Origin of the sequence: Fluviicola taffensis DSM 16823 (assembly GCF_943372375.1) — a bacterium.
In the GTDB taxonomy this organism is placed as follows: domain Bacteria; phylum Bacteroidota; class Bacteroidia; order Flavobacteriales_D; family Crocinitomicaceae; genus Fluviicola; species Fluviicola taffensis_A.
The window spans coordinates 1-57671 of record NZ_CALRYJ010000017.1 but is presented as its reverse complement, the minus strand read 5'-3'; the positions used below and the strand labels follow the sequence as shown (position 1 = coordinate 57671).

Annotated in this window: 61 protein-coding genes; 48 read left to right on the top strand and 13 right to left on the bottom strand. The window is 39.3% G+C overall.

Annotated elements, in window-relative coordinates; translation table 11 throughout:
- Positions 1–131: 131 nt before the first annotated feature.
- Positions 132–557: a hypothetical protein gene (locus AAG807_RS18265; protein ID WP_341907128.1), complete on the top strand. Its 426-nt coding sequence runs from the start codon at positions 132–134 to the stop codon at positions 555–557.
- Entirely contained in the window at positions 558–1286 is a 729-nt protein-coding gene (locus tag AAG807_RS18260) for a DUF2490 domain-containing protein (RefSeq protein WP_341907125.1), read from the top strand. It abuts the gene before it with no gap.
- 114 nt (positions 1287–1400) lie between these two features.
- On the opposite strand, the gene rodA is transcribed toward AAG807_RS18260, so the two are convergent.
- The 9 genes from rodA to AAG807_RS18215 all read right to left on the bottom strand — a co-directional run bounded on the left by rodA (position 1401) and on the right by AAG807_RS18215 (position 11108).
- Positions 1401–2798, bottom strand: coding sequence for a rod shape-determining protein RodA (gene rodA, locus AAG807_RS18255; RefSeq protein WP_341907123.1), 1398 nt, complete (start codon positions 2796–2798; stop codon positions 1401–1403).
- 71 nt (positions 2799–2869) lie between these two features.
- The gene (locus AAG807_RS18250) at positions 2870–4756 is read right to left on the bottom strand and encodes a penicillin-binding transpeptidase domain-containing protein (protein ID WP_341907120.1); all 1887 of its coding nucleotides are present in this window, start codon (positions 4754–4756) and stop codon (positions 2870–2872) included.
- Complete coding sequence (locus AAG807_RS18245) at positions 4753–5217, bottom strand: hypothetical protein (protein ID WP_341907118.1); 465 nt, start codon at positions 5215–5217, stop codon at positions 4753–4755. Before AAG807_RS18245 ends, AAG807_RS18250 begins: the two co-directional genes overlap by 4 nt.
- A 54-nt stretch (positions 5218–5271) precedes the next feature.
- The gene (gene mreC / locus AAG807_RS18240; RefSeq protein WP_341907115.1) at positions 5272–6120 is read right to left on the bottom strand and encodes a rod shape-determining protein MreC; all 849 of its coding nucleotides are present in this window, start codon (positions 6118–6120) and stop codon (positions 5272–5274) included.
- Positions 6121–6186: 66 nt separating this feature from the next.
- Positions 6187–6876 (bottom strand): hypothetical protein, encoded by a 690-nt coding sequence (locus AAG807_RS18235; RefSeq protein WP_341907112.1) that lies wholly within the window; start codon positions 6874–6876, stop codon positions 6187–6189.
- 37 nt (positions 6877–6913) lie between these two features.
- Positions 6914–7939, bottom strand: a complete 1026-nt coding sequence (gene galE, locus AAG807_RS18230) for a UDP-glucose 4-epimerase GalE (RefSeq protein WP_341907109.1) — start codon at positions 7937–7939, stop codon at positions 6914–6916.
- A gap of 118 nt (positions 7940–8057) precedes the next feature.
- Positions 8058–9506 carry an oligosaccharide flippase family protein gene (locus AAG807_RS18225; protein ID WP_341907106.1) on the bottom strand — a complete coding sequence of 483 codons (1449 nt, stop codon included), beginning with the start codon at positions 9504–9506 and terminating at the stop codon, positions 8058–8060.
- A gap of 9 nt (positions 9507–9515) precedes the next feature.
- Entirely contained in the window at positions 9516–10244 is a 729-nt protein-coding gene (locus tag AAG807_RS18220) for an FkbM family methyltransferase (protein WP_341907103.1), read from the bottom strand.
- A gap of 225 nt (positions 10245–10469) precedes the next feature.
- Entirely contained in the window at positions 10470–11108 is a 639-nt protein-coding gene (locus tag AAG807_RS18215; protein WP_341907101.1) for a hypothetical protein, read from the bottom strand.
- A 167-nt stretch (positions 11109–11275) separates the two neighbouring features.
- Here AAG807_RS18215 and AAG807_RS18210 point away from each other — a divergent pair, with 167 nt between their 5' ends.
- From AAG807_RS18210 to AAG807_RS18195, 4 genes are all read left to right on the top strand, one after another.
- Entirely contained in the window at positions 11276–12151 is an 876-nt protein-coding gene (locus AAG807_RS18210) for a hypothetical protein (RefSeq protein WP_341907098.1), read from the top strand.
- A gap of 97 nt (positions 12152–12248) precedes the next feature.
- Positions 12249–13391: a glycosyltransferase family 1 protein gene (locus tag AAG807_RS18205; protein ID WP_341907095.1), complete on the top strand. Its 1143-nt coding sequence runs from the start codon at positions 12249–12251 to the stop codon at positions 13389–13391.
- A gap of 147 nt (positions 13392–13538) precedes the next feature.
- The gene (locus tag AAG807_RS18200; protein WP_341907091.1) at positions 13539–14246 is read left to right on the top strand and encodes a hypothetical protein; all 708 of its coding nucleotides are present in this window, start codon (positions 13539–13541) and stop codon (positions 14244–14246) included.
- Positions 14247–14257: 11 nt separating this feature from the next.
- Positions 14258–15196, top strand: a complete 939-nt coding sequence (locus tag AAG807_RS18195; protein WP_341907088.1) for an endo alpha-1,4 polygalactosaminidase — start codon at positions 14258–14260, stop codon at positions 15194–15196.
- 70 nt (positions 15197–15266) lie between these two features.
- Here the strand turns inward: AAG807_RS18195 and AAG807_RS18190 are convergent, their stop codons facing one another.
- From AAG807_RS18190 to AAG807_RS18180, 3 genes are read right to left on the bottom strand one after another with little or no spacing between them, the layout of a single operon-like run.
- Complete coding sequence (locus AAG807_RS18190) at positions 15267–15611, bottom strand: hypothetical protein (RefSeq protein ID WP_341907085.1); 345 nt, start codon at positions 15609–15611, stop codon at positions 15267–15269.
- Positions 15612–15627: 16 nt separating this feature from the next.
- The gene (locus tag AAG807_RS18185; protein WP_341907082.1) at positions 15628–16782 is read right to left on the bottom strand and encodes an acyltransferase; all 1155 of its coding nucleotides are present in this window, start codon (positions 16780–16782) and stop codon (positions 15628–15630) included.
- Positions 16779–18047 carry an LETM1-related biofilm-associated protein gene (locus tag AAG807_RS18180; protein ID WP_341907079.1) on the bottom strand — a complete coding sequence of 423 codons (1269 nt, stop codon included), beginning with the start codon at positions 18045–18047 and terminating at the stop codon, positions 16779–16781. Before AAG807_RS18180 ends, AAG807_RS18185 begins: the two co-directional genes overlap by 4 nt.
- 115 nt (positions 18048–18162) lie before the next feature.
- Here AAG807_RS18180 and AAG807_RS18175 point away from each other — a divergent pair, with 115 nt between their 5' ends.
- Positions 18163–18801: a peroxiredoxin gene (locus AAG807_RS18175; RefSeq protein WP_341907190.1), complete on the top strand. Its 639-nt coding sequence runs from the start codon at positions 18163–18165 to the stop codon at positions 18799–18801.
- Between the two features lie 135 nt (positions 18802–18936).
- Here AAG807_RS18175 and AAG807_RS18170 read toward each other — a convergent pair whose 3' ends face one another.
- Positions 18937–19893, bottom strand: a complete 957-nt coding sequence (locus AAG807_RS18170; RefSeq protein WP_341907076.1) for an IS30 family transposase — start codon at positions 19891–19893, stop codon at positions 18937–18939.
- A gap of 203 nt (positions 19894–20096) precedes the next feature.
- Here AAG807_RS18170 and AAG807_RS18165 point away from each other — a divergent pair, with 203 nt between their 5' ends.
- The 41 genes from AAG807_RS18165 to AAG807_RS17965 all read left to right on the top strand — a co-directional run.
- A complete protein-coding gene (locus AAG807_RS18165) occupies positions 20097–20426 on the top strand; it encodes a hypothetical protein (protein WP_341907073.1) in 330 nt (109 codons plus the stop codon).
- Between the two features lie 3 nt (positions 20427–20429).
- Positions 20430–20894, top strand: coding sequence for a hypothetical protein (locus tag AAG807_RS18160; protein WP_341907071.1), 465 nt, complete (start codon positions 20430–20432; stop codon positions 20892–20894).
- A 161-nt stretch (positions 20895–21055) separates the two neighbouring features.
- The gene (locus AAG807_RS18155) at positions 21056–21712 is read left to right on the top strand and encodes a hypothetical protein (RefSeq protein WP_341907066.1); all 657 of its coding nucleotides are present in this window, start codon (positions 21056–21058) and stop codon (positions 21710–21712) included.
- Positions 21713–21746: 34 nt separating this feature from the next.
- Complete coding sequence (locus tag AAG807_RS18150; RefSeq protein WP_341907063.1) at positions 21747–22385, top strand: hypothetical protein; 639 nt, start codon at positions 21747–21749, stop codon at positions 22383–22385.
- Positions 22382–22930, top strand: coding sequence for a GNAT family protein (locus AAG807_RS18145; protein WP_341907061.1), 549 nt, complete (start codon positions 22382–22384; stop codon positions 22928–22930). Before AAG807_RS18150 ends, AAG807_RS18145 begins: the two co-directional genes overlap by 4 nt.
- A gap of 108 nt (positions 22931–23038) precedes the next feature.
- On the top strand, positions 23039–23938 hold the full coding sequence (locus AAG807_RS18140; RefSeq protein WP_341907059.1) for a T9SS type A sorting domain-containing protein: 900 nt from the start codon (positions 23039–23041) through the stop codon (positions 23936–23938).
- 120 nt (positions 23939–24058) lie between these two features.
- The gene (locus AAG807_RS18135) at positions 24059–25117 is read left to right on the top strand and encodes a tetratricopeptide repeat protein (RefSeq protein WP_341907056.1); all 1059 of its coding nucleotides are present in this window, start codon (positions 24059–24061) and stop codon (positions 25115–25117) included.
- 12 nt (positions 25118–25129) lie between these two features.
- The gene (locus tag AAG807_RS18130) at positions 25130–25744 is read left to right on the top strand and encodes a hypothetical protein (RefSeq protein WP_341907053.1); all 615 of its coding nucleotides are present in this window, start codon (positions 25130–25132) and stop codon (positions 25742–25744) included.
- 326 nt (positions 25745–26070) lie between these two features.
- Complete coding sequence (locus AAG807_RS18125) at positions 26071–26394, top strand: hypothetical protein (protein WP_341907051.1); 324 nt, start codon at positions 26071–26073, stop codon at positions 26392–26394.
- A complete protein-coding gene (locus tag AAG807_RS18120) occupies positions 26391–27020 on the top strand; it encodes a hypothetical protein (RefSeq protein WP_341907048.1) in 630 nt (209 codons plus the stop codon). Before AAG807_RS18125 ends, AAG807_RS18120 begins: the two co-directional genes overlap by 4 nt.
- A gap of 10 nt (positions 27021–27030) precedes the next feature.
- Positions 27031–27702, top strand: a complete 672-nt coding sequence (locus tag AAG807_RS18115) for a hypothetical protein (RefSeq protein WP_341907045.1) — start codon at positions 27031–27033, stop codon at positions 27700–27702.
- Between the two features lie 45 nt (positions 27703–27747).
- Positions 27748–28440 (top strand): hypothetical protein, encoded by a 693-nt coding sequence (locus tag AAG807_RS18110; RefSeq protein ID WP_341907043.1) that lies wholly within the window; start codon positions 27748–27750, stop codon positions 28438–28440.
- Between the two features lie 159 nt (positions 28441–28599).
- The gene (locus AAG807_RS18105; protein WP_341907040.1) at positions 28600–29313 is read left to right on the top strand and encodes a hypothetical protein; all 714 of its coding nucleotides are present in this window, start codon (positions 28600–28602) and stop codon (positions 29311–29313) included.
- Positions 29314–29319: 6 nt separating this feature from the next.
- Positions 29320–29586: a hypothetical protein gene (locus AAG807_RS18100; protein WP_341907039.1), complete on the top strand. Its 267-nt coding sequence runs from the start codon at positions 29320–29322 to the stop codon at positions 29584–29586.
- A 78-nt stretch (positions 29587–29664) separates the two neighbouring features.
- Entirely contained in the window at positions 29665–30336 is a 672-nt protein-coding gene (locus AAG807_RS18095) for a hypothetical protein (RefSeq protein ID WP_341907035.1), read from the top strand.
- Positions 30337–30480: 144 nt separating this feature from the next.
- On the top strand, positions 30481–31401 hold the full coding sequence (locus tag AAG807_RS18090) for an NAD(P)/FAD-dependent oxidoreductase (protein ID WP_341907032.1): 921 nt from the start codon (positions 30481–30483) through the stop codon (positions 31399–31401).
- Between the two features lie 155 nt (positions 31402–31556).
- Positions 31557–32063, top strand: a complete 507-nt coding sequence (locus AAG807_RS18085; protein WP_341907029.1) for a hypothetical protein — start codon at positions 31557–31559, stop codon at positions 32061–32063.
- Between the two features lie 475 nt (positions 32064–32538).
- Complete coding sequence (locus AAG807_RS18080) at positions 32539–33009, top strand: LuxR C-terminal-related transcriptional regulator (RefSeq protein ID WP_341907027.1); 471 nt, start codon at positions 32539–32541, stop codon at positions 33007–33009.
- Between the two features lie 76 nt (positions 33010–33085).
- A complete protein-coding gene (locus tag AAG807_RS18075) occupies positions 33086–33613 on the top strand; it encodes a DUF4199 domain-containing protein (protein WP_341907024.1) in 528 nt (175 codons plus the stop codon).
- A gap of 33 nt (positions 33614–33646) precedes the next feature.
- Entirely contained in the window at positions 33647–34372 is a 726-nt protein-coding gene (locus AAG807_RS18070) for a hypothetical protein (RefSeq protein ID WP_341907021.1), read from the top strand.
- Positions 34373–34545: 173 nt separating this feature from the next.
- Complete coding sequence (locus AAG807_RS18065) at positions 34546–35823, top strand: hydroxymethylglutaryl-CoA reductase (protein WP_341907018.1); 1278 nt, start codon at positions 34546–34548, stop codon at positions 35821–35823.
- Between the two features lie 2 nt (positions 35824–35825).
- Positions 35826–36407, top strand: coding sequence for a CDP-alcohol phosphatidyltransferase family protein (locus tag AAG807_RS18060; RefSeq protein WP_341907016.1), 582 nt, complete (start codon positions 35826–35828; stop codon positions 36405–36407).
- Positions 36397–37140 carry a phosphatidate cytidylyltransferase gene (locus AAG807_RS18055; RefSeq protein ID WP_341907014.1) on the top strand — a complete coding sequence of 248 codons (744 nt, stop codon included), beginning with the start codon at positions 36397–36399 and terminating at the stop codon, positions 37138–37140. Before AAG807_RS18060 ends, AAG807_RS18055 begins: the two co-directional genes overlap by 11 nt.
- A complete protein-coding gene (locus AAG807_RS18050) occupies positions 37130–38092 on the top strand; it encodes a UbiA family prenyltransferase (protein ID WP_341907011.1) in 963 nt (320 codons plus the stop codon). The genes AAG807_RS18055 and AAG807_RS18050 overlap by 11 nt, the downstream gene beginning before the upstream one ends.
- Positions 38089–40689 carry a PEP/pyruvate-binding domain-containing protein gene (locus tag AAG807_RS18045; RefSeq protein WP_341907008.1) on the top strand — a complete coding sequence of 867 codons (2601 nt, stop codon included), beginning with the start codon at positions 38089–38091 and terminating at the stop codon, positions 40687–40689. Before AAG807_RS18050 ends, AAG807_RS18045 begins: the two co-directional genes overlap by 4 nt.
- Positions 40670–41758 carry a DUF3419 family protein gene (locus AAG807_RS18040; protein ID WP_341907005.1) on the top strand — a complete coding sequence of 363 codons (1089 nt, stop codon included), beginning with the start codon at positions 40670–40672 and terminating at the stop codon, positions 41756–41758. The genes AAG807_RS18045 and AAG807_RS18040 overlap by 20 nt, the downstream gene beginning before the upstream one ends.
- On the top strand, positions 41755–42426 hold the full coding sequence (locus tag AAG807_RS18035) for a hypothetical protein (RefSeq protein WP_341907002.1): 672 nt from the start codon (positions 41755–41757) through the stop codon (positions 42424–42426). Before AAG807_RS18040 ends, AAG807_RS18035 begins: the two co-directional genes overlap by 4 nt.
- The gene (locus AAG807_RS18030; protein WP_341906999.1) at positions 42423–43445 is read left to right on the top strand and encodes a hypothetical protein; all 1023 of its coding nucleotides are present in this window, start codon (positions 42423–42425) and stop codon (positions 43443–43445) included. The genes AAG807_RS18035 and AAG807_RS18030 overlap by 4 nt, the downstream gene beginning before the upstream one ends.
- Positions 43432–44967, top strand: a complete 1536-nt coding sequence (locus AAG807_RS18025; protein ID WP_341906996.1) for an AMP-binding protein — start codon at positions 43432–43434, stop codon at positions 44965–44967. The genes AAG807_RS18030 and AAG807_RS18025 overlap by 14 nt, the downstream gene beginning before the upstream one ends.
- The gene (locus tag AAG807_RS18020) at positions 44964–45371 is read left to right on the top strand and encodes a hypothetical protein (protein WP_341906993.1); all 408 of its coding nucleotides are present in this window, start codon (positions 44964–44966) and stop codon (positions 45369–45371) included. The genes AAG807_RS18025 and AAG807_RS18020 overlap by 4 nt, the downstream gene beginning before the upstream one ends.
- Before the next feature lie 66 nt (positions 45372–45437).
- Complete coding sequence (locus tag AAG807_RS18015) at positions 45438–48161, top strand: DEAD/DEAH box helicase family protein (protein ID WP_341906991.1); 2724 nt, start codon at positions 45438–45440, stop codon at positions 48159–48161.
- Between the two features lie 55 nt (positions 48162–48216).
- Entirely contained in the window at positions 48217–49233 is a 1017-nt protein-coding gene (locus tag AAG807_RS18010; RefSeq protein WP_341906990.1) for an LLM class flavin-dependent oxidoreductase, read from the top strand.
- Positions 49234–49261: 28 nt separating this feature from the next.
- Positions 49262–50221, top strand: a complete 960-nt coding sequence (locus tag AAG807_RS18005) for a hypothetical protein (RefSeq protein ID WP_341906986.1) — start codon at positions 49262–49264, stop codon at positions 50219–50221.
- Positions 50222–50232: 11 nt separating this feature from the next.
- Entirely contained in the window at positions 50233–50937 is a 705-nt protein-coding gene (locus tag AAG807_RS18000; protein WP_341906984.1) for a YafY family protein, read from the top strand.
- A 432-nt stretch (positions 50938–51369) separates the two neighbouring features.
- Entirely contained in the window at positions 51370–53634 is a 2265-nt protein-coding gene (locus tag AAG807_RS17995; protein WP_341907189.1) for a GH92 family glycosyl hydrolase, read from the top strand.
- On the top strand, positions 53631–53981 hold the full coding sequence (locus tag AAG807_RS17990; protein WP_341906983.1) for a DUF1801 domain-containing protein: 351 nt from the start codon (positions 53631–53633) through the stop codon (positions 53979–53981). The genes AAG807_RS17995 and AAG807_RS17990 overlap by 4 nt, the downstream gene beginning before the upstream one ends.
- Positions 53982–54057: 76 nt before the next feature.
- Complete coding sequence (locus AAG807_RS17985) at positions 54058–55077, top strand: bestrophin family ion channel (protein ID WP_341906980.1); 1020 nt, start codon at positions 54058–54060, stop codon at positions 55075–55077.
- 52 nt (positions 55078–55129) lie between these two features.
- Entirely contained in the window at positions 55130–55594 is a 465-nt protein-coding gene (locus AAG807_RS17980; protein WP_341906977.1) for a DUF1572 domain-containing protein, read from the top strand.
- Between the two features lie 85 nt (positions 55595–55679).
- Positions 55680–56375 (top strand): siderophore-interacting protein, encoded by a 696-nt coding sequence (locus AAG807_RS17975; RefSeq protein WP_341906974.1) that lies wholly within the window; start codon positions 55680–55682, stop codon positions 56373–56375.
- A 9-nt stretch (positions 56376–56384) separates the two neighbouring features.
- Positions 56385–57245 carry an AraC family transcriptional regulator gene (locus AAG807_RS17970; RefSeq protein ID WP_341906969.1) on the top strand — a complete coding sequence of 287 codons (861 nt, stop codon included), beginning with the start codon at positions 56385–56387 and terminating at the stop codon, positions 57243–57245.
- A 229-nt stretch (positions 57246–57474) separates the two neighbouring features.
- Positions 57475–57671 (top strand): hypothetical protein (locus tag AAG807_RS17965; protein WP_341906967.1); only part of this gene is annotated, 197 nt, incomplete at its 3' end.

Sequence of the window (57671 nt, the reverse complement as noted above, 5' to 3'; positions counted from 1 at the left end):
TAATCCAAACAGTAGACGTATTTTTTCACGAAAAGTGGCTGGAAAGTTCGTTTTTAATTTGTAATTCCTTATTTCAGGCGTATCATTTGATTAAAATTCTCTTAATATTGTAGCTCTATTAAACTAGACTAATGAAAAAACTAATTTTTGGAATTGCCGTTCTCTCCACAATTTCAGCATGTAAGAAAGTAGAAGGCGACGGAGGTCGTGCATCAATCTCCGGAAATGTTGTCGTAAATGAACGCCTTTACATCAACGGTCAGGTTACGGATACCGTAAGTTACTCAGGAGCAACAGAAGATCTATATATCATTTACGGTGATGGCGATGCCATGTACGATGATAAGATCGAGGTTTCTTATGATGGCTCATTCAAGTTTGAATTTTTGCAACCCGGAACTTACACCATTTTCGGATATAGTAAGATTTTCCATCCCGGAAACAATATCCCGAACAACGACGACGATTACAACACCATGGAGGTTGTCAGTAAAACGGTAACTATCGGTAAAAAGGAAAATGCCGATATCGGCACCATTACGCTAATCAAAAACTAAATGAAGGCCTTAATTATTGTTGCCTTTTTCCTGGTGCCTTCTTTCCTGGCATGGAATCAGAGCACGAGAGGTCAATTTTGGTTTAGTGCCGGAGTAAAGCGCGAAATCAAGTACAATCTGGAAGTGAATCTGAACACGAATGTGCGACTGAATAACTATGGCCAATTGGCAACTTTGTATCAGGAAGCAAGCCTGAAGTATACTAAATTGGATTGGTTCAGACCTTCCATCGAATACCGGATTGTCACCGATTATGATAAACGCAGAAACTTTGACAATAGTCACCGTCTGAACTTCAATGCCGATTTTCGTCACAAGGTGCAGCAAATTAAATTCGGTGCCCGTTTGCGCTACCAGATGTATATCGGAGGATTCGCAACAACCGGAGGAGATTTGGATCCTGCTTTTCGAATCAAACCACATGTAGAATGGGACAAGCCCAAATCCAAGATTATCCCGGAAGCTTCTGTGGAATTTTTCTATAATCCCAACAATGGTCCCTTTGGAAAAACATGGAATCGTGTGCGCTATGGCGTCACTCTGAATTTCAATTTACCCGGATCAAATGAAGTTGGCTTGACGTATTATTACGGGCAGAAATTCAATACCAAGAATAACTACAACGAACACATTCTTTCTTTGGAATATACCTTTGACTGGAAAAAAGCAAAGAAGAAGAAAAAGAAAAACGACGACGAACTGGAGGAAGATATTGAGTACCCGAAGTAATTCGTTCAAATTTCGGGGCTTAGACTAAGCTGGACCTCTAGCGCAAGCATTCAGCTACCGAAAACAAATCAACTATTTTTTAAAAAGGTGACTGAGCGGAGTCGAAGTCACTTTTTAGAATAAGACATCTCTCCGTTGGCTATCCAACTTCAGAAGGATGAACAGGAGCATGGAGAATGACATCAGGGAAGATCCTCCATAACTGAAGAATGGCAATGGAATTCCAATTACCGGTGCCAATCCGATATTCATCCCGATATTGACTGCAAAGTGATAGAAGACAATCATGGCTACACAATAGGCGTAAACACGATTGAATGTGGAGCGCTGTCGTTCAGCAATCACAATGATCCGAAACAGCATTCCCATAAAAAGTCCTACGATTGCAAGACTTCCCATAAAACCCCATTCTTCGGCAAGCGGACAAAAGATGAAATCTGTTTCACTTTCAGGAACGTGGTTTGATCGAACACTTGCTACACTTGCTTTCTTATACCCTTTTCCGAATAAACCTCCCGAACCTACTGCTGCCATTGCACGGTTGCGGTTGTAATCTTTTCCGTCATCGTCTTTACGCAAGCCCAAAACCAGTTCGATGCGGTCTTTCTGATGCTGAGCTAAACTGGAGAAAGAAAAGTTCACTGTGGTTGAAACTGCAACGGACAAAAACCATCCGGTAACAATAATTAAAAGAACTCTTCTTTGGTCTCTTTTTGATGAAATCCAACGTAAGATCAAATAAGCAATTAATGCAATCACCGTTATTACCGTAATAACCCCATAAAAACCAGGTATCAAAACACCCCGCATAAAGGTGAATTCATATTTGTTTCCACTCATCAAAAGTGTTACGATCGAAAGAAATACCACATAGAACAAGATGGGAATAAAGTGACTTCCTACCCATGTTTCCTTAAACCGAACACCCGGAATGGCATTCACCACTTTTAAAACCAATGGGTCAAAAGTGATCCCTTCCCGATACAATACAAAGAAAAAGGAAGTGAAGACTACGAACGTTCCGGCATCCGGTTGAAGCAAGATCATTACCATCGGTACCATGACTATTGCCAATGCAATAAGTACCGTTTGCACATTTTGGTTCTTTACGTTTACGGTTGAAATGTAGCGCGACAAAACGATTGCAGTACCGATCTTCATGAATTCGGCGGGCTGAATCCCCATGGAACCGATTCCCAACCAGGCTCGTGCACCGTTAATTGGAGGAGTGAAAAGAACTACCACCAGCAGGGAAAAGCAAAATAAGTAAATCGGAATTGCAAATTTGCGGTAGATATCGGAATCGATCAGGAAGACGAGAAATCCCAGGAAAATAGAAATTCCAACCCACATGATCTGCTTCCCATACTTTTGGGAAAAATCAAAAATATTGGGATGATCGGGATCGTAAGCAGCTGAATAGACATTGGCGATTCCCATACCCAACATGATGACTACTATTGAAAGTAACCACCAATCTACGTGTTGCGTAAGCGAATCTTCTCTTCTCATTTACTTCTTAGTAACTCATTCTATTTTGTTGAACTGCGCTATCCGCCTCGGCGGATTCAGTTATCAAAAGCCTATGGCTTTTTCTTCTTCATAGGCCTTGCTTTGATATTCAGTAAGTTTGCAGAGGAAACCATCTGCTCTTTCGCCTTGTCTTTCACCTTTCTGTGAATGTATTTATCAATCATCAACCCGGCAGTCGGTGCAGCCCAAACCCCACCAAAACCGGCATTTTCAATGAAAACAGCAATGGCAATTTTCGGATTTTCCATGGGTGCAAAAGCAAGGAATACCGAGTGGTCTTCTCCATGCGGGTTTTGAGCGGTCCCCGTTTTTCCGCAAACAGTAACTCCTTCAACAACAGCACGCTTCCCTGTTCCTCCCGGTTCATAACAAACCCTTCTCATCCCCTCAATAATGGGTTCGAAATTCACGGCATCAACCTTTGTTCTGTGTACCACCTTAAATTGAGGTAGCGGACCTTTATTTCCAATGGAGCGAACAAAATGAGGGGTGTAATACCATCCTTTATTTGCAATAATTGCAGCGATATTAGCCATTTGAAGAGGTGTCACTTTCACTTCTCCTTGTCCGATAGAAATGGAACGAATCGTAGAGAAAGCCCAGGTGTTATGTCCATACCACTTATCATAATAAGCCGAATTCGGAATCAATCCGGAACGCATTCCCGTAACATCCGTATCAAATTGACTTCCCAATCCAAAACTCATAATGTAATCATACCAATTGTTCAAACCCAGTTCTGCATCCGCAAAAATGGATTTCTTTTTCCCCTGCTGGATGATTCGTCTCATCACATAATAGAAATAAGGATTACAGGAGAATTTTATTCCGTCAGGCAGACTCGTCGCATTCGGATGATTGTGACATCCTACCATGGATTTTGTGCAGGGAAATCCGGATTCCGGGGTAATGACACCTTCCTGCAAACCAATCAGTGATTGCAATAATTTAAAAATGGATCCGGGAGGATATTCCGCAGCTAAAGGCCTTGGATACAATGGTTTTCCTTCATCCAATAACAACTTCGGGTAGTTTTTGCTTATATTTCTTCTTCCAACCAAAATGTTCGGGTCAAAACTTGGAGCGGAAACCAAGGCTAGAATTTCTCCCGTTTTGGGCTCAATAGCAACGATACAACCCCGCTTATTCTGCATCAGTTTCTCACCATAAACCTGCAGCTGAATATCCAGACCTAAATGCAAGGCAGGCCCTTGTTCTGCCATGGTGTCGTATTTCCCACCTGCATAAGATTCAATGGCATTATTCATTGCAGAAGTCACAATGTACTTGATTCCTTTCTGACCCCGCAATTGCTTTTCGTAGAACCGTTCTATTCCAGCTCGTCCAATCTGATCTCCCGGTCTGTAAAAACGATCTTCTTCTATCTCTTCCTTCGAAACTTCATTGAGGTAACCGAAGATATTCGCTCCTCCGGAGTAAGGATAACTTCTCATGGATGTCAAATCCTCATAAAATCCGGGAAATTTTTCCAGGTGAGGAGCAATCCGTGTGATTTCATCAATGGTTAGTTCCTTAATGAAAGGATAGGGGCGTTGTTTCTGGTAATTCTCCTGTAATTTCCCTGTATTCGGATTGCGGTATTTCCCTTCTCCCTTTTTAATCTGATAGAAGCGATCCTTTACTTCCTGTTTCGTCCATCCAACCAGGTTTGCAAATGCCACCGTATCGAAATCATGGATGTCCTCTTCTTTCATCATCAAGTTATAGTAACTTCTATTGGTCACCACTTTCTTGTCATGTCTGTCAAAAACGATTCCTCTTGGCGGAGTGATTTCTTTTCTTTTCTCGGCAATTTCCGCGGCTCTCAATTTCCAGGTATCGTCCACAACCTGCATGAAAAATAAACGAATCAAATAAATTGACCCGACAAGGATAAAGAATACCAAGATGACGTATTTTCTTCCATCCAGATTCATCGTACTGCCTTTTTGTTAGAGATGAAGATAAATTGCACTAATAAGCTTAATAAAAAGGAACTCGGGACGCTTAAACCGATCTTAAGTAAGATCCAGATGAACTCATTCCATTTGAATGACTCAATCGAAAAGAACCACGTATTGTGAATGAGTAAAAGCATTCCATAAGAATATAAGAACCAACGTCCACCCATGGAATAGACATTCACAGATTCCACACTCTCATATCCATCTCTTGGTGAGAGCCATTTAAAGATAATGGGTCTGAAAAAAGCCATGATCACCGCACTTGAGGCATGAAGTCCGAAGGTGTTGGAAAAGGAATCGATCACCAATCCGAAAACAAAGCTTAAAAGCATCAGCGGCACTGTTCCCATTTGAAAAGGCAGCATGAAAATGAACAAGGGATAGATCATCGCATAGAGACCCAGACCTGGCTCCAGGTTGTTTAATATCAGCACTTGAAACAGTACAAATAATACAAAACGAATGCTATTTAAAACAAAACTATTCACTTAAAAATCCTCCTCTTCTTTGTCTGGCGGAATTTTTCCCTCCAGTTCTCTTAATTCATCCAACAAGACATTCTTGATCACGTATACGTGCTGAATGGTTCTGAAATCTTCTGCAATTCTTACTTGCAAATCCCACAAAGGTTTTCCTTCAATTGATTTGCGTTTGGTGATTACCCCGACCGGAATTCCTTTCGGATAAATTCCGGATCCTCCACGGGTAATTACTTTCGTGAATTTCTTGATGGAGATATCATTGGAAATTCCAGCGATCTGACAAATTTTAGGGTTGATTCCATCCCATTTCAATAGACCGAAAGCACCTCCATCGCGCATGCTGACATCCACGTTGATATTCTTCGAAAGGATGGTTTTGACAACCGAGTATTTTTCACCCACCAAATGAACTATTCCAACAACTCCTTTCGATGAAATGACTCCCCAACCTTTTTTGATCCCGTGATTGCTTCCGATGTCTATGGTCATGTAATTGTTTCGCTTATCGTAGGTGTTATTGATAACGGAAGCTGCAACATACAGATATTGTTGATGGTAGTTTGTATCCTCTATCTGGATCAGTTCCCGGTCAATCTTATAATTGGAACCTTTTAATTTTTCGCGTAAACGCGCATTTTCCCACTCCAATTTCCGATTGGTGTTTTCCAGATTGAAATGCTGTGTCACAGAGTTTCTGACGGTAAAAAGTCCACCATTGATTTTTGAGGCACTTGAAAAAACTTGTAATCGTGCGAATTCAGAGTATTGGATATAGGCAGAAAGTGCTACAATTTGGAGTAACACAAAGACCAAAAAGATCTGAAATCGTTTGAAAAAAGCAATCAAATTGCGCATGCCACAAAATTAGTTAGATAAACGATTTTCTGAAGGATGAAACGAATTTTTATTTGACAATGTAGTTTAAAAAATTGAAAGTGATAATCCGAAAGCTAATGCGCTGATTTGATCACTCTTACCCTTCTTAAACTGAGGCGCCAAGGTGTAATCTGCAAACAATGCCCAATTTCGGATTCCAATACGCATGTGAACACCGTAAACCAACGGATTCCTGTCAGGTAAGGACTTGTCTTTTATTCCTTTGTGCTTTCCCTCAGGCCATACTTTTTGAAATGTCTGAAGTCGGTACCCAACCGAGCCTCCTAAGTGCATTTTGAAATGCTGCCATTTCGGAGTTCTGAAACGGAATTCGATGGGAATTGCCAATATATGATTTCCAAAGGTATTTTTTCGGTAATCCATGTAACTCGAATCCGCATAATAGCGTGTGTATGAATCCGAGCTATCTGCGAAGAACAAGCCTTTCGGACCTGTTTTTTGATACTTGTATGCCAATCCGATCCCTAAAGAAACCGTGTTTCCATTGGTTATGGGAACATCCCACATGGTATTGATATTACACCCGAAAGATCTCCAGGGATTTGACCGGATACTTCCTGATTTCATCAATTGATTGTAAGTCAGATCGATTATCAAACGGTCGTATTTTCTCAATTTCCCAGGTCTAGCCGGTCTCCAACCTGTATTGTACCAAAAAATTCCCGGACGATGTCTGGAAACCAAACTGGAGTCCTTTCCCTGTGGCTGTGTCAACCCTTGAAAAGAAATTAGAAGAAAGACTAGTACTAGTTTAAGAAATCTCATTCTCCAAGCGATATTGTTCCCATTTCCATGCATCTAAAATAGCGTCTTCGATGGTTCTTTCGGTATTCCAGTTTAAAAATTTCTTTGCTTTTGAAACATCTGCAAATAATGCATCCACATCTCCCGATCTTCTGGGACCAAATTGATAGTTCAAGGGTTTCCCTGTGACCTTTTCAAATAATTGAACCAATTCCAAAACAGAGGTTCCTTTTCCCGTGCCCAGATTAAATACTTCAAAGGTGGAATCGAAAGAATAGCTTAATGATTTTACATGTGCTTTTGCCACATCCATCACATGAATGTAATCCCTTACACACGTCCCGTCCGGAGTATCGTAATCTTTTCCGAAAATGGTCAACTCCTTTCGTAAACCGGCAGCTGTTTGTGTGATATAAGGAAGCACATTGTTGGGCGGTCCAAGCGGCAATTCACCCAGCTTCCCACTTACATGTGCCCCGATCGGATTGAAGTAACGTAAGAAAACAGGTCTTAAATCCGTTTTTCCGGCAATATCTATCAGCATTTGTTCCGCCATCCATTTTGTCCAGCCATACGGGGAATTCGGTTTCCCAACGGGCATTTCCTCATTTAATGGTTTCAGGCTATTCTCCACGCCATAAACGGTACAGGAAGAGGAAAAAACAATCTTATTCACTTGAAACTCTTCCAGACATCCCAATAAATTGATGAGTGAAGTGAGGTTGTTATCATAATAATACAAAGGTTTTTCCACCGATTCAGCAACCGCTTTAAATGCCGCAAAATGAATAACCCCTTCAAATGAATGTTTTTCAAAAACAGATTTCAGGAATGCCTTGTCGCGCATATCCCCGAGATAAAAGGTACATTCCTTTCCTGTAATCAAACTGATTTGCTTTACAATTGATGGGGTTGAATTGGAACAGTTGTCTAAAATAACAGGTGTATAACCTTGTTCAAACAACGCAACTACCGTATGTGAACCGATAAAACCCGTTCCACCGGTAACCAGAATTTCTTTGCTTTCACTCATGTATGGTAAAGATAATTCAATTCCCGTTCACTGGGGCGAATTGAAATCAAAATGCAATTTTAGGATGCGAAATTTTATTTGCGAATTCGCGGTAAAACATGCATGGGCTCGGATTGTCTTATGCTTCTTTTTCCTTTCCGCTCAGCATTTTAAGGACTTGAACCACATCGATTATTTTCAAGCCGAAAACGAGCAAAATCCATAGTAAACCAAGTCCAAAGGCATAATACAGTTGGTTCCATTGAAATCGGATTTCCAAGAACATGGCACCGATCATGAGTGTGCTTAAAACCATCAGTTTCAACCAGGTGTTTGATGCCAGGCGGTGTTTCATCTTGTAGCGCACCACCAGGTATTGAAGCACTCCCAAAGCGGATTGCGCCACCAGAGAGGCTATTGCTGCTCCAACTGCACCGAGAAAAGGAATCAACAGCACATTCAGGATGGACATCGTAATAAGTGATAAGAAGGCAATTTGATTCAAAATCCGAAGAGATCCATTCGCTGTCAATAATGTTCCGAAAACAACCGTGAAACACATGGGAATAAAGGTGATCGAATGGAAAACCCACGCATTGTAGGAATACCAGTTGGCGTCATCGTACAACTTATCAAACAAAAATTCCTTGATTCCAATAGTCAGGGTAATCATCAGGATTCCGCCGGAAAACAGGATATTCAATGCACTAGTCATAATTCCTGTGGTAGAACCATTATCTTTCAATACCTTGGAAAAAACAGGCAACAGGATACTTCCAAAAAGTACTGCAAACATCCAACAAGCATCCAATAAACGGAAACTTTGGGTGTAATACGATACTTGAACAGTTCCGGACGGATGTAGTTTTTCCAGGAATACCGCATCCAAACGTGAGGTCAGCATCATGATAATAACCAGGATGGCATAGGGATAGGATTGCCTGAAAATAGCCTTGAAAAAGTCCGAATCCCAATGAAATCGTGGCAGTGCGACAATGCGCAGATAAATGATCGTTGCAACGACTAAAGAAATGGTAGAAGAACCAACAAAAATGATTGCAAACCATTTCAATGTAACTGGCTCTATAAAGGTGGTATAGATCAGGATTCCACCAAAAATGAAGTAAACAGAGCGTTCGACAACCGACAAAACTGCATCCAATCCAAATTTCAACAAACCGCCGGTATAAGCCCGCACATAGTTTACCGTAATAATGCTTATCTGGTGCATGATCAATAAACCAAGAACCCAAAGCCATGCGGTTGGAAATCTCAAAACAAAGAACAAGGTAAGTGTCCAGATAATATAAACGAATACCAGAATAAGCCTGAAGGTAAATAAGCGATTGCTGTATTTGTGGATCATGTGCGGATGTTGCGCAATCATCCGGGTCATGAAATTGGTGATTCCCATATCCAATAGCATTGAAAACAGGAATGTGAAATTGAGCATGGTTTGAAAAATACCGTATGAATCGAGACCCAATTCATTTTGCATTTTAATATCCACCATGAAAATGGTAGCGGGTTTAACCAATAAATTCAACAACAGCGTAATGCCTAATCCTCTTAAAAACAGTTTTTGCATTAGCGGTGTTTATTCTGCGATGAAAATGAAGTTTTGCGTGTGATGCTTGGAAGAATCAAACGGAACGATCTGATTGTTTTCTCCAACAAAAATAGAATAACTGAATGATTGCAAATATTCAAAACATTTGGATCTGTTTTCATTGTTCCAAAGTTCAGCGTAAATGATTGGTTTATTCGATTCGATAATCCGATTTGCCCCTTTCAAAGCAAAATACTCGAAATTCTCCACATCAATTTTGATTGCCTGAATGGGCTGCCCGTTTAAAATATTGTCCAACTTGTCCAATCGCACGTCCACTTCTTTCCCTTCATTCCACTCCGTAATGGTTTCGTGTTTGATGTGACTCAGACCTTGCATGACGGTTTGCCCGTTTACCGGAAGCACCATTTTAGCAGTCCCTGATTCGTCACCCAAAGCCACTTCATGGATTTTGGTCGTTTTCAGTTTGAATTTTGCGATAATCCGTTTGAGAACACTCACATTTGCCGGCATTGGTTCAAAAGCATGAATGGTCGTATTTGGAAGCTTATTGGCCAAGTGAACGGTCATAATCCCCAAATTCGCACCGATATCCAGCACGTCTCCTTTACCATCTTTCAATAAGGATAAGAAGGTAAAAAAGTCGTTTTCCTTTTTGTCCGAGCGAAGTGTCTTGATTTTATAAAGCGCAAAGACATACAGATAGGTATTTAAACCCAACAATTTCTGTAAAATATATTTAACGCTGTTCTTCATTTTCATTAAGATGCCGCGAAGTTAGGAAAAGTTGGAAAGAAGGTGGCTTATTATTTTAGATATTTTGGATAAATCTATCGCTGATTCTTGGAAAAGAAGTCTCTAAAAGACAATCCACCCATTTCAAATAAACTTAAACCCACTTAATATCTTATGCTTTAAATCCGAAATTTGTCAAAAAATGCAGCGACTACGAAAAAATGGAGGCAAAATCCAGTAAATAGCTTAACACTTTCTGGAATAAGTTTTACCGGCTATCGAAATCGTTTCTTTCCCCGCTTCAAAATAGATCGTCAGTTCTTTTCCATCCATCTCCAGATAAAAGATAATCCGGGAATTTCTTTCATCCAGAAACCCTTCCACCCGCTCAACCGATTCCGCTTTGTTCTTCGAAAGAACCAATTGAAACCGGAAACTGCTCATCGGAACAACCTGGATGTAACTTTCACCCTCTCCTTGCCAATGTCCAAGCAATTTATCCGTGAAATCATTGTTCGTGATTGACTCGTAGGTATCTGTAAAGGATTGATCAAGCGCAACATAATTCAACACCATTGAATTCGCCGTTTGTTTTTTGATCAGATAATCCGTTTTCAGGATTTTCCCATCTCTCTTTGAACGGATTTCGGTAAATAGGTGTTCTCCCTTGATCCACCATTTTTCTCCAACGAATGCATCGTAATTGAGTAATTTGAGTTCGCCGTTTGATCGGAACTCATACCCGTCGTAACCACCCATTTTATTGTCGACCCACCAAAGTTTATAACATAGTGAATCCGGCAGAATGGATTCTTGCGAGTTCGATTGAGCGCTTACCGAAAGGGTGGAAAAGAAGCTGAAAACGAGTAGGAATTGAATGTTCATTGAAAAAGGAATTGAGCATTTAAAAGTAGTAATCAATTGCTTTGCTGCTTCATTTCTTAGATTAAATTGGCAACCTATCTCTGGGATGGTCAATAATTCCATTTTATGGTCAACCAAGGTCTGACGAATTCCCTTCATTTGCTTCTCAATATAATAAACTTAAATCAATGAAAAAAAACACTTTAATCGGCGGAGTTGCCTGTTTGGCAATGTCCTTGATGTTCTTCACGTCTTGTAAGAAAGAAGAAATTACATCAAAAAAATCAGTCACAAGCTCAGAGAATCAGGGAATGGAAATGCCTGATTACAAATTTTCTGCTGTTGCTAAAATTCCTGGAGAAAATCCAGAAAATGGGTTTTTAAATCTGAAAGTATCATCAAATGATGAAGAATACTTGAAAAAGTACATTGCAAAATTAGAGCAAACTAAAATTGTAATGACCGAAGTTAATTCTGCTGAAGAAGATCAGAAAAATGTCAAACCCCTTTTTGGAGAAGAAGAATCCACTTCCTCTGTTGCATTGGATTTTAATTGGGACAGTTTTTCCTTTAATCGCCAAAAAGGAAAAATGTATCAAATAAGAATTGCATCTACCGATCAAAGTAAATCTCTTGTCTATTACACTGCATATAGCAATGTGCATCAATTTAATTCAAGTTGGGGATATGCTGCAGTTAATGCTTACTGCGTTTATAGATATTGGGATCTCTCTTGTCTTTGTTATAAAAACATGAATAATTCCAAATGGTATTTCAGCAACGGCCAAAGTTACTTCTACAACCAAACGATGAGTTATCATGATAATTTGGAAATGCGCATTTTCCAAAATTCATCAAACAATACAAGCCCTACGTATACTAATTTCCCGTATTTTACAATTAATGGAATTGTAACCTATTATAGACCAAGAACAAACTATACTGGTCCTGATATGCCAGCTGGGTACATGGACGTTACTGCCATAACATCAGCTTATGGTTCTTCTTTGTTGGACCCATTTATGCCTTCCTATGCTAACTTGACATTATACATTGCTGGCTAGTTCTATCACATAATTAATTATTAAATGGCGGGTTTAAAACCCGCCATTTTTGCATGTTATAAGCAATGGTTTGACAATAGTTTGTACCTTCGAATCCATGCGCATCGGAATAAACACTCGTTTCTTATTGTCTTCCAAAATGGAAGGTTTTGGCTGGTACACTTATGAAGTGGTGAAACGCATGGTGGAAGCTCATCCGGAACATGAATTCGTGTTTTTCTTCGACCGACCTTTCGATCCGAAGTTTGTCTTTGCGAAGAATGTAACTCCCGTTGTGCTGTTTCCACCGGCCCGGCACCCGATTCTCTTTGTCTGGTGGTTCGAACGTTCCATCAAGCGAGCGCTCAAAAAATATGCTATCGATGTATTCTATTCACCCGATGGTTACTTGTCATTGAAATCTCCGGTTCCGCAAGTCGGGGTGATCCATGATTTGAATTTCGAACATCATCCGGAAGACATTCCAGCAAGCCCGTTAAAGTATTTACGCAAATACTTCCCGAAATTTGCGAAAAAGGCCACTCATATCCTGACTGTTTCCGAATATTCGAAACAAGATATTGTCCAATCTTACGGAATTTCACCATCCAAAATAACGGTTGCCTGGAATGGTGCATCCGAATCATTTGTGCCTTTGCCTTTAGGTGAAATTGAGAAGATAAGAGCCGAAAAAACAAACGGAAGACCGTACTTCATTTTCGTCGGGGCAATTCATCCGCGCAAGAATGTGGGACGTTTGATTGAAGCATTCGGGAAGTTTGCACAAGTCAATCCGGATATCGATCTCTTGATTGTCGGGGAAAGTTTGTGGGCGAACAAGGCTTCTTCCATTCCCGAAGTTTCGGAAACGTTGAAAAAACGCATCCTGTTCTCAGGACATGTTTCCCTGAATGAATTGAACCAATTGATGGGAGCTGCTTTTGCGCTTTCTTATATTCCTTACTTCGAAGGATTCGGAATACCATTGGTTGAAGCCATGCGTTGCGGAATTCCGATTATTTCGGGAAACCTCACTTGTTTACCGGAAGTAGCGGGAGATGCCGCTATCTATGTCAATCCTTTCGACACGACAGAAGTTTCCAAAGCGATGATCGAATTAGCATCAAACGAGAAGAAATATGCTGAACTGGCTCAAAAAAGTCTGCAACGAGCACCTTTATTTTCATGGGACCATACTGCAAAGGCTACTTGGAGCGTTATTGCTGAAATAGGCACACTAAATCAAGGCAAAACCATTTAAACATAAAACTCAAATCCATTCTTCATGCAAAAAGCATTGTTTTTTCTGATTTCTTTTGGATTTATTTCAATTTGTCACTGTCAAGTTAGGTTTCACTTTTTAGACAAAAAAGCGTTGATAAAGAATCGTGTTCGCAAAGTCATTCAAGTGAACAAAACAGAGACAAATTCACCAGATACCGATAGTTTATACGTCGTTTTTAATGAAAAAGGACAAACAATCATTTCAAACAAATACAACTATGAATACAATGAGATTTTAGGTGTTTACGAACCGGAAGAAGAGATTATTTATCGGTATTACGATGAAAATGGGAAAATGGCAGCTCAGGTAAATTATCTTCCAAAATCCGAGAATCCAATGAAGACTATATTTCTTCATACTGATGACACGACTTCAAAAATCACGTCACATATCAGCTTTCGTTCATTCTCATCAGGTGAAGGTGAATTAGATCTTTCCACCTCAACCAAGTCTACGGACACTTCGCAATTTATTCACGATACCATTTGGGTAACAAAACGCCATGCAAAAGTTCCCGATTTCCAATGGGAAAAAAGAACATACTATGAAGAACTAAAGTTTGATTCCAAGGGAAGGGTAGAAACTTCAGAAAGAGTTGAGTTTGCGTTTAAACCCAGAATCTATGAACATCAGGTGAAAACAAACTACAGTTATGACAAAAATGGAAGGTTAATCTCCAAGACCGAAAATCGTTTTGATGAAAAGGGCAAACAGTACGAAACGGATGAATTCTATTATTCAGACAATGGTTTGCTAAATAAAGTTCTTCTAAAAGACAAAAGAGACCATTCAGTCCAGGAATTTGAGTTTATTTATGAATATCGGAACTAATTAGTGAAATTATGTCGAAACTATCCATCTTGCTAGTCGGAATCCTATTCCTTCTTTCTTGCAAAGAGAAAAAAACCGTGAAAGCTGGAGTCAAAATGCAGGATTTTATCATTGCAATCAGTGATTATGCCCGTGCCCAAGATCCCGATTTTATCCTGATTCCACAAAACGGGGAAGAAATTCTCTTTGAAGACACCGACCCTGAAAAGGGAGTGAATGCCCGACTCATTCAGGCTATTGATGGCTATGGAGTGGAGGAATTATTCTACAATGGTGATTCCTATGCACCGGATGATTACCGATTGGGGATGCTGCGACAAGTCAATTCGTCCTTAAAAGTGATGGTTGCGGATTACTTAAGTAACGCGGATGCTACTATTGCATTTCAGGCTGCAGATGCAGAACAATTCATCGCTTTTCCAAGGGAAAATGCAAACTATGATTACAAGTACATCCCTTCAACTGTGCATCATGAAAACGCAAACAATATTCAAACACTTGCCCAAGCTCAAAATTACCTGTATCTCATCAGCACGGATAATTACTCGGATAAGGCAACCTTTCTTTCGGCTATCCAACAGACCAATTTCGATGTGGTGATCATTGATGCGTTTTTTGGTGATGAGTTGCTAACTTCAAGTGAAGTGGCAAGTTTGAAAACCAAATTAAATGGCGGGCAACGTTTGGTGATTTCTTATATGAACATTGGTTCGGCAGAAAAGTACCGTTATTACTGGAAAAAAAGCTGGGGATTGCACCATCCGCTTTGGTTGAAGAAAAAATACGACGGATACAAGGATGAAATCTGGGTGAAATTTTGGAAGGACGAATGGCAGGAAATCATTTATGGAAACGACGATTCATACACCAAAAAATTACTGAATGCTGGATTTGATGGGGCGTATTTGGATAACATTGAAGGGTTCTACTTCCTTTATCATAAAGATTAGATATTACTAGTAGGTACGCGATTAATCGCGTACCTACTAGTTCATTTTTTGAAGAACTTTTTGTTTCCTTCTAATCCTTAGACATAATAAGCATAAATGAGTCAAAAAAACTTCCTGAGATCTCATCTACACTGAATCCTTCTTTTTTCCACTTATCAATTTCCTTTTGAAGTATTTTAGAATTATTAATTGTATTTTCTTTCTTATTCTTCGTTGTGAGTGTTTCCATAGGAAGCTCATAAGAATTTGCATCAGGAGTTGTCACAAGTAATGAAAAGTTAAATTCCATACCCTTCGCGTCCACGTAAACCCGAATAATTACCGTTTGCGGACTTTTCTCTTGTGCGTTTGCGTTTTCAATACCTGAAAGGAACATAACCGCGACTAACAATACTATCAACTTTATCCTCGTCATTTTCTTCTATTTTATATTAAACGTTTTGATTCATCTTCTTAAGTACCTTCTGTTTCTTCCGTTCGAAGAATGCCTCTAACGTTCGTTTTGAAAGTGCGCACACACCGATGATCAACGGAATGGACACTCCATAATAGAACAGACTTTCCAGGAACATTCCCGAACCGGCAACCATTCCTTTCAGCAACTCTATAATTTGGGAAAGAATCAATAAATGGAACATGTAGATTCCATAGGAAATTTCTCCCAGATAAGAAAAAACACGGTTTTCCAACGTAAAAAGGTTCTTGTCTACCACAGAGACTCCGATGATCAGGTAGAGGAATAAAGCATTCGGAACGATGGATGAAACAATTGGATTTTCAAAGAAGAAATACCAGATTCCTGAATGGATATTCGCTCCGAAAACAATGAAAACAAGAATCAAGGCATACAAAACGACCTGTGCAGGAACACTGTAAATGACTGATGCATTGATCTGCTTCCCATAATTAAAAACCAGGTAAGCACCCAAACCTCCGATTGCCATGGCTTCAAACTGGTGAATCCGGATCAGGTAGTTCAAGACTCCGGGTAGTGCCCAATACGTATTGATAGAGATCAAAATCAATTTAAAAGCAATCACACCAAGTAGCAATTTCAATACGTGTTTCTTCAGCCACTTGAACAAAGGAGCCCAAATGAGGTAAAAGACTTCTTCCACTCCGATCGACCAAAGCGGTTCCAATAAATTACTTCCGAAGAAATAATTCACCATTCCCGGAACAAAGAAGATGAAGTAGTACCACGTTTCACCGAATGTATATGGCATTTTGTATGGAATATTGAACCAATCAATGAAATACGGCTGAATGACCGCACCGATAATGACCATTAAAAAATACAACGGCCAGATCCGGAAAACACGTTTGATATAGAATTGCTTGACAGAAATATCGTTTTTGACTTCCCGTTCTTTCAGCAACAGATAAGTGATCAGAAAACCACTCAAGACAAAGAAGAAACTTACTGCGTGCTGACCGTTTTCAAACAATCCGTAGCCTTTCAAATGATTTTTTAGTTCATGGTCCTTTCTCAAGGATTCCGCGTGATGAATCACCACCAAGAATGCAGCAATGAAACGCAAAGTATTCAAGCCTTTGAAATGAGAAATTGCTTTGTAATCCCTCATTCTTCGAGTTCGTTATCTTTAAATGCGGATGGAACCAGGTTGGGTATGATTTTCAGGACAATCGGTAAAAGCAATGCTCCTCCGGGTAACAAGAAAATAGCCAGGGCAGGCATCGATTTGACGATATCCATAAATTGGGTCTTCACCTTTTCCTTTTCCTCTTTCGAAAGTTCCTCAGAAGCAGATTTCCGGATCAGAAAAACCAATTCTTTGCTTTGCTTGATTTCCTGTGCCAACTTATCTTTATTTCTTCCCAAGATCTTGATCCATCGTTTGGAGACGCTGTCCATCATTTGTTCCATGGAGTTCGAATCGCTCAGGTAAGAGACTTTCTGATTGTTTTCCAATAGGAACTGATCGGTACAATAAATGGCTTCATCCAGATCCCGTTCCGAGCAAGACATCCATTTTTTCAGTGTGATCAGTGTTTCCAGATCCGTTTCACGGGAATTCTGATTCATATGCATGGTCAGTACCGAAAGATCCAGTAAGTAACGTTTGAAATTCCACGAATCGACCATTTCGGCTTTCAGTTCATTCAGGCTGATTTCTTGCTTGAAGCGCAATTTTGCCAGTTCCTTTTCATCGGAATCCAAATCAGCGGACAGTAAAAAAGTATTGAACAGATTTTTTTCATGTTCCTGGATCTCCCCGTCAGAATAGGCCGAAATGGAAATGATTCCAAGTGCCAACAACGCCAATTTCTGATAATCCAGTGTTTGTTCTCTCTTGTTCTTCAGGAAATCCTCGAAAAGGATGACATCCAGGTAGATAAATGAATTGTTGAAATAACTCATCCACGATTTCGTGCTGGTCAAATTCTTTGGAACCTCCGTGCGTTTTTCCAAAATGCGCTCAATTTTCTCTGAAGCACTTTCCTTGAGGAAAAAAGTCAGAACAGAAGTAAGCGATTGAACCCGGTGCTTCTTATAAAAGATATTGAGGTCATTCAAGAATTCCTCCGGTTTCAATTTTGTTTTCCCCTGAATGTTGTAATGGGTAAATAACAAGGATTCGAAAAGAAGAATAGTCAACTGCTCATCATGCGTCCATTTGGAAATATCCCAATCTTTACCAAACAATAGTTTGGAAGGATAACCAAAGATAATTCCCGTTTGGGAAAGGGTATAATGATTGAATTCAGCCCGCGTCAGATCAGCTGGTTTTTGCAGGTCAATAGACAGTTCACCTGACTCTATCAGTTGCAAGTATTTGGCAATCCATCCTTTTGAACCGGGAGCGATCATGGAAGCAAAGTTAAGCATATTTGAATAGCGACTACTAAAATTTTCAAGGAAACCAACTAAGTTTCATTATTTCGAACTATATTTGTTCTACTAATTCTATAGATTATATATATTTATCAAGTTAAAAACACAAATTATGGCATTAAGACTCGGCGACACAGCACCAAACTTCCAAGCGAAAACAAGTATCGGAAACATTGATTTGTATGAATTCTTGGGAGATTCCTGGGGAATATTATTCTCGCATCCGGCAGACTTTACGCCTGTTTGTACGACAGAATTAGGAAAGACGGCCAAACTGACAAACGAATTCATTGCCCGTAATACCAAGGTGCTTGCACTTTCTGTAGATGGTGTGGATTCGCATCATGAATGGATCAAGGACATCAATGAAACCCAAAATACCCAAGTCAATTTTCCAATCATTGCAGATGAAGATCGAAGTATTGCAGAATTATACGACATGATTCACCCCAATGCATCAGCAACCTTAACTGTTCGCTCCTTATTCATCATTGCTCCGGACAAAACAATCAAGTTGATGATCACTTATCCTGCTTCCACCGGTAGAAATTTCCAGGAAATTCTACGCGTGTTGGATTCCTTGCAACTGACAGCAAATTACAGCGTTGCTACTCCGGCAGATTGGAAATATGGAGAAGATGTGGTAGTGGTTCCGGCAATCAAAACGGAAGACATTCCCGCAAAATTCCCTAAAGGATTCAAGGAAGTGAAACCGTATTTACGCTTAACCCCGCAACCAAACATCTGATGGATAAAGTAGGTTTAAGTTGTCCCGTTAATGACAGACAGGTCAATGAAATTGTGATTCGGCTCGTGGCGATGCAAGTCATTTTTGCTGGTGCAACAGCTCTGTACTTTCAGAATTGGTATAGGTACATTCAACTTATAAATGCAACTTTTGGTTAAACATTTCTAATGGAGATCTAAAGTTATATCTTTTTCGTGGTCTATGATTGATTTGATTTTCAACAAAAGCGACCTGTTTGGGATCAATTTTATCAAAGTCAGTTCCTTTTGGGAAGTACTGTCTTACCAGTCTGTTTAAGTTTTCGTTGCTTCCTCTTTGCCAGCTTTGATATGGTCTTGCAAAAAAGAATTCTATATCCAGGTCCTTTACGATAATCTCGAATTTTGTAAACTCAGGTCCATTATCCGCAGTCATCGTATGTATGTGTTGCTTCCAGGGGGTTAGAAGTTCTGTAATTTTTTGAGTCACCAGACTACTTGTTTTCTCTTTCACTAAGCCCATTTTAAGTATACCGGTAGCTCGGTCATTAATTGTTACCAAAGCTGATTTACGATGTTTTCCAATAACTGTATCCACTTCAAGATCTCCAAACCTTTCTCGTTGATCCACCACACTTGGTCGTTCACTAATATCTCTTTTATTAGCTGGTTGCCCCGGCATTTTTCTGGAACCATCGTATTTTTTGTAACGTTTGCCCCGGTTCCTTAAATGCCGGCAAAGTTTACCCCTGCGTTTTTTATCTGACCAGATCAATTGGTAGATCCATTGGTGAGAAATACAGCTTATTCCATTGAGTTTGCTTAATCCAACAATTTGCTCAGGACTTAGCTTATCTTCAAGGCTACTGATAATATAAGCAAGCATGGAAGGTGTTAATTTGACTCGTTTATTCTTCTGCTTATGACGAGCATCACATTTTCGCTGTGCTAGATCAGCGTGGTACTTTTTGGAGTTCCCATTGCGATTTCGGGCAATCTCCCGACTTATTACAGACTTATTACGACCCAAAGCCTCACTGATCGAAGCTTGAGTGTAGCCTGCTTGGAGCATTACACTAATCGTGTATCTTTGCTCATAGGTTAAATGGCTCATAATTGGCAACTTTGGTCGGTAGTCAATTTAAGCTTTTTATCTCGGGGAAAGAGAATCACTTCTCTTTCCCTTGATTTAACTTAACAACTACCGTAGTTGCATTTATCAATTGAATCTAAGGTTTCTTATTTTGTAATAGAAATTGCTCTATTTATTGGATTGATAGTAATCAAATTAAAAATCGCTCGTAGACCATCTGAATAATGAAGCAGAAAAAAAACGGAATCAATGTATTTAAATTTTTTGATGAGATATCGGAAATAGTAGGTTGGTTGCAAATTGTTAGTAGTGCTACTGTATTAAGTTTTTTGCTTGGATGTGTTTTGTTTGTATGCCTCCAGGGGGCAGCTGGGCTAGTCTTAGGAATTGCAGTTCTGCTTCTGGGAATGTTTTTAGGAGTTACTTTTGCTACAAGAAAATACAAAACAACCGGAACAATAGACTTATTATCAAGAGTCGATGCAACACCTGAATTGGACAAAGCCATTGAAAAGAACATTCAGGAAGAGAAGCAAAAAATAAATGAAAATTAAACCATGATCAGAGCACAAGTAAGCACGTTCACCATCTTTCTTTTGATTCTAACGGGAACAATGGTTTCGTGTTCTGTTGATAAAACTGAAACAAATCTCACAAGCGATGACCGTCGATTTATTGAAGATTTGGGAATCTTAGATCCAAAGGAGGAAATTGAATTATTTGAATCCAACGGAGGTTTTTCAGGAATTAAACAATCAGGAAATTTTATCTCAGCTAAAAGAATTGCAAGTTATTGGATTGAAGATGAAGAGAAAGAAGTGAATTCGGCATTGTTCAGCACGGATATAGATTCTATTTCACAAACCGATCTGGTAAGTAAACTGACTTATGCTTCTTACCTGACGATCTACAAAACAGATGGAAGCTCCTTCAAAGTATACGTAGATGCAGACAGTACGCGAACGTATCAGTTTTTCAATAAAGCATTAGATCATTGGAAAAAGTATCGAAAGAACAGATAATTGCTGCTGCAGAATAATTAAGTATTGAAACTAATTCAAAAAGTGCGCGTCCCCGGAGAGGAATTTGTGATCGAAATTGCTTAGGACAACATTCAAATAACAAAAAGACCGATTTGATTTATTTGAGTCGGTCTTTTTGTTTGAATTGCTATATTTGATTCATGAAAAACACCTTTATCTACTATTTGTTTACCGGACTTGTCCTGATGGCTTTTTCTTCTTGCAGCGAAGAATATTCGGTTGATTTTAACAAGATTCACTTTCCCGGAGCTTCCAAATTGGATCAAAATGGAGTAGATTCCATTTTGAAAAAGCAAGATGCTGATTTTGTTGAAGAACCGGAAGATTCCGTTAAAGCAGAAACAGATCGAAAAACCTATCATTTCGGAGAAGAAGTCATTTTGAGTGTTACAAACAAAAGCTCTGAAATGCAGTATTTCTACGAAGCAAATGAAGATAGTGAAAGTTATTTCAATGCTTTTCCGGATATGAGTGACTCAAAGAAAAGTGAATACAAAAAGCAATTGATTTCTGATAACCCTGCAATCATCGGAAAACTCGGTTATTTGGATCCTTGCTTTATCAATTTGCGCATCGAAGGAATCAATTCGGTCATCAGTTCTAAGTTAGGATTGGAAGGTTTTGATATCCCATTGAAACCGGGTGAAACGATGACCTTTAAAGTGAAAATGCCGAAACGTGCAGGCCATTATCGTTTCCTGATGACCAGACACGTTGCCCACGGTGAATCCGCACTCTGGAATCTTGGAACGAGTTTATATATTATTTCCAATACGTTTGAAATAGTGGAAGAATAAGAAGTAAAAGAACGAGTAATTTAAAGAATAATGAATGCCTTATCTTAAACGAATCTTCCACTCTATTTTCGGAAAGAATTACGAATCTGTTTGGAGAAAATTTGCCAACGAAAACAATGGTTCTTATGTTGTAGGAATAGGTCATCATTACGATAGCGTGGAAATAGCGTATTCAAACCATCAAATCATTTTTGACCAATACACCTTGTATCAGGTTGTTGGGCACAGCTCCTATACAAGAGATTACACACGTGTTCGATTGGAGTTTAGATCACCGGACAATCTTCAGTTCAGACTTACAAAACAATACCTTGTAGATGTTATTGGGAAGGTGTTTGGTGCTCAGGATATTCAGATAGGAGACAAATCTTTTGATTGGAGATTCCTGGTTAAAGGAAATGATGAGTTTAAAGTACAGACACTCTTTTCAAATGAGCTAGTCAAGCGGCTGATTTTAGCTCACGATGATATTCATCTTCAGTTAATGGATCAGGAAGGTGTATTTGACGAACCGATTCAGGAAGGATGTTCCATGCTTTATTATCTTTCGGAAACGGTAGTGAAAAATATAGACCAATTGTACGCTTTGTTGGAATTATATAAGGCGGTAATAGATCAACTGACTAAATTGGGTTCCGTAAAACCGATGATGACTCAAAATCAATCCGGATGAGCGAACTGACTTTAAAAACAACTCGATTGATCCTTCGTGAGATTGAGCTAAACGATGTGGATCTGATTCACAATCTCCATTCCTTGCCGGAAACCGATGAGTTCAATACGCTGGGAATTCCTGCAAATAAAGAAGTCACTGAAAAATTGGTCAAGGAATGGCTCAAAAGTCAACAACAGGAGCCCAAAACCCGGTATACCTTTAAAATTGAATGCAGCGACAAATTCATCGGATTGATCGGTTTGAAGAACCTGGGAGTACCCAATTACGAATCCGGAGAAGTCTGGTACAAGCTCCACAAGGACTTTTGGGGAAACGGATATGCTACAGAAGCATTGACCCGGATTTTGGAATTCTGCTTTGTTGATTTGAACTTACATCGGATAGAAGCAGGTTGTGCCGTTGAGAATATCGGTTCGATCAGGGTTCTTGAAAAGGCAGGCATGACGAGGGAAGGAAGGAAAAGAAAGAAACTGCCGATCCGGGGAGAATGGAAAGACAATTTTTTCTATGCCATTCTGGAAGAGGATTTTAGAACTAAATAGCAAGGATTCAGATCAATCTTAAATTCACAACTCTTTACGGTATTTTCATAATGGAATCTGATACTGAAACACTTAGTTTTGTTTTATTGACTCTTAAATGATCTGGCTATGAAAACAATAAAAAACAAACTTTTCCTTTTGGCACTTGCAGCAATGCCGTTGACAGGAAATACACAGGTGACGAATCTCGATTTTGAGAATTGGATTAACCCGGTTGATTCCGGCGCCATCTTCGATAACCGACCCGTTGATTGGTTCTTACTCAATCCGGGGCTTACAGAGCCTTCCGACTTTGGATTGTTTTATCATTCACCTGCAACAGATGCTCAAAATGGAAATTACGCACTGAAACTAAGTACCTGGTATTATTACACAAAAGATATGGCGCTTCTGAAATCAGCTTATACTTCACGATTAGGTGCTTTAAAGGGATTTTACAAATACGAGGAAAACAGCGTCGTTGATGGAACAGATACCGTCGTAGATATAGCTCAGATTTCCGTGTTTATGACCAAATGGAATTCAGGTACGATGCATAGAGATACCATTGGAACGGGGATTTTGGATTTAAATGGAGCAGCTAACTACACTTCATTCACTAATATAGTTACCTATATCAATTCGACAATTGTTCCGGATTCGATGCATATCTTACTAGATCCTTCTCTGGTAAGAAGAGATCCGAATGGCTCGAATTATCTCGCAACGGATGATGGAATAGGTTCATTTCTAACAGTAGATAATTTCTCCTTAATTGATGAAAATGCCTTAGGTGTGAATGAATTCTCACAATCGGTCCATGTGTATCCAAATCCGGCAACAGATTTATTAGTGATAGAAAACTTCAAAGGTCGGGCGACACTTTTTGATCTCAATGGAAAGTTAGTGCACGACCAGGAATTGGAAAACAACGGAACAATATCTTTGAATCAGCTGCATGCAGGGATCTACTTACTCCAATTGAATAATGGGAATCAGGTGCAAAATCAAAGAATAGTGAAAAAGTAAAGGAGCCAAGCTTATTGTTTTGGTTTAATCATAAAAAACGTTTGAATTGAAAAGGATATGGAAGTGAATTCCATATCCTTTTTTGCTTTATATTCGTCCAGTCAATCTAAAAATCACAAGATGAAAAAAACACTTTTAATACTACTTCTATCATTACTTTCAAGCACTTTATTCAGTCAGGATAAAGAAGGAGCCGAGAAATTGGTTGGTGAAGGAATTGAATTTCACGACAAAGGTGAATACGACAAAGCAGTTTCGAAATACAACAAAGCTTTGGAACTGGATAAGAACAATCTCCTGGCATTGGCAGAAAAAGCAATGACTTTACTCTATCAAAACAAATACGAAGAATCCATTACGTGCTGTGAGGCGGCAATTGAAAACCATTCGAGAAATCAACTGTTGAATTCGGTTTACGTCACTTACGGAAATGCGTATGACGGTTTAAAGAAAACGGACGAGTCCATTGACGTGTATAACGATGGAATCAAACTTTTTCCGGATTATTACCAGCTTTATTTCAATAAAGGAGTTTCACTGATTCACATGAAAAATTATGATGAATCCCTGGAATGTTTTCAGAAAGCGGTGCAACTGAATCCGAATCATGCAAGTTCACACAATGGAATTGCAAGGATTGTGAATGGGGAAAGCAAGAAAATCCCTGCTATTTTGGCTTATTGTAGATTTTTGTCCCTTGAACCAACCAGTAAAAGAGCTGGGGAGAATCTATCCTTCCTGAAAGAATTAATGAAAGGAAGTGCTGAAAAGACGGGAAAGAAATCAGTCACCATTACAATCGATTCGGGAACGTTGGGAGACACTACCGCGGATGGAAAAAACAAACCGGATAATTTTTCGATGGGAGAAATGCTCCTGTCTTTGGAATCGGCAATGGATTTTGATAAGAAGTACAAGAAAGAAACAGAGGTTGAACAATTCATCCGCAAGTTCAATACACTTTGTTCAATCTTAAGCGAATCAAAAAAGGATAATTCAGGATTTTTCTGGGATTATTATGCGCCGTATTTCATCGAAATGAAAGAACAGAACCTGGTTGAGACCTTTGGATACATCGCTTTTGCTACCAGTGACAATGCGGAGGTTGCCAAATGGTTAAAGGAACACAAGGATGAAATCGGTAAGTTCCTGGATTGGTCGAAAGGGTATTCCTGGTAAATTCAATTAGAAATGAAATTAATTCAAATGATTCAATCTTGCATCAAACTATTTGTGTTGTGTGTCCTTTTAACTGGATGTGGACAAAAAAATAACAATAGTGAAAAATTGTCGTCTGTTCCTCCGATAAATAATGAATTGCTGGATGAGCAGGATATCATTGAGATTCTTTTCGAAATTAAAACAAATGATCCTGAATACTTGAAATCTTTTCCCGACGGAATCATTCCATGGATTTCTATTGAAGACGTAGATCAAGAATTGAAGCAATTGATTGGCAAAAACGAAATAGTCTTGACGGAAAATGAAGTGGATGTTACCATTGATTATCCGGTTGATGAGCCATTTAACATTTCGCTGAAATCAGATAAACCGTCCGGTTTTACCAGGGGAGAACTCATTTTGAAGATTAGTAAAGAGTACAAACGTATTTATAAAGAGGAGGAAGCTTCTGCCAAAGAAAAGACAATTCCAATTGAAAAACGGGAAGGTGTGATTAATAGAAATACGACAGATGGGAAATATGGAATCTGGGGACACGATTTAGGGGATTTGGATTTATCTGAAATCATCGTTCACAGAAAATCAGGAAAGAAAACTAGACTGGAATTGTATATTGAGAGCTAAAAATTAAATAATTAAAAAAATAATGGACAGACTTGTCCAATTGTCAAAAAAACAATCGTCATGAAGGTATAAACAGCGAAAAAGCCTTGGGAAATTATTTGGGAGCATATAAATTGGCTTCTCAAAGTGTAGATAAACTGGTGTTGAGTAAGATTATCAAATGAATTAAAGGAGAAGAGTAACTGATGTTTCCATTTACAATCACATACAGAAGGGCTCTGGATCAACGTTTTGATGAAATTGATACAAGGTCCATTCTCAATGCTTTCAGAGAAAATCTCAAACGCAAAGGAGTGGATAAGATAAACTCAGAAACTGATTCCCTGATGACATTCAAGATTCATTTTTTTTCTTCTAAACCGGGAGCAAATTGGAATCTGTGGGTTGGGATCAATCGAGGGAAAATCGAAGTAGAAGAATCAACTGGAAAAAGGATGATTATTTACGAGTTTAATACCTCTCCGATTATAATTATAGGATTTGTCTCAGGATTGTTTTTTGGGATTGTAAGTCAGATGTGGTGGGCAGGGTGTTTTGGTTTTTTGATACTTGGGCTTTTTAATTGGATAACAACGCTTGTGAGGCACGACGATAATTTGACTGGAGTTCTAAATGAAGTTCTCAAAAAACAGAAAATACGACAAGTATGAAAAAAGGAATTTTAGCTTTTTTATTTTTAGGATCATTCCTGGTTTCAGCGCAAAGCAAAATCGAATTGACAACGCTAGAGAAATCCCAGCTTCCCAAAGGAATCATTTATTCGGGTGAGATCAAACAGGCTGTTCGTTGGACAGATCAGTCGGGGGACAATATCGTCATTACAACAGAAACAGGTGATAAAGAAAGTAAATCCGGTCCTTCAGAAGATTACAGGGATGCCGCTTTGTATTCCTATCATTTTTTAGTATTTCCGGATAGTGTGCGACAAACCTGGAAAGTGCACGATTTCATCAAGGAATGTCCGTTCGATATTGAAGCGAATTTTGTCAAGAACACCTTTCAGGTCACAGATTTGAATGGAGATGGGATTGCGGAGGTTTGGATGATGTACATTGTAACCTGCACCAGTGACGTCAGTCCGGTCGATATGAAAATAATCATGTACCAAGGCAATCAAAAATATGCGCTGCGTGGACATACGAAAGTGGAACCGTCCCACGGAGAATTCCTTGGAGGGGATTACAAATTTGACAAGGCATTCAATGAAGGTCCGGTTGAATTCAGGGATTTTGCTAAAAAAATGTGGAAGGCTCATATGATGGAAAAGTGGTATTGAATGAAAGGAAATGGATAAACAAATAATTGTCTTTTTAACCGTGTTATTGCTGATCTCCTGCAATTCGAATGTTGAAAACAAATCGAAGTCACGCAAGGAGAGTAAAGCTGTTAATTCGCCAAGAGTCGAAAAGGAGAGTCTTTTACCGGAAGAGATGAAAATAAATAAGACTGTTGAAGAGAGTGAAGATCCATACTATCATTACCACACAATCCTCAAAAAAGAGTTTAAAGACTCTATCAATGAGCATTTCTCCAGTCTGGTTAAAAAAGATCGGTTTACGTTTTATATGCCTGCAGGAAATATAGACAGTACAGAATCTGTCCTTCGAATTTACACTTATGAAGGTGAATTAATTTATGAGAAAAAATTTGTGACTCACGAGCTGATTAACGGATACGATCTCGAGTTCATAAAGAATGAATTCCAAATGCAAAAGTATATGTATGGCAAGGCCAAGCACATATTAGACAAATCTTCTTTTGATGATTTAAGTAGAGTTGAAGAATATAGCATTTTTGGTCAATCAAAACCGGAGGATTTTGAAAATTATGCAACTTATGTTGAGTGCAAAAAAGAGAAGAGGTTGTTGTTTTGGATCGGTCTTGGAGAAGAAGATGGAACATGCATCGGTTTTTCGAAAAAACAAAACAAGGTTTTAGACATTATTTATTGTTGTTAATTTTGTTTGTCAATTCAACCACCAAATAAAAAACAGGACCCATCAATGAAAACATACCTTCTTGTCATTGCACTGTCACTAGTGAATATGTTTTCCTCATTCGCATCCAGGAAAGCAGAATTAGATATTCAATTTTTTGATCAAAAAGAAAATAGATTAGCAACTTATAACGCTTATGGCGGTACTATAAAAATCCTGAAAGATGGAAAAGACTATCGAACTTTTGATTCCCACTTTGATTTTAATGAAACGATAAAAGGTCTGGAATTGGGAACTTATACCATTGTTTACCGAACCATCTTTCTTCAAGATGAACGGGTTGAAGTCAAAATAAACAAGTATAAAATCTATTATCAAATGATCTGTTTCAATTGTCTGGATTATTCTCAGGAGAATTATGTACCTGTTATTGACCGATTAAAAGATGGTGAGTCGTATTCGATTCATCTGGAATCGCGTGGTTGCTTTCATTCCACTCAGGAATCAATTACCATTTCCAGGAATAATAGCATTTATAGTATCAAATGGGATGAGGTGACTAAAGAATTAACTTCAGAAGATTTGAAGATAATCGAACATTTTGAGATGGAGTTGGCACATGCTTCAAGTTTTTGGGGATGTACAACAAAAGATAACTACAGAGTTAGTTATAATGATGAATTGACGAGTTATGAAGATGCCGGGTGTAGGTGGCACGGGTCATTTTATTTAAGGGAATGCCTTTTCGGAAATGATTGATTACCCTGCAAGAAGTATATTTACCAATTGAAAACAACTTAAAATCAAATCAAAATGAACTATTTTCAGTTAATCGGATTCTTGCTGGTTTCTACTTTTGGCTTTACTCAGCAAGGAAATGAAGAGATTCGAATGGTTGATAACTTGGAAATTCATTAGATGAAAGAAATCAAAAACATGAAAGAAAACGAACTTTTTCAAAATAGTGAGGAAATTGCCAACTGGACCTATTCCGGAGCTACCTTGTATTATAAGGATTGTGATTTGAAACCGGCTGTTTCCGAAAAATTCACACCGGGTCAAATTCTTCGGAACGGTTATTTCCTGGACGTTAGTTGGAAAGGCGCCGGAATCAAATTCAATACACGTTTTCTGATCGCTTCCTCCAAAGCAGCCAAATTGTATGAAGTGAACCCTGCGAATGAGCGTTTCGGACATTGTTGCATCAATGCCAATAGCTACTTCAAGGTGTTGGATATTTATAAAATAGGAGACAAGACTCAAATCTTCCTGCTGCATATTCCGGCAAAAGGAGTGAAATACTTTAGACAAGTCCAATCCAATATCGATACAGATTTCATTCAAAAAGCACGTGATAGTTTCGATAATAAGATCAACATGGAACCTTCACCGGAGCTGTTAGAACCTTTTTGGTTGGAACGAACCAATTTTCCGGTTGGAATGGATGCGTATGACAAATTCTATCCGCTGGACTCGTTAACGCCTCTTCAAAAGGAAGCACAACCCTTATTTAGTGGAATTCGGAATCTAACAGGTGATACTTCGGAACTGAATGTTCCCGAACCTATCATTTTCTCCGATCCCGGTTCTGACGAAAAAGGAGGTTTTTGGAAAAAGTTGTTCGGTAAGTAACACGTAATGCTTTTACAAGCAGCAATGGGAGCAGGAATTGGGATGTTGGTCTTTTTGGGAATGAGTTTTTTGATACTTATTCCACTGATGTCAATTTTTTCCTACAAAGCAATCAAATGGTTTATGATGAAAACCAATTCGTCTGGTATTGAGTTCAAGGGGACTAGAAAAATAATTTTGATTGTGGGAAGTGTCATACAAGGAATTATATTGGCTTTTGTGCTAATCGGCTTTGTTTTTTGGCTGCTTTTTAAAGACCTTACCTATGATTGATTAAATTACACTCGAATAAATGAATTAATTTAGCGACTATAAAACCAGAAAATCTAACACCTTTTTATTTTCACCTGTATGGATTTCGAAAAAAAATACCCAATCACCCAAAGATTAGACGAATATTTATTGGTTCAATGGACTCGTGGTTACAAGGATGTTGATGTTTATTATAACGATCAACTGATCGGTTCGGTTCATGGATTTGGAAAATTGAATAAGGGAACTTCATTTCCTTCCGATTTGGGACTCATTACGCTTAAACTATCTGAAAAGCCGATCACACTGGATGTAATTGTTGACGGATATCACAGTCCGGTCAATGTTTCACATCCGGTTAAGGAGTTGAAGCGAACAAGTACTTATTTTCTGATCTTATCTGTTTTGGCGTTCATTGCCGGTTCAATAGAAGTCGGTATTTTCTCCTTATGGGCTGATGAACAGCTAGTAGTACTGGTATTCAATCTGGCTATTTTGGGATGCTATATTTTAAGCACCGTGTTTGTAGGCAGAGGAAAACCATGGGCTTTTTACTTGGGGTTTTCTGTCTTTTCTCTCTGTACCCTGATTTCCCTGTTCACGCTTATTAGTGGTTTTCTTTCCGGTTCATTACTCTATATTTTCATGGTGGTTCGAATCGGAGGAGAGATCGTTTTGATTATGAACCTGAAAACAGCCAATTTGGCTTTTAGGCACTTGAAGTACAAAACCCCTTCATTTGATGAGCAGTTGCTCGATTCTAAAATTTAAAAAAATGCAACTCAATCACATCAATTTAGTTTTTCGATCAGATTTTAGCTTAAATTGATTCAAGTTGTTAATTCTTTAATGCAATAAAGTTGCGTTAATAAAATTGAAAGTGTACATTCGCAGTACAAACAAACTTTCAGTAACATGACAAACAACAATTTCGACGTAATCATTATCGGGGGCAGTTATTCCGGACTTTCGGCAGGAATGGCATTGGGAAGAGCATTGAAGCAGGTGCTTATCATTGACAGCGGGAAACCGTGCAATGCTCAAACTCCGCATTCACACAATTTCATTACGAATGATGGTGAAACACCACAAGCAATTGCTACTAAGGCAAAAGAACAGGTAGCAAAATATGAAACCGTTTCATTCCATTCAGGACGCGCAGTTCGGGGAGAAAAAACGGGATCCGGATTTGAAATTACAACTGAAGCCGGAGAAGTCTTTAAAGCTAAAAAACTCCTCTTTGCAACAGGGATAAAAGACATCATGCCGGCAATTGAAGGTGCGGATTCCTGTTGGGGAATATCGATGATCCACTGCCCGTATTGTCATGGTTACGAAGTGCGAAATGAAAAAACGGGGATTTTGGCCAACGGAGAAATGGCTTTTGATTTTTCAAAACTGATCCATAATTGGACAAAAGAGTTGACTTTGTTTACGAATGGGAAATCGACCTTAACGACCGAACAAACAAGTAAACTGAAAGAGCATGGTATCGACCTGGTTGAAAAAGAACTGGAAGCCTTCAGTCATACCGATGGGTACATGGAAGAAGTACGTTTCAAAGATGGAAGCACGACGAAGATCAAAGCCATGTATGCCAAGTTGCCTTTTGTACAGCATTCCGATATTCCTCAAGACTTGGGTTGTGAATTGACGGAACAGGGATTCATTCAGGTGGATGCATTTCAGAAAACAACTATTCCCGGAATTTATGCGAGTGGAGATAATTGCACACCCATGCGCTCCGTTGCAAATGTGGTTGCGATGGGCACACTTGCAGGAGTAATGATCAGCAGGGAACTGATTGATGAAGCATTTAAACCAAAAGACTTGTAAGGATATTTAACCGCAAAGAGTCAGAGACGCAAAGTTTGATAGCGTTCTTCCTTTGCGCTCTTCTATTCTTTGCGGTTAAATCTATAGTGTGTTTTTTATGCAAAATCACTCTTTTTAGTGAAAGAAAGATTCAATTGAATCATTATTTTTACCGCATGAATAACTCAAAACTCTCCATGCGTGTTCTTCACAGATACCTTGGTTTTTTCCTGGCCGGAATCATGGCTGTTTATGCAATCAGTGGAATTGTATTGATTTTTCGCGATACCGATTTTCTCAAAAGTGAACATATTGAGGAAGTCAAAATCGCTCCGAATGTCAAAAATGAAAACCTGGGCAAGGCACTGGACATGCGTAGGTATCAATTTGAGAAGGAAGAGGGGGATTTCATTTATTTCAAAAATGGGGATTACAATAAGAAAACCGGTGTGGCGCATCTGAAATCGATGGAATTACCTTACATCCTGGATAAGATGACTCATTTGCATAAAGCAAGTACGGATGATCCGCTTTACTGGTTGAATATTTTCTTTGGGGTAGCCCTTTTATTCTTTGTAATCTCTGCGTTCTGGATGTATTTACCCAAAACGAAAATTTTTAAAGCTGGTCTGCTGTATTCTTTAGCAGGGATAGTTTTGACATTGATCTTGTTGTTTGTTTAGAATTTTTTAATTCGTTATTAACCAAACTTAAAACGCATGAATAACTTTATAAAAGATTTCACAGAATTCATCTTCGGGAAAGGTCTTAAATTGGTACTCTTGTTTTTGGGAATAATTTCATTTGTTTCTTTTATAAATGAAAGAAAATATGAGGGATTTGCAATCGGGGCGGTGGGATTGATATTTAGTGCGGTGTATCTTTCAGTACACGAAAGGAAAAATAAGGACTGATAAAAGTTTTTGTTTTTGCGGTGTTTTCTTTCGTAGCTGCTTTATTGCTAGCACAAATCGAATTTACTCAAACAAAGAATTTGGTTGAATTACCTTATGAAATTGTAGATCGGGATATTTGAACATCGCAATATTGGGATATTCGAATATCGTTATATAAGGATGTCGATCATACGATTTCAGGGAGACCAAATGATTCCGTTTCAAATTGATTTAGTTTATATTTACCATTCAGGGAAAAACGATGTTTCAAAAGCTATTTGGCTCATATAAGATCATTTTGCTTTACGGGCTTTCGCTCGCAGGATTGCTTTTCCTGATGCGTTGGCTCGAGTTTCGCTTATTGATTCTGGATCATGCTACCGAATTGTATGCAGCAGCTATTGCCATCATCTTCATGGTTCTTGGAATTTGGTTGGCAAAACACCTGTCCAAACCCAAAACTGTTTTGGTAGAGAAAACAGTTTATGTGGACCAATCTGAAAACTTTGTCCGGAATGAAAAAGTGTTGGATGAATTGGGAATTAGTAAGCGTGAATTAGAGGTTCTGGAATTAATGGCGCAAGGACTGAGTAACAATGAAATTGCAGCACGCTTATTTGTTTCCTTGAATACGATTAAGACCCATAGCTCGAAACTCTTTGAAAAGTTGGAGGTTAGCCGCCGGACACAAGCCGTTGAAGTGGCGAAGCGAATTGGAATAATTCCGCTTTAATCGTAAAATCACCCGAAAGTATGAGTGATAAAACCGCATAGAACCTCACTTTTGTCGAAATGTTAAATGATAAAATATGAAAAGAAATGTATTGGTTTTTGGATCGATCTCTGGTGTGATTAGTGTCCTTTGGTTCTTGATAGCGATGACATTCCTTGATTTTGGAACTCACATGAGTTTGGGAATGATTCTGGGCTATACTTCGATGATTATTGCGAACGTGTTTTTAGTCATTGGAGTGAAGAATTATCGGGATAAGTACAATGGCGGAGTCATTACTTTTGGGAAGGCATTTAAGGTTGGGATTTTAATCGCCTTGCTGGCATCAACGGTTTATGTGGTTACTTGGTTGATCTATTATTACACTTCCGGTTCAAACTTTATGGAGGTTTATGCAGAATGTATGAATAAGGAATTAATAGCAAGTGGTGCGAGTGCAGCTGAAATTGCAAAACAAACCACCGAAATGAAGGAGTTTATGGTGATGTACCGGAATCCATTCTTCAATGCTGCGATGACCTATATGGAAATCCTTCCGATGGGAATTCTATTTACACTGATTACGGCAATTGTCATGCGACGCAAAGTGCCGAAAGTTTCCTGATTCTTCTATCAATCTTACTCTTAAATTAGCAGTGTGAAATATATCAAACTAAATAAAAATTGGAATGCAGATTCCAGAAGTTCAGAACCTGTTGTTTCTGTTGACCAAAACACAGTTGAATTAAACTTTTACTTGAATCCCAATCTCTTTCCTCATATTGATGAAGGAGACAAGGGAATCATCCGGTTCAATGATGTACATGCCTATAAATTGGAACCGATTACCCAAGAAGAATACGAGTCGGGTAAATTCAGATTCAAAAACGAGGATTTGCCATGGGGTAAATTTTATGAATTGCCGGGTTCCACTTGGAGAACTGATTTTCCGGAAGATAAAGTGGTGGTCAATGAATCATTGAAATCAACCAAATTGAAACACTTTATTTTCTTTCTTCCAACTTGTATTTTTGAATGCATTGCAGCAGAATACCGGTTCCAGTTCGATTATACCATGGCGGAACAACTCGAGGAAAAATACCCGAAAGGTTATTTGAATCATTATCTGGCACTATTCTCCACACATTTCGACCAACTGAATAGCGGTAGCTACAAGGTCTATACGAATTTGTACATTCAATTGGAAGGTAAAAAGGAATTCGAGTTATTGAAAGAGGAAATCAAGAAGATCAAAGCCAATAAAGATGTAGATTCCTACGTGAAGATTGCCAATTACAGTGAACTTCCCAATTTCGGAAGAAAACAGCTGGATGAGATGATCAAAGTGATTGAGACTTACGATACTGGAAGTAAATATGCTTAAAAACCCTTAAGCTTTTTAACTTGTTCGTATTCCCTGTATTTTACACAAAATGTGTTAAAGTATTACCTTCAGAACAACGAGTACGGAAAATCGCAACTCGCATTCGATGATGAATCTGTTCCTTTGATCAGAAACCAAAAGGAATTTTCCTTTGCAAAACTGAAATCGGGCTTATGGCATCATCGAATCAAAAATCGACCAAAGCGTTGCACATTCTGCAAGCTGTTCAAACGGTTGATAATATTGTAAAATCAATAACAGACAAGACAATAACCGACGCAAAAGACGACCGTTTACCGATCGAGTTAAAAGTCAGTGAGGAAAGCACCCTGTTGCGAAGAGTTTTCCTGGAAGAACAAACAGGAATGAAACTTCCCGTCCTTACAGGAAAAGAACCGTTTTCTGATCTCAATAAATTGGAGGGGAATATTGAGAATTTCATCGGTATGTCGCAAATTCCAACGGGTGTAATAGGACCAATACGTGTTATCGGTTCGGCAGCGAAAGGCGACTTTTTTGTCCCGCTGGCAACTTCGGAAGGTGCATTGGTTGCTTCCTACCACCGCGGTGCGAAAGCGTGTTTACTTGCGGGAGGAGCTACTTCTGTTTGTTTGGTAGAAGGTGTTCAAAGAAGTCCTTTGTTTAAATTTCATCATCTTGGAGACTTAGGACAGTTTGTTGTTTGGGTGCTTTCTCAAGTTGATAAATTCTGTGAGATTACTGAAGAAAGTAGTCGCTTTGCCAAACTGGAAGACATGCGTTCCAATATCGAAGGAAATCACCTGATCCTGACTTTCGAATTCCACACTGGGGATGCATCCGGACAAAACATGGTAACTATTTGCACCGATAAAATTTGTAAGTACATCATCGAGAACACACCGATTCAACCGGAAATGTGGTTTTTGGAAGGAAATTATTCAGGAGACAAGAAAGCAACAGCACAATCTTTTTCAACGGTACGGGGAAAGAAAGTAACAACCGAAATCGTGCTCCCGGCAGAAATTATTCAGGGTGTTTTGAAAACAACTGCCCGTGCAATGGCTGATTATTGGCGATCATCTACGATTGGAATTATACAAAGTGGCGCTATCGGTGCTCAGGGGCATTATGCGAATGGTTTGGCGGCATTATTCATTGCAACCGGACAAGATGCAGCATGTGTGGCAGAAGCAGCAACCGGAATTACCCGTATGGAAGAAAAGGAAAACGGAGCATTGTATTGCAGTGTAACACTTCCAAATCTGATTGTTGGAACAGTTGGTGGAGGAACAGCTTTGCCTACTCAACGCGAATGTTTGGAATTGATGGATTGTTTTGGGACTGGAAACTCAAGAAAGTTCGCTGAAATCTGCGGAGCGTTGGTTTTAGCCGGAGAACTTTCCATTGCAGCTGCACTTTCAGCCGGGCATTTTGCCAGTGCGCATCAAAATTTAGGACGAAAAAAGTAAAGATGGGGAAGGAGAAAAGTATCCGGAATATTCCAAACATGCTGTCGGCTTATCGTATCCTGGTTCTTCCGGTAATCTTCTATGCGTTGTTTTCCAACAAGGATCAGCTGTTCATTATTCTGTTGACAGTGAATTTGATCTCAGATATTTTGGATGGATTCATTGCACGTCGCTTCAATTTACAAACAGAGTTCGGTGCGCGATTGGACAGTATAGCGGATATCGGGACATACATTGGTGCATTTTCAGGAATGTTCTGGTTTCATTTCGACTTCATTACGGAATACAAATCCTGGTTTATCGTGATGATGAGTTTGTATATTATTCCGCAGGCGATTTCGCTGGTGAAATTCAAACGTAGTCCGAGTCTGCATTTATACAGTAATAAAATAACGGGATACCTACAGGGAATTTTCATTTTCACATTCTTCAATTTTGGGAATTATCCGCCGTATTTCTATTTCATGATTGCGTTCAGCTCGATTGCTTATTTGGAAGAATTGATTTGTATCCTGTATCTGAAAGAATTGCAGTCGAATGTAAAAACCTTTGTCCACCTAAAGCAAAACGCCGATGCTCAGTAGTATTTACCCGCTTGTAGCTGTTTACTTTGTGATTGGTATCGTGGCGATTGGTTTGATCAATAAAAAGAAAACACAAACTGCAACTGATCGAAAGAACAGGTGGATAAAATATGTCTGGTATCTTTTGATCGTCAATGTGGTGATTTTGAGCATTCATTTTTCCCTGTTTTACCTGCTTTCATGGATTATTTCAGCTATTGCTGCATTTGAATTTGTACGCATGTTCTTGCATACCGGTATAAAGAACAGATTTTATTTCGGAATTCCGTTCCTGGTTGTCATGAGTGTTTTTGTAGTGGCCTCCGGCCAATTAAATGCATACGAAGCAGGATACGTTTATACCCTGGTTTTTTGCTTCGACGGATTTGCTCAGATTATCGGGCAATTGTTTGGTAAACGACAAATCACCCCGGGATGGAGCCCGAATAAAACCGTTGGTGGATTTATCGGAGCTTTCCTGATTACAGTTGCAACGTCGTTTTATTACATGATGAATGTTGCTGAAATCGAGGGTGTTGACCTGCTGAAAGTGCTCCTTTTCGGAGTTCTGATCAGTTTGTTTGCATTCGGAGGAGATATTCTTGCGTCACTTTTTAAGCGGGTTTGTGGTGAAAAAGATTACAGCAATCTAATTCCGCAACATGGTGGAGTATTGGATCGTTTTGACAGCTTTATTTTCGCTTTGTCCGGCTATTATTGTATCTCTCAATTACTTCAGTTCAATGGATTTTAAACAAAGTGATTATTCGAAACCGGAAGAAAAGGGAAAATCCTTTCTCTGGCGTTTCTACCGCTACCAAAAAGAGCGATTCCCCATTTTGGGACACGGTTTGTTGGTTGCAAGTTTTAGTTTTTCAGCTATTGCATATTCACGTATTTGTCGTGGAGCAGCTGGATTTGTTCCATGGTCGACCTATGGGTTAGGTGTTTTTATAACCGTTTCCTTTTTCTTACTGGTTCGCATTTTTGACGAGTTTAAAGATGCGGAAGATGACGCAAGCTACCGGAAAGAACTTCCTGTTCCGCGAGGTTTGGTTTCGTTGAAAGAGCTTCTGATTTTAGGTGTTATCGTTGTTCTTGCTCAATTTGCGGTAATTTTGATCTTCTTTCCGAAATTGCTGGTTATTTGGCTGGTAGTTCTGTTGTATCTCTGTTTGATGGGGAAAGAGTTTTTCATTCCGAAGTGGTTGAAGAAACATCAATTTTGGTATGTTACATCGCACATGTTCATTATTCCACTCATCGATATCCTGGCAAGCGGGTTGGATTGGGCTCTGGAGAATGCAATACCATCACTGGGATTGGGCTTGTTTTTCCTTGTTTCTTATTTCAATGGAATGGTATTGGAAATCGGACGCAAGATCAGAATGCCGGACAACGAGCAGGTAGGAGTACTGACGTATTCATCCATGCTGGGATTGAAAAAAGCGCTATTCCTTTGGTTAGGAATTCTGACCATCACGCTGGTTTGTAGTTTAGGAGCTGTTTATTTTGTTGGCTACGGAATGATCGCGTATTTCCTTTTCGGAGGGATCTTTATTGTATGCTCAATACCTGCCTGGCTCTCTTTGAACAAAATCACTGAAAAACGCGCGAAAATGATGGAATATACTTCCGCTTTGTGGACAATCTTGATGTATTTGTCGCTTGGTGCGATTCCGATGATCCAACAGTTACTGCCATGAATAGAATACTGACAGCAGAAATTCTGCGAAATAAAACAGACCATTCGATTGGCGGAAAAGCCAGGAATTTGGCCGAACTATCGCATTTGGGACTCAATGTGCCTTATTGGATAGTGCTTTCAAGGGAAACAATGAAAACCTTTTCAGATGAAGCAGGAAATTTGCAGCTTCCTTCGGATTTATTGGATGAAATCCGTTCACACTTTTCCGATTCCGATTTTTTGGCAGTACGTTCTTCAGCATTGGACGAAGACGGTGGTGATTTTTCCTTTGCTGGATTATTCGAAACCAAATTATTCGTTCGAAAAGACCAGCTGGAAGAAAATATCCAGGAAGTACGGCACTCTTCATTTGCTGAACGTGTTCAGGTATACTGCGAAAAAAACGGATTGAATCATCCTTCCGGATTGGGAATTATTATTCAGGTCATGATTCCGGCTGAAAGTTCAGGTGTTGCTTTTGGAGTAAATCCGGTAACAGGAAACCGAAAACAGCAATTGATCAGTGCCGTATACGGTTTGGGTGAAGGATTGGTTTCAGGGGAATTGGACGCAGATAATTATTTGGTTGATTCAGAGATTCATGCTGAAATTGCCGACAAAACACATGTGTTTCAAATGAATGTAGCAGGTCAATCTGGTATTGTGAAAGAAGAACTTGCCGAAAAGAAAAGAAAGAAACAAGTGCTTTATAAAGAGCAAATTTTGGAAGTGCAAAAATTGGTGAAAAAGCTAGGCAGACATTTCCATAAACCACAAGATATTGAGTTCGCATTTTATAATCGCAAATTGTATTTACTTCAATCCCGACCAATTACTTCCCTGGCAAAAGTTGCGGATAAGAACGATGCCTACGTGCTTTGGGATAATAGTAACATCATTGAATCCTATCCCGGAGTTACCACCCCTTTGACTTTTTCCTTTATCAGCAAATCATACGAAGGAGCATACCGCTTGTTCTGCGAATATTTGGGCGTAGACAAGAAAATAATCGAACAGAATAAAGGAGTTTTTGAAAATACGCTAGGATTGATCAACGGTCGCGTGTATTACAATCTGAAGACCTGGTATTTGATGTTGGCGCTGCTTCCCGGGTATAGCATCAATGCGCGTTTCATGGAAAAAATGATGGGCGTAAAAGAACGATTCGATGTTCCGCAATCTTACATTGCTTCAAAACGTCTGGCTTGGTGGAGAATTGTGAAAATGGTATTCAAAATGACATCGCGTTATTTCTCCCTTCCCCGTAAGCGGAAGGAATTCGGGGTCTTACTGAATGAAACCATTGCCAACTACAAATCCATCGATTTCAGCGAAAAAAGTGCCAATGAATTGCTACAGTTGTATCTGGATTTCGAAACGACCCTGCTAAACGAGTGGAAAGCTCCCTTGCTGAACGATTTCTTTGCGATGATTTGGTTCGGAAGACTTCAAAGTGCCTGTGAAAAGAAATTGAAAAGCTCAAATCCGAATATTCACAATGATTTACTTTGTGGAAGTGCAGATATTATTTCTACTCAGCCTATTCACCGGACCATTGCATTGTCTTCTGAGATTTCTCAATCACCGCAACTGAAGAAACTATTCGTGGAATTGTCCTCAAAAGAGATTTGGCAGGAGTTTAAAACGAATCAAAGTCCATCGAATGAAATGAAACACCTTTATGATGAAATCGTCCGTTATATTGCTGATTTTGGGGAACGCTGCATCGGGGAGTTGAAATTGGAAACCATTTCGTACACACAGGATCCGACTTTGTTTATTGATATCGTGAAAACTTACGTGCAAAACGGGATTACGGAAAATATACGATCCGGAAATACGGAGGAAGAAATCCGTTCCAAAGCAGAAAAGGAAGTGAATGCATTGCTTGGCAGAAAATTCTACCGAAAATACTTATTCAATAAAACGCTTCGAAAAACAAGGGAGTTGGTTTCTTCCAGAGAAAACCTGCGTTACGAACGAACGCGTGCTTTTGGTATTGTCCGTGAATTGTTCTCGGCAATGGGCATTCGTTTTTATGCGGAAGGAATTTTGGACAACGACCGGGATATTTTCTACCTGACGAAAGAAGAAATCATGCAGTTCATTCAGGGAAGAGCAGTGACCCGGGATCTCAGGAAATTGGTTGCTCTGCGAAAATCCGAGTTTGAAGAATACGAAGAAATGGAAGCTCCCGCAGAACGTTTTGCAAGTTACGGAGCAGTTTACCATGCAAACGATTTCTTTAGCACAGAAAAAGTGGAACAACTGAAAGGTGATTTGAAGGGAATCGGGTGTTGTCCGGGAAGAGTTACTGCGCGCGTACAAGTGGTGAAAAACCCGAAAGATATTGCGACTTTGAACGGTTCTATTTTGGTCACATCGAGTACGGATCCGGGTTGGGTGACCTTATTTCCGACAGCCTCGGCAATTATTGTTGAACGCGGAAGTTTACTGAGTCATTCGGCAATTGTTTCCCGCGAAATGGGGATTCCGTGTATCGTTGGTGTTACCGGTTTGCTTCGAACCTTGAAAACCGGAGATATGGTTGAAATGGATGGAAGCACGGGGTTTATTAAAGTTATTGGGAAGTCAAATGAAGAAATTAACAGATAAAGTCTCATTCGAAATGATTCGCTATGCGAATTGCTGGGAAGATGCGGATGTGCTCCTGAAAGGATTAAATCCGGAAGAGAACAAACGCTTTTTGTCGATTGCTTCGGCAGGAGATAATAGCTTTTCGTTATTGGTTTCGAATCCCGAATTGGTGGTGGCCGTGGATGTAAACCAAAATCAGCTTTTTTTGGTGGAATTGAAACGCGAAGCAATACGAAAGTTGAAATACGAGGAGGTAGTGCGGTTTTTGGGTTTTAAACCATGTAATAACAGGATGGAGCTTTATAACTTAATCCGTCCGAACTTATCAGCGAAAACGCAGTCTTATTGGGATGGTCATCGGGACCAGCTGTTGAATGGAATTATTCACGAAGGAAAATTTGAACGCTATTTTCAGTTCTTTGCAGATAAAATTTTACCGTGGATTCATACCAAAAAGCGTGTTGCAGCATTGCTTGCCGAAAAAACGAAAGAAGAACAGGAAAAGTATTTCAATAAAAAATGGAACAACTGGCGCTGGAGATTCCTGTTCAAACTGTTTTTCAGCAAAAAAATCATGGGCCGTTATGGTCGTGATCCTGAGTTTCTGAAACAAGTGGATGTGCATGTGGGAAAAACGATCTATAACAAAACATCCGTTTACCTGAAAAGTAAATCTGCCCAGCGAAATTTTATCCTGAATTACAATCTGACTGGCAATTTTGGCAACCTGCTTCCACATTATTTAGAGCCGCACAATTACGAAAAAGTAAAAGCGAATTTGGATAAGATTCACGTTTTTCAAGGATTTGCCGAAGATGCAATTGCGCAATACGGAACGTTCGATTACATGAATTTGTCGAATATTTTTGAATACATGTCACCGGAACTGTTTGAAACCGTTGCAAAAGGACTTTTGAACGGATTGAATTCAGGCGGAAAAATAGCGTACTGGAATTTAATGGTAACACGTTCCATTGCCGGTAGTTTCAGCAAAGAAGTAAAGAATCACGAACAGCTTTCAAAAGAATTGAGTGCTGTGGATAAAGGATTTTTCTATCAACAATTTCACTTAGATCAAAAATTATGACAAACGATTTATTTGCCATGACATGGCTTTCAGCATGTTTTCTAGGATTGTTCGGGGTGAGTGAGCTCATTCATCGGACAACTTCCGTGAAAGTGGAGCATACCCGAAAATTGGTGCATTTTGGGACGGGGGTTTTAACTTTGCTGTTCCCGGTTTTTCTAACGAGTTCCTGGTCGGTATTGGTGCTTTGCGCTTCATTTGCTGTCATCCTTTTGTTGAGCTTGAAATATAAGTTTCTGCCTTCTATCAATGCGATCGACAGAGAATCACACGGAAGTATTTTGTACCCTTTATCCGTTTATTCCTGCTTTTTGGTGTATGAATATCAGGATTTCGATCGGATGTTCTTTTACGCCCCGATTCTTGTTTTGGCAATTGCAGATCCAATGGCGGCTTTGTTTGGGAAACGTTGGCCTAAGGGAAAATTCACACTTAGAAAAGATAGCAAAACACTGATGGGCTGTTCGGCATTTTTCGGAAGTGCTTTGGTCATTCTGACAGGGCTTTGTCTGTCGTTCAATAAGGAAATATCATTGGAACAGATCTACCAATTGATCCTGGTTTCTTTGGGCGCAACATTGGTTGAATCCGTGAGTGGAAAAGGGTCGGATAATCTGACAATTCCACTTTCGGTTGTTTTATTATTGAGTTTATTCGCTTCAATATGAGTATGAAAATACAGGTGTTCCTTCCTTCGGATGCGGAATTTTATCTATTTGCGGAGGTAAAGAAGCATGTTTATGAAGCCGGAAGTGTTGGGTTGAATCAGCCTGACGAGTTGAGTTTGGAATTTTTGACAGGTTGCTGTGTGGTAACTGAAAATGGAATTCCCTTAGGTCGATTAGCATTTTATGATAACCCGGAACTGTACTGGAAAGGTAAAAAAGCATGCTGTGTGGGAAATTTTGAATGCATAAATAATGCTGAGATTGCCGAAACACTGTTCAAACAAGCCGAATTGTGGGCGGAAGAAAATGGTTTCAGTTACCTGCTTGGACCAATGAACGGCTCAACCTGGGACAATTACCGATTCAGCACACACCAAGATCATCCGCTTTTTCTCTCGGAAACCTTTCATCCTTTGTATTACAATGAGTTGTTTAAGGAGTGTGGATTTGAAGTGATTTTGAATTATCAAAGCCGGATAGAACAGGGTATAACTACCAGAAATGAGAAGGTTGCACATAAAATTCAGGATTCGCATTTAAGTAACCTAATTATTCGTGAACTGGATGTTTCGCGGCTTGACGAAGAATTGGAGAAACTCTTTCCGTTGGTAAAAGCGGCTTTTGAGCGCAATACCTTGTATACTTCGATTTCCCGGGAAACATTTCACCGGAAATATGCCGCTATTATTCGTCAGCTGGGCACACGCTATGTCCTTCTTGCTGAAATGAAGGGTGAATTGATTGCCTTTGTATTCGCTTTTCAGAATCACCTGGAAACAACCAAAAAGCAGCTTGTTTACAAGACCGTAGCTCGTAAATTTGGAAAAGAATATACCGGAGCCGGACATTTAGTTGCGCTTGAGATTATGAAACGGGCAGTGGAAGACGGAATGGAAGATGCCATTCACGCATTCATGATTTACGATGCAACTTCAACGGAAATTTCGGAAAATTTCAACTCACAGCCCTACAAAGAGTATGTGTTGTATGCAAAATCGATTGGAAATGGAAAGGGGTAACGTTACGGATTTATTCTTCTCGCATGCGGAAAAATCACCCGGACAATGTGCAATTGTAGACGGGAAATCGCGTATTACCTATGGTGAATTGGCTAATGAAGTGAGGCAAACAGCAGCCTATTTTCAATCGAAAGGAATTGAGAAAGGGGATAAAGTCCTTGTTTTTATTCCCATGGGAATTGACTTGTACCGAACCGTTTTGGCTCTATTCGATTTGGGAGCTGTGGTCCTTTTTCTGGATGAATGGGTGAGCAGGGAACGGTTGGAGGTTTGTTTTCAATTGGCAGATTGCAAAGCCTTGATTGGAGGCTGGAAAGTGACTTTGCTTTCTGTTTTATCGAAAGAAGTACGGAAAACGCCCATCAAGTTGGGTTTGAATTACAAAAAAGGACTTTCCTATAACAAAACCGCAACAACAGCAAGCGATCTGGCTTTGATCACTTTTACTACCGGAAGTACCGGGATTCCGAAAGCAGCTATTCGCAGCCATTCGCACTTGAAAAGTCAGTTTGAAGCGCTGGTTGAGAAAATTCAACCGGAGGAAGGAGAAATCGACATGCCCGTTCTGCCCATTGTGTTACTGATCAATCTCGGAGCGGGTTGCACATCCGTAATTGCACCTTTTAAATCAAAAAAAGCACAGAAAATGAAACCGCAAATTATGGTGAAACTGATGCAGGATGAAAAGGTGAACAGGTTGGTTTCGTCTCCTTATTTTGCCATTCGAGTTGCTGAATATTGTGCTAAAAATAAGATTTCAATTCCGAATTTAAAGAAAGTCTTTATCGGTGGTGCACCTGTTTTTCCGGATGAAGCAGCACTGCTCGTAGATGGATTTCCGGATGCAGAAGTAACCGTAGTTTATGGTTCCACCGAAGCAGAACCGATCAGTGCAATTGCTGCAAAATCGGTGAGAGAAGAAAATCCGGATCAGAAAAAGGGATTGTGTGTTGGTTCTGTTCATCGAACAACGGAGCTAATCATTTTGCCAATTACGGATCATGCGATCAGTGTGAATTCGGCGAAAGAATTGGAAGAAATGAAGTTGAAAGTCGGTGAAACAGGAGAGATTTGTGTTGCGGGATCTCATGTTTTGGAAAGTTATTTGGACAACGAAGAAGCAGTACTGAGAAACAAGATTCGGGTCGATGGAAAATGCTGGCATAGAACAGGAGACAGTGGGTTTGTTGATAAAGAAGGCATGCTTTATTTGACTGGAAGGGCTGGAAATGTCTTTGAAAAGAACAAGGTTGTTTATTCTCCGTTCATTTTAGAATATGAAATGAAACAACTAAGTGAAGTAAGTGTGGGTACTGTTTTGAAAATAAGCGAATTGGTTGTTTTGTTTGTTGAATTGAAAGATGCTTCCAAAGGAACTGATTTCCTCTTAAAGAAATTCCCCTTTGTGGATAAAGTGGTAGTTGGCAAATTACCCAAAGACCTCAGACATTTTTCTAAAATTGATTACGGAAAGCTGAAAGAGAAGTACATTAGCAGTAACCATAAGCAATTAAATAAATGAGTAAACCCGCAGCAGGACGGATGTTCCAGGATATCGATTTCAAGGTGAAAAGTGCCAAAGGAAAAAAACTCGAACAGTTGATAGGAGTGGAAAACCCGGATAATCCGGAAGGAGGACCAATTCTGGTTTATATTAAAATGGAAGGAATCAGTTGGTCGCAATACTTTCTGGAATCCTGTTTTGGTGTTTGGGAAAACTGGGGCGAGATTGACACGGATGATGAGGCATATACCTATCCTGATTACGGCAAAAAGTTCGAAGTTGAAAATCAGGTGTTGAAATCCGTTTACTGTAAAGACAGCGAGATCACATTGGAATTTGAAAGCGGAGAAAAGCTGATTCTGAAATACAAAGATCCCGATGAGTGGGACGGGGAGACGGAAATGATTAAAGTGAAATTGTAAATTGAATACTCGCTAATTTTATTACAATTTCTTTTTAGATAAAATGAATCACATAACCTAAATACAGTGACAGAGTTTCCTAAAGACATAACTTTCAAATACAGTTGGAGAAAATATCAGCAACGTGTCTTGGATGAATTACAAGACCATTTAACAGATAAACACTTACATGTAATCGCTCCTCCTGGTTCAGGTAAAACAATTTTAGGGCTTGAAGTAGCACTTCGCTTGAACAACCCTACGCTTATTTTAGCACCATCAATAGCTATAAGAAATCAATGGATTCAGCGGTTTTGTGAATTGTTTCTTCAAATTGAAATCACCCCCGATTGGATCTCTCGTGACATTCGAAATCCCGGATTCCTTACTGTTGTAACTTACCAGGGAATGCATGCGGCATGCGATGATTTAATTATTATTGAGGAAGAAAATGAAGAGGAGGAGATAGCAGGGCATAATGATTTGAAATCGACTGGTTCGAATGTGAATAAAATTATTCAAGGATTGGAAGTCGCAGGTATCCAAACAATTGTAGTGGATGAAGCTCACCATTTGAAAAATGAATGGTGGCAAACCTTAACCAAAATAAAAGAAAGACTGGATCCTGTAATTGTGGGGCTAACAGCCACGCCACCTTATGATGTTACTCTAAATGAGTGGCAGAGATATATTCAGTTAAACGGACCTGTAGATGCTGAAATTTCTGTTCCTGAATTAGTGATTGAGGGTGATTTATGTCCGCATCAAGACTACGTTTACTTCAATTTTCCTTCTGAAAGTGAAAAGCAAAGAATTGACAAATTCCGACAAATTATTGAAAGACAATTTCTGGAATTAAAAAATGATGAAACCATAATAAGAGCTCTGAAAAATCATCCTATTTGGATTGATCCCTTATCTCGATTAGATTGGATTTATAATAATCTAACTTACTATTGTGCGACTTTAATTTTTCTAAATGCGAATGGGATAATAATTCCTGAAAAACATTTAGAGGTAATAGGAGATAAGAAATTGGATGTGCCATTGCTTGATTATAAATGGATGGAAACACTTCTAGACTTTTATTTATTCAATGAGAAAGAACATTTTAAAACCTTCGATGGACATAGGAAAGGGTTGGAAACCAGATTAAGAGAATCTGGTGCAATTGAACGAAAACAAATTAACTTTTCTCAGAATGTTGAGATTGCACAATCTTTAACTTCTAGTATTGGTAAACTGAATAGTATTCATGAAATTGTAGACTTTGAGTATGATCAACTCAAGAATAAATTACGAATGGTGATTCTTTCAGATTTCATTCGTAAAGAATTTTTTGTAAACTCCTCTGAAAACACTCTGGATATTAATAGATTGGGTGTAATTCCTATTTTTGAAAAGCTCAGGAGAGAAAATTTGAAAAATAAAAAAATAGGAGTACTAACAGGTTCTTTAATCATTATTCCAAAATCTGCTCATGCGGAATTTAAAATGCAATCGGCGAAATGTGGTCTTTCCGAGATTGAAACAATCACAGTTCCTTATGATTCAAATTACATTCAAATAGTACAGACGAATCGCATTAAAAATGATATTATTCAGATTATAACTCAAATATTTCAACAAGGAGAAATTGAAATTCTCATTGGGACTAAATCTTTGTTAGGCGAGGGTTGGGATGCTCCAGCAATTAATTCGTTGATTTTGGCAAGTTTTGTTGGTTCATTTGTCCTGTCGAATCAAATGCGTGGAAGAGCTATCAGAACTCAGAAGGATAATGTAGAAAAAACAGGAAACATTTGGCACTTAGTTACTATTGATCCAACTTCCGTAGGTGGGGGTGAGGATTTGGATTTGTTAAAAAGAAGATTTAAGGGTTTTGTTGGTGTTTCTTTTAAAGATGAACCAGGAATTGAAAATGGAATTGATCGCTTGAATTTACCAAAGAATTTTGTTCAAAAGGAAACGGTGGCTATGAAAAATGAAGAGATTCGGTTATTTGCAGCTAATCGTGAGGCTTTGAAAGAACGATGGAACATAGCACTTGAAGCAGGCGTTATCCTAATTGAAGAAATTAAGATTCCATTCTCTCATGAAAAAAGTTATCAGGAAGTGAAATCAATGTATTTAACTAAAACTATTGCAAGTCTAATTGCCAGTTTAGGTTTTTCCGCATTAATTTATTTAGAAACCATTCTTAATGGAATCAGTCGGTCGGCACGAAATATAAGATCTTTGCAAGATTTTTACTTCTATCTAATTGTTATTGGTATTGGAGGACTTGTCTTTTTTGGACGATCAGCATATAAAACATTGAAATTATATATCAAGTATCGGGATATTGCAAAGGATGTGAAAAAAATCGGAAATGCTTTATTGAATACACTAATAAAATCAGGAGTTATACATACCGAAAAATCAAAACTGAAAGTGGAATCATCTAAAAATAGATGGGGAGGGGTATATTGTCATTTAGAAGGAGGAACCACTTTTGAGAAATCCACATTTATCAATTCTTTGCAAGAAATAGTTGGATTAATTGATAATCCAAGGTATGTAATTGAAAGACGGAGTAGATTGATAGGTGTTTTTAAACAGGTTGATTATCATTCTGTTCCAGATATTATTGGTAAAAATAAAAGTTCAGCCGAATACTTCATGTTGCAATGGAGTCAGCTTGTAGGATCGTGTTATTTAATCTTTACACGTACCCTTGAAGGACGGAAATTGCTATTGAAATCGAGACTTAAGTCATTGTCAAATCAAATGAGCGATGAGGAGATAGATCATGTAAATAAATGGAAATAAAACCAACCATTTATAATTCATTTTTTGAATAATTAATGCCTATTTTTATTCTGACATGGAAATAGGAATAGACAGTTTTGCTGCAGTGCCGGCAAATAAGAGTATCAGTAATGCTCAGGCGATTAATGAATTAGTGGAACGCATCGAATTGGCCGATCAGGTTGGTCTGGACATTTTCGGGATTGGTGAGCACCATCGAAAGGAGTTCCTGGATTCGGCTACACCACTGATTTTAGCGGCTGCAGCTTCCAGAACCAAACGGATTATCCTGACGAGTGCTGTAACCGTTCTTAGTGCAGCCGATCCGGTACGTGTGTTTCAAAACTTCGCTACACTGGATCTGATTTCGAACGGAAGAGCAGAAATGGTGGTCGGAAGAGGTTCGTTCATAGAGGCATTTCCTTTATTCGGCTTCAATTTGAATGATTACGATGCGTTATTTGCTGAGAAACTCGATCTGCTGCTTCAGATTCAACAGAATGAAACGGTGAATTGGTCCGGACAGTTTCGCGCACCATTGAAAGATCAGGCAATTTATCCACGTCCCATGCAGGAAAAACTTCCGATTTGGCTTGGAGTTGGAGGAACACCAGCTTCCTTTGTCCGTGCCGGAGAATTGGGATTGCCGCTCATGGTTGCAGTAATTGGCGGAGAAACCCATCGATTCAGACCCTTGATCGATGGGTATAAAAAAGCCGGAGCAGAAGCAGGTCACGACCCGAAACAGTTGAAAGTGGGATTGCATTCACTTGGTTATGTGGCGGAAAGTAAAGATCAGGCTGTGGCAGACTATTATCCCGGCTATGCGGAAATGTTTACCAAAATAGGGAAGGAGAGAGGTTTTCCACCCGTTACGAAAGAACGGTTCGATGCGCAAAATGGTACACTGGGTGCTTTATTGGTCGGAGATCCGGTGGAAGTGGCAGAGAAAATTCTGCGACATAGTGAATCTTTGGGAGGAATCACCCGGTTCACCTTTCAAATGGATGCCGGATTGACGCATGAAAAATTGATGAAAGCCATTGAATTGATAGGCTCTAAAGTTTCTCCGATTGTGAAAGCGGGAAGCTAATTTGTAAATTAAGAAAGTAAAAACGGAGATGAAAATATCAATTGTAATGGCATTTCTTGCTGGAACGGCAATTGGCTATTCCCAAACGGACAAAGACCCGGAATATGTGAATGTGAATTGGACCGTCGGTACGGAAAAAACAGTTTATCAGACCGATTCCACCATAATCTATCAGGCTGACTCACTCTTTATGTCAACAGGAACCAGTTCGAACTACAAGATCAAAATTGTAAGCAAACGGGACACGATCTATGAAGTTTTATTCAAACAGATAACTATCAATCCGGATTTTAGCTTGAAATCGGAAATGATAAATACGGGTTCAATACAAGAGATGATGGAAATTATGATGGCTGAGTTGCAGCAAAAGTTCTCGAATTTCGAATATTCATTCCTGGTAAACAAAAACACCGGACAGGCCTTTGATGTGAAGAATCAGGAGGAATTGGGAAAATCGATCGAAGAAATGATCGTATCGATAATGAATAATTATGTTGCTTCATCAAAAATGGACATCGATGAAAAGAAGAAAGCCGAAATTCAAACAAGAGTAAGCGAATTGATGAAAGAGAAAATGACACCAATCATGAATACCATGATGAATTCGTTCAATTATATTTTTCAGGCTTACAGTTTCCCTTATTCATTGAACGAAACTTATATCATGGAAACCATGGTTTATGACATAGATGAAGTGAGACACGGAGATACAGAGAATGCTGCAAAAATTGTGATTAATAGTTCTTTGAAAAATTCAAAACTGAATATCGAGTATCAATATGATTATGACAAGGAAAGTGCATATCAACAATACATTGTTTCGAAAGGTCGGGAAAAGGAAATTCCGATCAATCAATTTGAGATTGATGAACGGGTAGTTGCCAATTTTGATCTGAAATCTTCTTGGATAACGGATAGTACTTCAATTGCGAAAGTGAAAATGGGAGATATTAGGGTGAACCAGACATCTCGTGTAACATTTAAATAGAAGGAATATAAATGAACGACAACGAAACATCCCGGCTTTCCCGTCTAACGGCGATTTTACTGCAGCTGCAATCCAAACGTTTGGTAACGGCTACTTCGCTTGCGGTGAAGTTTGATGTCAGTGTCCGTACCATTTACCGCGATATCCGGGCACTCGAACAATCGGGGGTTCCCATCATTACCGAAGAAGGAAAGGGCTATTCGCTTATGGAAGGTTATCGTATTCCGCCGGTGACATTTAGTGAACGCGAAGCGAATGCATTGATCACCGCCGAACAATTCGTGCTGAAAAACAAGGACGCTTCCTTTATACAGGATTTTACGGATGCGATCACGAAAATAAAATCGGTTCTTCGGGAAAGTGCAAAGGACGGGGCGAATTTGTTGTCAGACCGGATTGCAATCGATCAGAATAGCTCTTATAACCGGACAAGTAACCAATTGTCATCCCTTCAATTGGCGCTTACCAACTTCAATCTGGTGAAGATGAAATACCAAAAGGCAGATGATGATGCAACCAGTGAACGAATCATTGAGCCTTTTGCCTTGCTCACGGTGAATGAAAATTGGTTGCTGCTTGCCTGGTGTCGTTTGCGCAAGGAATTTCGTTTTTTTCGCTTGGACCGAATCAAAGGTATCCTGGTTCAAAATGACAAATTCGAACCGCACAAAATGACTTTACAGGAATATTTCGATAAACACAAACGAAGGGATTAGATCTCTTCTGCAGATACCGGACTGTCGGATACCGGTTTGTCAGGTATGGGATTTTCTATAAGCTGTTATTGTAATGTTTCTAGGATTTATAACAGTGGACAAAAACCCAATTACACGACAGAGAAATTTTCAACTTTGAAACAAAATCATTACCCGCCCTATTATCTATAGCATGGAAGAAAAAGCCTTCCGTTTCGGTTATTGATCCCGGAAAGTGTTAAATCACAGCGTTTGTAAAACTGCTGTGGTTTACATTTTTGGATCCTGATCCCGCCTTTCCGTGGATAAATCCGAAACGGGAGGCTGCTTGAAGGTGGTAATTGGGACAAGGCAGTTTTGCCTACTTTTTCTGCCTTGGAAAAAAGTAGGAAATAGAAGATTATGGTAGAGTTGAGAATGATTCGTAATTTGTGAATGATTTTGAAGAACATGATGAAGAAACTACTCTTTTTATTGATCCCTTTTTCCTCCTTTACTCAAACAAAACCGGTCGATTACGTCAATCCGCTGATGGGAACGGATTCCAAAATGGAGCTTTCCAACGGAAATACCTATCCTGCAATTGGGCTGCCTTGGGGAATGAATCTATGGACTCCGCAAACAAATGTGATGGGTGATGGTTGGGCTTATCAATACAGTGCAGATCAGATGCGTGGATTCAAACAAACGCATCAGCCTTCTCCATGGATGAATGATTACGGACAATTTGCCGTGATGCCGGGAAGTGGAAAAGTGGTTTTTGATCAGAATGAGCGGGCAAGCTGGTTTTCTCATAAATCGGAAGTTTCAAAGCCGCACTATTACAGTGTTTACCTGGCGGATTGTGACGTGACAACCGAAATAACCCCAACTGAACGCGCAGCTGTTTTTCGGTTCACTTTTCCTAAAAGCGACAGTTCATTCATTGTAATTGACGCCTTGGATCGCGGGTCTTATGTGAAAGTGTTTCTAAAAGAGCGCAAAATCGTAGGTTATACCAAGCGCTATGCACGAGGGAAACTGACCAACTTCAAAAACTATTTTGTCATTTATCTGGATCGGGAGATCGAATTTTATTCCATTGCTTCTGACGGGAAATTAATTGGAAAGAAAGAAGAATCGACTTCCAATCATTCAGGGATTGTGGTTGGATTCAAAACGAAGAAAGGGGAGCAAGTTCAATTGAAAGTGGCTTCGTCATTCATCTCAGAGGAACAGGCTGAATTGAATCTACAGCGGGAAGTAGGGACGAAAGACTTCAATACAGTCAAGACCGCAGCAGAAAATCAATGGAACAAAATGTTAGGTAAAATTGAAGTTTCAGGTGGAACCGATGAGCAAATGAAGACTTTTTACTCCTGTTTGTACCGAACCTTATTCTTTCCCAATAAATTGTACGAGATAGATGCTGCCGGAAAAGAAATGCATTGGAGTCCGTATAATGGAAAGGTACTTCCCGGGAAAATGTTCGGAGGAACGGGATTCTGGGATACATTCCGGGCGCTTTATCCCTTGTTGAATTTGGTTTATCCGGAAATCAACGCCGAAATGCAGGAAGGGTTGGTGAACGACTACCTGGAAGGTGGCTTCCTTCCGGAATGGTCCAGTCCTGGATACGCAGATATCATGATCGGGAATAACTCGGCTTCCATTGTTTCAGATGCATATATCAAAGGATTGCGAGGCTATGATATCGAAAAACTATATGAGGCATTGCTTCACGGAGCAAATAATGAAGGACCTATGAGTGCTGTGGGTCGTTTTGGAGTGGCACATTACAACAAACTGGGGTATGTTCCTTACGATGTCAATATCAATGAAAATGCAGCCCGTACCCTGGAATATGCTTACGACGATTTTGCGATTTATCAATTGGCGAAAGCACTGAAACGTCCGCAGGAAGAAATAGATTTGTACGCAAAACGTTGTCAGAATTACCGGAACTTGTTTGATCCGGCTACCGGAATGATGCGTGGAAAAAATGCGAATGGACAATTCCAATCTCCGTTCAATCCCTTCAAATGGGGAGATGCATTTACGGAAGGGAACAGCTGGCATTATACCTGGTCCGTTTTTCACGATGTAAAAGGATTGATTGACCTGATGGGAGGGAACGAACGCTTTGTTTCAAAATTGGATTCCGTTTTTAGTCTTCCACCAATTTATGACGATAGTTATTACGGAGGAATGATCCACGAGATCAAGGAAATGCAAATTGCGAACATGGGACAATATGCACATGGAAATCAGCCCATTCAGCACATGATCTATTTATACAATTATGCCGGTGCTCCTGAAAAATCCCATTATTGGGTCAGGGAAGTACTCAATCGCCTGTATAAACCAACACCTGACGGATATTGTGGAGACGAAGACAACGGTCAAACCTCTGCCTGGTATATTTTCTCCGCATTGGGATTTTATCCGGTTTGTCCTGCAACGGATGAATATGTCCTTGGAGCTCCGTTATTTAAAAAAGCGGTGATTCATCTGGATGGAGGGAAACAAATCGTACTGAATGCTCCTGAAAACTCTTCTGAAAACAGATATGTTTCGACCGTGAAATTGAATTCGAAGGAATATTCCAAATTGTATTTGAATCATTCGGAATTGATGAAAGGATCCGTGCTTGATTTTAAGATGGTTTCAACACCCGGGATGAATCGCAAGTTCACAGAAAGCGATTTTCCGTATTCATTTTCAAAAGAGAAAAGATGAGTGGACTGATCGAATTTTATTTAAAACAAGAAGATTCTGTTAAGGAAACGATGCTCGCATTGAGAGATTTTATCTTGAAGCAAGATACAAATATCACACACGAACTGAAATACGGAATGCCCTTTTTCTGTTACAAGGGAAAAATGTTTTGTTATTTCTGGACTCACAAACAGTACAAGCAGCCCTATATTGGTTTTGTTGAAGGAAAACTTTTTGATGAACCATTTATGCTGCAAGAAAAACGCTCACGCATGAAGATCTTTCTGATCGACCCGAATGTTGATTTGCCGATTGAACGAATTGAATTGCTGGTACAGAAAGCGTTGTATTTTTATACAAAAACCTAATCTGAAAGTTTTACTACTTTTAGTATGACTATTTAGTTGGTTCCTTTGAACCGTTTGAACTTTTGAACCCTTTTTTATGTACACTGAATTTATAAATCCCACCAGAGCAGCGCTGAGTTTTTCGCGGAATCAAATCATCGTGTATGTGGTTTGGAGCGCCATCGTGGTTTGCACCTATCATTTTTCCAAGTGGGAATTAATATCCATTCCTTTTTTACCAGTTTCATTGATTGGTACCGCTCTGGCTTTCTTTTTAGGTTTCAAAAGCAATGCTTCCTATGATCGTTTATACGAGGCAAGAAAGAATTATGGAAGTATTGTCAATGATAGCAGGGCATGGGCGATTATGTTGAATGCATATATTACAAATCACGCCAACAAGAATATTAGCAAGGAGGAAATTCAAGAAATAAAAGAAGATCTGGTGAATCGACATATTGCTTGGATGTATGCACATAAATTTTACCTCAGACATAGACGCCAGCCGTGGGAGCGTGATGCAAAATATCACAATGTATTCAGGGGGAAATTACAGGAAGAGTTCAATATTGAAACCGATCTGGAACAAAATTTACTACGGTATTTGAGTCAAGAAGAAGTAAGTGCCGTTATTCGTTCTGCAAACCCTGCAACTCAGTTGTTGAATAATCAAGGGAAGCGATTGGCTGAGATTCGGGAAGCCAACCTGATTGAAGATTTCAGATTGATCGAATTTCAGAATCAAATCAATAAATTACTCGACGATCAGGGAAAGAATGAGCGGATCAAGAATTTCCCATATCCCTTGCAGTTTTCATTTATGTTGCGGATTTCACTGCGAATTTTCAGTTTCTTGCTACCATTTGCCTTGATAACGGAATTGAATAAACAGGGAGAAAATTTTATGTGGTTGACGATTCCGTTTTCAGCCATCATCAATTGGATTTTCTATTTTTCAGAGAGAAATAGTGAGTACTCGGAGAATCCGTTCCAAGGCTTGATTTACGATGTTCCGATTACAAATATTACCCGGACGATCGAAATTGACATGCTTCAAGCTATTGGTGTGGAAGATGTTCCGGAACCTATTTTGGCTAAGAATGGGATCTTGATGTGATATATCAGAGTACAGGTTCTTTATTTGGCAGAAAACTTTAACGATTCAAGAAATGAGTTTAGCGAAACAAATGGCAAAACAGCTGAGAGATGTTCATTTCGGTGGAAATTGGACGACAACCGATTTGAAAACCACTTTGTCCGATGTGAGTTGGAAAGAAGCGCTCACGCAGGTTTATTCCCTGAATTCGATTGCGGCACTGAGCTTTCACATGACTTACTATGTGGAGGTCCTGATTACCGTTTTGGAAGAGCATAAATTGGTAGGGAAAGATGAGTTAAGTTGGAATTTACCCGCAATTGAATCACAGGAAGCCTGGGAGAATTTGCAGAAGAACGCCTGGTTGAAGGCCGAAAAAGCAGCTTTAATGATTGAGGAATTACCCGACGAACGATTGACGGAGGATTTTATCGATCCGAAATACGGGACCATGTATCGGAACATTGCCGGAATCGTGGAACACATGCACTACCATTTGGGGCAAATTACGATTATCAAAAAGTTGTTGGTTCAATAATAAAAACGCGATTTGTCCACCTTTAAAGGTCTTCTGTTGGACATATCTCCGTTGCCGGCTTTCTATTTTTGTCAAAAAAACAACAATGGCAAATGTTCTGAAAAAAGCGATGTCCGGCTTATTTGATAAAATGCTTACTTCGGCTACAGTGAGCGATGTGAAGTTTTGGAATCCATCAACAATGGTTGAAATTGAGGTGCATCTCCCGACATTGGAAACGCAAAAATGGAAAACAATCCATCGGGTGAAATGCCGGGTTGGAGATTTGGAATACCGTGATTATACACCTTCCTGCTGGGATCCGGAAAAAGGAACATTTAAAATCTATGCAGAAGCCGGTCATGATGGAGCAGGAAGTCGTTGGGCACAACAAATCAAAACAGGTGATGAAATTCTGCTTGGTGCAGTGCATGCAGCGCAGATTCCGTCAAAAGAAGGTAGAATTCTCTGTTTGGTGGATTTGAGCGCCCTCGGACATGTTTTGAGTTTGAAACAATTGACTGATCGCGACAAGTTTCCACTGGATGTTGCTGTTTTTCTTCATGAAGCTTACCATATTCCGGAATATTTAAGTGAGAAAAATCCCGAATTTGAATTCCTCTACCAGGAAAATGAGAATAACATTCGTGTAATGGAGCAATGGCTTATGTCGAAAAAATTGGCTAACTATGAATCGATTTGCATCGCGGGAAACACTCCGATGGTCTCACAATTGAGAAAGAAACTAAAAGGAATTCCGGAAGTTGAAGCGCGAATCTTTGCACAAGGATTTTGGTCTTAAAGAAATAGAATGGATAATGAGCAGATTCAATTAGTCCAGTTACCCGCAAAAACGCGTGGAATTGAAATTTTCAGAATGACGGAAGAGATGATTCCTTTTCTTGAAAAGGAAATAGTATCATCCCCTCATAGACACGATCATTACACTTGTTTTTTTGTAGAAGGAGGAACGATTGATCACAATATTGATTTTATTGATGTCAGAGTTGAAGGACCTTCTTTATTGGTCTCTTATCCAGGTCAAATGCATCAGGTAAAAGGAATGAATGGATTTGAAGGGTGGATTCTTGCGTTTGACCCGAAATTCATTCATGAAACCGCTTCAGCATCCATCCAGGAATCCTTTTCCGATATTATTCTAATTCAATTTAATCCGGAACAACTCCGATGGTTTTCTTCACTTTTTGAGTTAATCCGTTCGGAGGTTGAAGAAGGAGATTCCAGCATCAAAAATCCCATCATCGGACACCTGGTGAATGGTTTCTTTTCCAAAACTGCCAGTTTATTTCAATTGCAGGAAAAGGAACTCATTTTGGAATATTCATCGAGGAGTATAGAGATTGTGAAAATCTTCAGGAGATTGGTCCGCGAACAGTTCATAGCGTTGAAAAAGCCTTCCGATTATAGTGAACAGATGAATATCAGTGTCAGTTATTTAAACGATACGATCAAATCGATCACCGGATTTTCTGCGACCAATTTTATCCAACAGGAAGTTTTTCGGGAAGCACAGCGTTTGCTTTGTTTTACGAATAAAAGTATCAAGGAAATAGCCTTTCAGTTGGGGTATGAAGATTACAAGTATTTCATCCGCTTATTTTCCAAATCAGTTGGAGTTTCTCCTTCCAATTTCAGGAAACAAAATCAATAATCGTATTTTTATTCCGGATTTGGGGTTATGGAAGAAAAGCGGTAAGACAGCTATGAACTCAGGGCAGGTTTCGGGCTTCCATGCAAAAATGTGAGGACCCGGCATTATTGGTTTTGAATACCTCTATTGATAATTTTTAAAGTTAAGAATTACCATTAATTAACGCCCATATTTTTGTATCCGACGTTGGTTTTCCTAACTTCAGAATCAATAAACTAAATTTTCGGTTATGGAATTCAAAAAATTACTTTTCATTAGTTCGTTTGTCCTTGTTCCGATGGTTCATTCACAGACGCAGGTAATCGGCTCAACAACTCTTTATATCGACACGCTTTCAGATGATGTATCCGTTCCATGGGAAATCAAAGTGGAAGGAAACTCGCATCTATGGGTAACCGAACGCGATGGTTTAGTGAGTCGGATTAA

Coding starts and splice junctions, on each gene's coding strand:
- AAG807_RS18085 (WP_341907029.1), top strand. CDS start 31,557: ATGAATAACTCAAAACTCTCCATGCGTGTTCTTCACAGATACCTTGGT.
- AAG807_RS18150 (WP_341907063.1), top strand. CDS start 21,747: ATGCCTTATCTTAAACGAATCTTCCACTCTATTTTCGGAAAGAATTAC.
- AAG807_RS18025 (WP_341906996.1), top strand. CDS start 43,432: ATGGAAAGGGGTAACGTTACGGATTTATTCTTCTCGCATGCGGAAAAA.
- AAG807_RS18020 (WP_341906993.1), top strand. CDS start 44,964: ATGAGTAAACCCGCAGCAGGACGGATGTTCCAGGATATCGATTTCAAG.
- AAG807_RS18040 (WP_341907005.1), top strand. CDS start 40,670: ATGAAGAAATTAACAGATAAAGTCTCATTCGAAATGATTCGCTATGCG.
- AAG807_RS18215 (WP_341907101.1), bottom strand. CDS start 11,108: ATGAACATTCAATTCCTACTCGTTTTCAGCTTCTTTTCCACCCTTTCG.
- AAG807_RS18055 (WP_341907014.1), top strand. CDS start 36,397: ATGCTCAGTAGTATTTACCCGCTTGTAGCTGTTTACTTTGTGATTGGT.
- rodA (WP_341907123.1), bottom strand. CDS start 2,798: ATGAGAAGAGAAGATTCGCTTACGCAACACGTAGATTGGTGGTTACTT.
- AAG807_RS18035 (WP_341907002.1), top strand. CDS start 41,755: ATGACAAACGATTTATTTGCCATGACATGGCTTTCAGCATGTTTTCTA.
- AAG807_RS18250 (WP_341907120.1), bottom strand. CDS start 4,756: ATGAATCTGGATGGAAGAAAATACGTCATCTTGGTATTCTTTATCCTT.
- AAG807_RS18210 (WP_341907098.1), top strand. CDS start 11,276: ATGAAAAAAAACACTTTAATCGGCGGAGTTGCCTGTTTGGCAATGTCC.
- AAG807_RS18125 (WP_341907051.1), top strand. CDS start 26,071: ATGACATTCAAGATTCATTTTTTTTCTTCTAAACCGGGAGCAAATTGG.
- AAG807_RS18065 (WP_341907018.1), top strand. CDS start 34,546: ATGGCATCATCGAATCAAAAATCGACCAAAGCGTTGCACATTCTGCAA.
- AAG807_RS17990 (WP_341906983.1), top strand. CDS start 53,631: ATGAGTGGACTGATCGAATTTTATTTAAAACAAGAAGATTCTGTTAAG.
- AAG807_RS17975 (WP_341906974.1), top strand. CDS start 55,680: ATGGCAAATGTTCTGAAAAAAGCGATGTCCGGCTTATTTGATAAAATG.
- AAG807_RS18220 (WP_341907103.1), bottom strand. CDS start 10,244: ATGAAGAACAGCGTTAAATATATTTTACAGAAATTGTTGGGTTTAAAT.
- AAG807_RS18205 (WP_341907095.1), top strand. CDS start 12,249: ATGCGCATCGGAATAAACACTCGTTTCTTATTGTCTTCCAAAATGGAA.
- AAG807_RS17995 (WP_341907189.1), top strand. CDS start 51,370: ATGAAGAAACTACTCTTTTTATTGATCCCTTTTTCCTCCTTTACTCAA.
- galE (WP_341907109.1), bottom strand. CDS start 7,939: ATGAGTGAAAGCAAAGAAATTCTGGTTACCGGTGGAACGGGTTTTATC.
- AAG807_RS17985 (WP_341906980.1), top strand. CDS start 54,058: ATGTACACTGAATTTATAAATCCCACCAGAGCAGCGCTGAGTTTTTCG.
- AAG807_RS18155 (WP_341907066.1), top strand. CDS start 21,056: ATGAAAAACACCTTTATCTACTATTTGTTTACCGGACTTGTCCTGATG.
- AAG807_RS18115 (WP_341907045.1), top strand. CDS start 27,031: ATGGATAAACAAATAATTGTCTTTTTAACCGTGTTATTGCTGATCTCC.
- AAG807_RS18110 (WP_341907043.1), top strand. CDS start 27,748: ATGAAAACATACCTTCTTGTCATTGCACTGTCACTAGTGAATATGTTT.
- AAG807_RS17980 (WP_341906977.1), top strand. CDS start 55,130: ATGAGTTTAGCGAAACAAATGGCAAAACAGCTGAGAGATGTTCATTTC.
- AAG807_RS18160 (WP_341907071.1), top strand. CDS start 20,430: ATGATCAGAGCACAAGTAAGCACGTTCACCATCTTTCTTTTGATTCTA.
- AAG807_RS18105 (WP_341907040.1), top strand. CDS start 28,600: ATGAAAGAAATCAAAAACATGAAAGAAAACGAACTTTTTCAAAATAGT.
- AAG807_RS18180 (WP_341907079.1), bottom strand. CDS start 18,047: ATGCTTAACTTTGCTTCCATGATCGCTCCCGGTTCAAAAGGATGGATT.
- AAG807_RS18130 (WP_341907053.1), top strand. CDS start 25,130: ATGAAATTAATTCAAATGATTCAATCTTGCATCAAACTATTTGTGTTG.
- mreC (WP_341907115.1), bottom strand. CDS start 6,120: ATGCGCAATTTGATTGCTTTTTTCAAACGATTTCAGATCTTTTTGGTC.
- AAG807_RS18260 (WP_341907125.1), top strand. CDS start 558: ATGAAGGCCTTAATTATTGTTGCCTTTTTCCTGGTGCCTTCTTTCCTG.
- AAG807_RS18195 (WP_341907088.1), top strand. CDS start 14,258: ATGTCGAAACTATCCATCTTGCTAGTCGGAATCCTATTCCTTCTTTCT.
- AAG807_RS18145 (WP_341907061.1), top strand. CDS start 22,382: ATGAGCGAACTGACTTTAAAAACAACTCGATTGATCCTTCGTGAGATT.
- AAG807_RS18170 (WP_341907076.1), bottom strand. CDS start 19,893: ATGAGCCATTTAACCTATGAGCAAAGATACACGATTAGTGTAATGCTC.
- AAG807_RS18265 (WP_341907128.1), top strand. CDS start 132: ATGAAAAAACTAATTTTTGGAATTGCCGTTCTCTCCACAATTTCAGCA.
- AAG807_RS18140 (WP_341907059.1), top strand. CDS start 23,039: ATGAAAACAATAAAAAACAAACTTTTCCTTTTGGCACTTGCAGCAATG.
- AAG807_RS17970 (WP_341906969.1), top strand. CDS start 56,385: ATGGATAATGAGCAGATTCAATTAGTCCAGTTACCCGCAAAAACGCGT.
- AAG807_RS18120 (WP_341907048.1), top strand. CDS start 26,391: ATGAAAAAAGGAATTTTAGCTTTTTTATTTTTAGGATCATTCCTGGTT.
- AAG807_RS18165 (WP_341907073.1), top strand. CDS start 20,097: ATGAAGCAGAAAAAAAACGGAATCAATGTATTTAAATTTTTTGATGAG.
- AAG807_RS18100 (WP_341907039.1), top strand. CDS start 29,320: ATGCTTTTACAAGCAGCAATGGGAGCAGGAATTGGGATGTTGGTCTTT.
- AAG807_RS18030 (WP_341906999.1), top strand. CDS start 42,423: ATGAGTATGAAAATACAGGTGTTCCTTCCTTCGGATGCGGAATTTTAT.
- AAG807_RS18050 (WP_341907011.1), top strand. CDS start 37,130: ATGGATTTTAAACAAAGTGATTATTCGAAACCGGAAGAAAAGGGAAAA.
- AAG807_RS18185 (WP_341907082.1), bottom strand. CDS start 16,782: ATGAGGGATTACAAAGCAATTTCTCATTTCAAAGGCTTGAATACTTTG.
- AAG807_RS18005 (WP_341906986.1), top strand. CDS start 49,262: ATGAAAATATCAATTGTAATGGCATTTCTTGCTGGAACGGCAATTGGC.
- AAG807_RS18075 (WP_341907024.1), top strand. CDS start 33,086: ATGAAAAGAAATGTATTGGTTTTTGGATCGATCTCTGGTGTGATTAGT.
- AAG807_RS18135 (WP_341907056.1), top strand. CDS start 24,059: ATGAAAAAAACACTTTTAATACTACTTCTATCATTACTTTCAAGCACT.
- AAG807_RS18095 (WP_341907035.1), top strand. CDS start 29,665: ATGGATTTCGAAAAAAAATACCCAATCACCCAAAGATTAGACGAATAT.
- AAG807_RS18090 (WP_341907032.1), top strand. CDS start 30,481: ATGACAAACAACAATTTCGACGTAATCATTATCGGGGGCAGTTATTCC.
- AAG807_RS18190 (WP_341907085.1), bottom strand. CDS start 15,611: ATGACGAGGATAAAGTTGATAGTATTGTTAGTCGCGGTTATGTTCCTT.
- AAG807_RS18080 (WP_341907027.1), top strand. CDS start 32,539: ATGTTTCAAAAGCTATTTGGCTCATATAAGATCATTTTGCTTTACGGG.
- AAG807_RS18045 (WP_341907008.1), top strand. CDS start 38,089: ATGAATAGAATACTGACAGCAGAAATTCTGCGAAATAAAACAGACCAT.
- AAG807_RS18225 (WP_341907106.1), bottom strand. CDS start 9,506: ATGCAAAAACTGTTTTTAAGAGGATTAGGCATTACGCTGTTGTTGAAT.
- AAG807_RS18060 (WP_341907016.1), top strand. CDS start 35,826: ATGGGGAAGGAGAAAAGTATCCGGAATATTCCAAACATGCTGTCGGCT.
- AAG807_RS18010 (WP_341906990.1), top strand. CDS start 48,217: ATGGAAATAGGAATAGACAGTTTTGCTGCAGTGCCGGCAAATAAGAGT.
- AAG807_RS18000 (WP_341906984.1), top strand. CDS start 50,233: ATGAACGACAACGAAACATCCCGGCTTTCCCGTCTAACGGCGATTTTA.